At 42.9% G+C, this 57,671-nt stretch carries 52 protein-coding genes, 2 tRNA genes and 3 rRNA genes (1 of these 57 cut by a window edge); 28 read left to right on the top strand and 29 right to left on the bottom strand.

Translation table 11 applies throughout. The features are described from left to right. The 3 genes from F975_RS13005 to dxs all read right to left on the bottom strand — a co-directional run. On the bottom strand, positions 1-1,487 hold a 1,487-nt coding region (locus F975_RS13005), incomplete at its 3' end, for a DEAD/DEAH box helicase (RefSeq protein WP_004754066.1). 632 nt (positions 1,488-2,119) lie between these two features. Then, complete coding sequence (locus F975_RS13015; protein WP_004754070.1) at positions 2,120-2,950, bottom strand: inositol monophosphatase family protein; 831 nt, start codon at positions 2,948-2,950, stop codon at positions 2,120-2,122. Positions 2,951-3,071: 121 nt separating this feature from the next. After that, positions 3,072-4,985 carry a 1-deoxy-D-xylulose-5-phosphate synthase gene (gene dxs, locus F975_RS13020; protein ID WP_004754072.1) on the bottom strand — a complete coding sequence of 638 codons (1,914 nt, stop codon included), beginning with the start codon at positions 4,983-4,985 and terminating at the stop codon, positions 3,072-3,074. A gap of 303 nt (positions 4,986-5,288) precedes the next feature. Between dxs and ribA the strand changes: the two genes are divergently transcribed. Beyond that, complete coding sequence (ribA, locus tag F975_RS13025; RefSeq protein WP_004754074.1) at positions 5,289-5,891, top strand: GTP cyclohydrolase II; 603 nt, start codon at positions 5,289-5,291, stop codon at positions 5,889-5,891. Between the two features lie 160 nt (positions 5,892-6,051). Here the strand turns inward: ribA and hemN are convergent, their stop codons facing one another. Next, complete coding sequence (gene hemN / locus F975_RS13030; RefSeq protein ID WP_004754076.1) at positions 6,052-7,419, bottom strand: oxygen-independent coproporphyrinogen III oxidase; 1,368 nt, start codon at positions 7,417-7,419, stop codon at positions 6,052-6,054. 263 nt (positions 7,420-7,682) lie between these two features. Here hemN and hemF point away from each other — a divergent pair, with 263 nt between their 5' ends. Both hemF and aroE read left to right on the top strand, forming a co-directional pair. Further along, a complete protein-coding gene (gene hemF / locus F975_RS13035) occupies positions 7,683-8,621 on the top strand; it encodes an oxygen-dependent coproporphyrinogen oxidase (protein WP_004754079.1) in 939 nt (312 codons plus the stop codon). A 429-nt stretch (positions 8,622-9,050) separates the two neighbouring features. Next, complete coding sequence (gene aroE, locus F975_RS13040; protein WP_004754083.1) at positions 9,051-9,839, top strand: shikimate dehydrogenase; 789 nt, start codon at positions 9,051-9,053, stop codon at positions 9,837-9,839. A 53-nt stretch (positions 9,840-9,892) separates the two neighbouring features. On the opposite strand, the gene F975_RS13045 is transcribed toward aroE, so the two are convergent. After that, positions 9,893-12,205 (bottom strand): hypothetical protein, encoded by a 2,313-nt coding sequence (locus tag F975_RS13045; protein ID WP_004754085.1) that lies wholly within the window; start codon positions 12,203-12,205, stop codon positions 9,893-9,895. A 221-nt stretch (positions 12,206-12,426) separates the two neighbouring features. Between F975_RS13045 and F975_RS13050 the strand changes: the two genes are divergently transcribed. After that, positions 12,427-14,250 carry an acyl-CoA dehydrogenase C-terminal domain-containing protein gene (locus F975_RS13050; protein ID WP_004754087.1) on the top strand — a complete coding sequence of 608 codons (1,824 nt, stop codon included), beginning with the start codon at positions 12,427-12,429 and terminating at the stop codon, positions 14,248-14,250. 59 nt (positions 14,251-14,309) lie between these two features. On the opposite strand, the gene F975_RS13055 is transcribed toward F975_RS13050, so the two are convergent. After that, the gene (locus F975_RS13055; protein ID WP_004754089.1) at positions 14,310-15,236 is read right to left on the bottom strand and encodes a Dyp-type peroxidase; all 927 of its coding nucleotides are present in this window, start codon (positions 15,234-15,236) and stop codon (positions 14,310-14,312) included. 199 nt (positions 15,237-15,435) lie between these two features. Here F975_RS13055 and F975_RS13060 point away from each other — a divergent pair, with 199 nt between their 5' ends. Then, positions 15,436-16,050, top strand: a complete 615-nt coding sequence (locus F975_RS13060; protein ID WP_004754091.1) for a LysE family translocator — start codon at positions 15,436-15,438, stop codon at positions 16,048-16,050. A gap of 336 nt (positions 16,051-16,386) precedes the next feature. On the opposite strand, the gene hemW is transcribed toward F975_RS13060, so the two are convergent. Then, entirely contained in the window at positions 16,387-17,541 is a 1,155-nt protein-coding gene (gene hemW, locus F975_RS13065; RefSeq protein WP_004754094.1) for a radical SAM family heme chaperone HemW, read from the bottom strand. Between the two features lie 128 nt (positions 17,542-17,669). Between hemW and F975_RS13070 the strand changes: the two genes are divergently transcribed. Then, positions 17,670-18,128, top strand: coding sequence for a DMT family transporter (locus F975_RS13070; RefSeq protein ID WP_004754096.1), 459 nt, complete (start codon positions 17,670-17,672; stop codon positions 18,126-18,128). A 69-nt stretch (positions 18,129-18,197) separates the two neighbouring features. Continuing rightward, entirely contained in the window at positions 18,198-19,499 is a 1,302-nt protein-coding gene (locus F975_RS13075) for an MATE family efflux transporter (protein WP_051064838.1), read from the top strand. Between the two features lie 74 nt (positions 19,500-19,573). Here F975_RS13075 and coaBC read toward each other — a convergent pair whose 3' ends face one another. Continuing rightward, entirely contained in the window at positions 19,574-20,824 is a 1,251-nt protein-coding gene (coaBC, locus tag F975_RS13080; RefSeq protein ID WP_004754100.1) for a bifunctional phosphopantothenoylcysteine decarboxylase/phosphopantothenate--cysteine ligase CoaBC, read from the bottom strand. 63 nt (positions 20,825-20,887) lie between these two features. Here coaBC and radC point away from each other — a divergent pair, with 63 nt between their 5' ends. From radC to F975_RS13100, 4 genes are all read left to right on the top strand, one after another. Beyond that, a complete protein-coding gene (gene radC / locus F975_RS13085; protein WP_004754101.1) occupies positions 20,888-21,637 on the top strand; it encodes a RadC family protein in 750 nt (249 codons plus the stop codon). 10 nt (positions 21,638-21,647) lie between these two features. After that, positions 21,648-22,559 (top strand): bestrophin family protein, encoded by a 912-nt coding sequence (locus tag F975_RS13090; protein WP_004754103.1) that lies wholly within the window; start codon positions 21,648-21,650, stop codon positions 22,557-22,559. Positions 22,560-22,621: 62 nt separating this feature from the next. Continuing rightward, positions 22,622-23,245: a glutathione S-transferase family protein gene (locus tag F975_RS13095; protein ID WP_004754105.1), complete on the top strand. Its 624-nt coding sequence runs from the start codon at positions 22,622-22,624 to the stop codon at positions 23,243-23,245. A 130-nt stretch (positions 23,246-23,375) separates the two neighbouring features. Continuing rightward, positions 23,376-23,981 carry a LysE family translocator gene (locus tag F975_RS13100; RefSeq protein ID WP_004754108.1) on the top strand — a complete coding sequence of 202 codons (606 nt, stop codon included), beginning with the start codon at positions 23,376-23,378 and terminating at the stop codon, positions 23,979-23,981. Here the strand turns inward: F975_RS13100 and F975_RS13105 are convergent. Both F975_RS13105 and F975_RS13110 read right to left on the bottom strand, forming a co-directional pair. Continuing rightward, a complete protein-coding gene (locus F975_RS13105) occupies positions 23,938-24,858 on the bottom strand; it encodes a LysR family transcriptional regulator (protein ID WP_004754110.1) in 921 nt (306 codons plus the stop codon). The two genes, F975_RS13100 and F975_RS13105, sit on opposite strands and share 44 nt — an antisense overlap. Before the next feature lie 38 nt (positions 24,859-24,896). After that, the gene (locus F975_RS13110) at positions 24,897-25,748 is read right to left on the bottom strand and encodes a PHP domain-containing protein (RefSeq protein ID WP_004754112.1); all 852 of its coding nucleotides are present in this window, start codon (positions 25,746-25,748) and stop codon (positions 24,897-24,899) included. Between the two features lie 44 nt (positions 25,749-25,792). On the opposite strand from F975_RS13110, the gene F975_RS13115 reads away from it, so the two are divergent. From F975_RS13115 to mnmC, 4 genes are read left to right on the top strand one after another with little or no spacing between them, the layout of a single operon-like run. Further along, the gene (locus tag F975_RS13115) at positions 25,793-26,407 is read left to right on the top strand and encodes a septation protein IspZ (RefSeq protein WP_004754114.1); all 615 of its coding nucleotides are present in this window, start codon (positions 25,793-25,795) and stop codon (positions 26,405-26,407) included. A gap of 13 nt (positions 26,408-26,420) precedes the next feature. Continuing rightward, entirely contained in the window at positions 26,421-26,723 is a 303-nt protein-coding gene (locus F975_RS13120) for a YciI family protein (protein WP_004754116.1), read from the top strand. 4 nt (positions 26,724-26,727) lie between these two features. Beyond that, entirely contained in the window at positions 26,728-27,228 is a 501-nt protein-coding gene (locus tag F975_RS13125; protein ID WP_004754117.1) for an SH3 domain-containing protein, read from the top strand. A 17-nt stretch (positions 27,229-27,245) separates the two neighbouring features. Continuing rightward, a complete protein-coding gene (mnmC, locus tag F975_RS13130; RefSeq protein ID WP_004754118.1) occupies positions 27,246-29,126 on the top strand; it encodes a bifunctional tRNA (5-methylaminomethyl-2-thiouridine)(34)-methyltransferase MnmC2/FAD-dependent 5-carboxymethylaminomethyl-2-thiouridine(34) oxidoreductase MnmC1 in 1,881 nt (626 codons plus the stop codon). 62 nt (positions 29,127-29,188) lie between these two features. On the opposite strand, the gene F975_RS13135 is transcribed toward mnmC, so the two are convergent. Next, positions 29,189-29,500, bottom strand: coding sequence for a rhodanese-like domain-containing protein (locus F975_RS13135; protein WP_004754119.1), 312 nt, complete (start codon positions 29,498-29,500; stop codon positions 29,189-29,191). A 90-nt stretch (positions 29,501-29,590) separates the two neighbouring features. On the opposite strand from F975_RS13135, the gene F975_RS13140 reads away from it, so the two are divergent. Next, on the top strand, positions 29,591-30,079 hold the full coding sequence (locus F975_RS13140; RefSeq protein WP_004754120.1) for a YajQ family cyclic di-GMP-binding protein: 489 nt from the start codon (positions 29,591-29,593) through the stop codon (positions 30,077-30,079). A 59-nt stretch (positions 30,080-30,138) separates the two neighbouring features. On the opposite strand, the gene F975_RS13145 is transcribed toward F975_RS13140, so the two are convergent. Both F975_RS13145 and trxC read right to left on the bottom strand, forming a co-directional pair. Further along, positions 30,139-30,507 carry an acyl-CoA thioesterase gene (locus tag F975_RS13145; RefSeq protein ID WP_171063187.1) on the bottom strand — a complete coding sequence of 123 codons (369 nt, stop codon included), beginning with the start codon at positions 30,505-30,507 and terminating at the stop codon, positions 30,139-30,141. A 63-nt stretch (positions 30,508-30,570) separates the two neighbouring features. Then, on the bottom strand, positions 30,571-30,996 hold the full coding sequence (trxC, locus tag F975_RS13150; RefSeq protein ID WP_004754128.1) for a thioredoxin TrxC: 426 nt from the start codon (positions 30,994-30,996) through the stop codon (positions 30,571-30,573). 200 nt (positions 30,997-31,196) lie between these two features. Between trxC and F975_RS13155 the strand changes: the two genes are divergently transcribed. Together F975_RS13155 and F975_RS13160 are read left to right on the top strand one after the other, a co-directional pair. Then, entirely contained in the window at positions 31,197-31,532 is a 336-nt protein-coding gene (locus tag F975_RS13155; RefSeq protein ID WP_004754130.1) for a protein tyrosine phosphatase family protein, read from the top strand. Between the two features lie 271 nt (positions 31,533-31,803). Beyond that, positions 31,804-33,186: a dihydrolipoyl dehydrogenase gene (locus F975_RS13160; RefSeq protein ID WP_004754133.1), complete on the top strand. Its 1,383-nt coding sequence runs from the start codon at positions 31,804-31,806 to the stop codon at positions 33,184-33,186. Between the two features lie 295 nt (positions 33,187-33,481). On the opposite strand, the gene F975_RS13165 is transcribed toward F975_RS13160, so the two are convergent. The 9 genes from F975_RS13165 to F975_RS13205 form a co-directional block, all read right to left on the bottom strand. Then, positions 33,482-33,805, bottom strand: coding sequence for a cupin domain-containing protein (locus F975_RS13165; RefSeq protein WP_004754136.1), 324 nt, complete (start codon positions 33,803-33,805; stop codon positions 33,482-33,484). A 174-nt stretch (positions 33,806-33,979) separates the two neighbouring features. Then, positions 33,980-34,094: ribosomal RNA gene (gene rrf, locus F975_RS13170) — 5S ribosomal RNA — on the bottom strand. A 205-nt stretch (positions 34,095-34,299) separates the two neighbouring features. Next, a 23S ribosomal RNA gene (locus tag F975_RS13175) occupies positions 34,300-37,193 on the bottom strand. A 401-nt stretch (positions 37,194-37,594) separates the two neighbouring features. After that, positions 37,595-37,670: transfer RNA gene (locus F975_RS13180), tRNA-Ala, on the bottom strand. Between the two features lie 67 nt (positions 37,671-37,737). Next, positions 37,738-37,814 (bottom strand) — tRNA-Ile (locus F975_RS13185). Positions 37,815-37,874: 60 nt separating this feature from the next. Next, positions 37,875-39,412 (bottom strand): 16S ribosomal RNA (locus F975_RS13190). Together the 16S, 23S and 5S rRNA genes with 2 tRNA genes alongside form the textbook arrangement of a ribosomal RNA operon. Before the next feature lie 419 nt (positions 39,413-39,831). Continuing rightward, positions 39,832-40,896 (bottom strand): DUF6670 family protein, encoded by a 1,065-nt coding sequence (locus tag F975_RS13195; RefSeq protein ID WP_004754138.1) that lies wholly within the window; start codon positions 40,894-40,896, stop codon positions 39,832-39,834. 29 nt (positions 40,897-40,925) lie between these two features. Then, the gene (gene pssA, locus F975_RS13200) at positions 40,926-41,741 is read right to left on the bottom strand and encodes a CDP-diacylglycerol--serine O-phosphatidyltransferase (RefSeq protein WP_004754141.1); all 816 of its coding nucleotides are present in this window, start codon (positions 41,739-41,741) and stop codon (positions 40,926-40,928) included. Positions 41,742-41,782: 41 nt separating this feature from the next. Further along, positions 41,783-42,640, bottom strand: a complete 858-nt coding sequence (locus F975_RS13205; RefSeq protein WP_004754150.1) for a 23S rRNA (adenine(2030)-N(6))-methyltransferase RlmJ — start codon at positions 42,638-42,640, stop codon at positions 41,783-41,785. 115 nt (positions 42,641-42,755) lie between these two features. Here F975_RS13205 and F975_RS13210 point away from each other — a divergent pair, with 115 nt between their 5' ends. Both F975_RS13210 and F975_RS13215 read left to right on the top strand, forming a co-directional pair. Then, a complete protein-coding gene (locus F975_RS13210) occupies positions 42,756-43,361 on the top strand; it encodes a 2OG-Fe(II) oxygenase (RefSeq protein ID WP_228127442.1) in 606 nt (201 codons plus the stop codon). Between the two features lie 80 nt (positions 43,362-43,441). Next, entirely contained in the window at positions 43,442-43,969 is a 528-nt protein-coding gene (locus F975_RS13215) for a hypothetical protein (protein ID WP_004754155.1), read from the top strand. A 50-nt stretch (positions 43,970-44,019) separates the two neighbouring features. Here the strand turns inward: F975_RS13215 and F975_RS13220 are convergent, their stop codons facing one another. The 4 genes from F975_RS13220 to F975_RS13235 all read right to left on the bottom strand — a co-directional run bounded on the left by F975_RS13220 (position 44,020) and on the right by F975_RS13235 (position 48,349). Further along, positions 44,020-44,271: a DUF2789 family protein gene (locus F975_RS13220; protein WP_004754158.1), complete on the bottom strand. Its 252-nt coding sequence runs from the start codon at positions 44,269-44,271 to the stop codon at positions 44,020-44,022. 151 nt (positions 44,272-44,422) lie between these two features. Continuing rightward, positions 44,423-45,409, bottom strand: a complete 987-nt coding sequence (locus F975_RS13225; protein WP_004754160.1) for a malate dehydrogenase — start codon at positions 45,407-45,409, stop codon at positions 44,423-44,425. A 269-nt stretch (positions 45,410-45,678) separates the two neighbouring features. Next, positions 45,679-46,347 (bottom strand): ribonuclease T2 family protein, encoded by a 669-nt coding sequence (locus F975_RS13230; protein WP_004754161.1) that lies wholly within the window; start codon positions 46,345-46,347, stop codon positions 45,679-45,681. A 31-nt stretch (positions 46,348-46,378) separates the two neighbouring features. After that, a complete protein-coding gene (locus tag F975_RS13235) occupies positions 46,379-48,349 on the bottom strand; it encodes a lytic transglycosylase domain-containing protein (protein WP_004754163.1) in 1,971 nt (656 codons plus the stop codon). A 254-nt stretch (positions 48,350-48,603) separates the two neighbouring features. Between F975_RS13235 and miaB the strand changes: the two genes are divergently transcribed. Genes miaB through F975_RS13255 form a run of 4 tightly spaced genes read left to right on the top strand, consistent with a single transcriptional unit; the run spans position 48,604 to position 51,992 of the window. Then, positions 48,604-50,061 carry a tRNA (N6-isopentenyl adenosine(37)-C2)-methylthiotransferase MiaB gene (gene miaB, locus F975_RS13240; protein ID WP_004754166.1) on the top strand — a complete coding sequence of 486 codons (1,458 nt, stop codon included), beginning with the start codon at positions 48,604-48,606 and terminating at the stop codon, positions 50,059-50,061. A 39-nt stretch (positions 50,062-50,100) separates the two neighbouring features. Continuing rightward, positions 50,101-51,183, top strand: a complete 1,083-nt coding sequence (locus tag F975_RS13245; RefSeq protein ID WP_004754169.1) for a PhoH family protein — start codon at positions 50,101-50,103, stop codon at positions 51,181-51,183. A gap of 9 nt (positions 51,184-51,192) precedes the next feature. Continuing rightward, on the top strand, positions 51,193-51,672 hold the full coding sequence (gene ybeY / locus F975_RS13250; RefSeq protein WP_004754172.1) for an rRNA maturation RNase YbeY: 480 nt from the start codon (positions 51,193-51,195) through the stop codon (positions 51,670-51,672). A gap of 20 nt (positions 51,673-51,692) precedes the next feature. Continuing rightward, positions 51,693-51,992 (top strand): antibiotic biosynthesis monooxygenase family protein, encoded by a 300-nt coding sequence (locus F975_RS13255; RefSeq protein WP_004754175.1) that lies wholly within the window; start codon positions 51,693-51,695, stop codon positions 51,990-51,992. 25 nt (positions 51,993-52,017) lie between these two features. On the opposite strand, the gene F975_RS13260 is transcribed toward F975_RS13255, so the two are convergent. Beyond that, positions 52,018-52,899: an energy transducer TonB gene (locus F975_RS13260; RefSeq protein WP_034426360.1), complete on the bottom strand. Its 882-nt coding sequence runs from the start codon at positions 52,897-52,899 to the stop codon at positions 52,018-52,020. A 208-nt stretch (positions 52,900-53,107) separates the two neighbouring features. On the opposite strand from F975_RS13260, the gene F975_RS13265 reads away from it, so the two are divergent. The 3 genes from F975_RS13265 to F975_RS13275 all read left to right on the top strand — a co-directional run bounded on the left by F975_RS13265 (position 53,108) and on the right by F975_RS13275 (position 55,232). Beyond that, positions 53,108-53,764, top strand: a complete 657-nt coding sequence (locus F975_RS13265; RefSeq protein WP_004754179.1) for a hypothetical protein — start codon at positions 53,108-53,110, stop codon at positions 53,762-53,764. Between the two features lie 93 nt (positions 53,765-53,857). Further along, positions 53,858-54,562 (top strand): DUF3108 domain-containing protein, encoded by a 705-nt coding sequence (locus F975_RS13270; RefSeq protein ID WP_004754182.1) that lies wholly within the window; start codon positions 53,858-53,860, stop codon positions 54,560-54,562. 94 nt (positions 54,563-54,656) lie between these two features. Beyond that, positions 54,657-55,232 (top strand): xanthine phosphoribosyltransferase, encoded by a 576-nt coding sequence (locus tag F975_RS13275; protein ID WP_004754185.1) that lies wholly within the window; start codon positions 54,657-54,659, stop codon positions 55,230-55,232. A gap of 108 nt (positions 55,233-55,340) precedes the next feature. Here F975_RS13275 and wrbA read toward each other — a convergent pair whose 3' ends face one another. Further along, the gene (wrbA, locus tag F975_RS13280; RefSeq protein WP_004754186.1) at positions 55,341-55,940 is read right to left on the bottom strand and encodes an NAD(P)H:quinone oxidoreductase; all 600 of its coding nucleotides are present in this window, start codon (positions 55,938-55,940) and stop codon (positions 55,341-55,343) included. Between the two features lie 104 nt (positions 55,941-56,044). On the opposite strand from wrbA, the gene F975_RS13285 reads away from it, so the two are divergent. After that, positions 56,045-57,328, top strand: a complete 1,284-nt coding sequence (locus F975_RS13285) for a YihY family inner membrane protein (RefSeq protein WP_004754188.1) — start codon at positions 56,045-56,047, stop codon at positions 57,326-57,328. A gap of 29 nt (positions 57,329-57,357) precedes the next feature. On the opposite strand, the gene F975_RS13290 is transcribed toward F975_RS13285, so the two are convergent. Continuing rightward, positions 57,358-57,671: the end of a fumarylacetoacetate hydrolase family protein gene (locus F975_RS13290; RefSeq protein WP_004754190.1), read on the bottom strand. It continues 328 nt past the right edge of the window; 314 of the gene's 642 nt are visible here — the last part of the coding sequence; the start codon falls outside the window, past its right edge — the gene reads right to left on this strand; its stop codon occupies positions 57,358-57,360.

A 57,671-nucleotide genomic window follows, 5' to 3' on the forward strand; every position in this document is an offset into this window, starting at 1 on the left:
CCGAAATCACGTTTTGGACGGTCATCAAACGAACGTTGTGGACGGTCGCCAAAACCACCTTCACGACGTGGAGCTGGACGATCACCGAAATCACGACGTGGGCGATCTTCACCACCAAACGCTGGGCGTTCACCACGAGGTTTGTCATCAAAACTACGACGCGGGCGATCTTCACCACCTTCACGACGTTTAAAGTTGCTTTCGCCTTCAAAACGACGACCACCACCGAAACCGCCACGACCGCCATCACGACCGCCACGACCACGACCGCCGCCATCACGACCACGACCGCCACCATCACGACCACTACGTGCAGGAGGTGGAGATGGCTCAAGACCTTCGATTTCAGATACACTTAAACGTGCATCTAAGAAATCTTCTAAAGCGCGAATTTTACCACGTTCACGGTAAGTCGCTAAAGTAATTGCATTACCTGTACGTCCCGCACGACCTGTACGACCAATACGGTGTACATAGTCTTCATTTTTCATCGGAAGACCGAAGTTAATTACGTGTGAAATTGTTGGTACGTCAAGACCACGTGCTGCTACGTCAGTAGCAACAAGGATTTTTGCACGACCTTCACGAATACTACGTAAACGACGGTTACGAACTGTTTGTGGCATTGCACCATGAAGTGCAACAACTGATAAACCTGCTTCAGCAAGCTCTTCAGCCAGCATATCTGTGTCTTCTTGAGTTGAAGCAAACACAACTGCTTGATCTACTGACTCATCAGATAACCAGTGAGTTAATAATTTTTTCTTGTGTTCAAAGCCATCAGTCCAATGCAATGTTTGAGTGATGTCTGTATTTGTAGAGTGACCTGTTTCGATCGCAATACGCATCGGATCATTCATCATGCGTTCAGCAAGCGTAATAATACGCGATGCAAAAGTTGCAGAGAACATCAACGTTTGTTTACGGTTAGCTGCTAATTCACCAATTGCTTCTAGATCTTCAGAGAAACCTAGGTCAAGCATACGGTCAGCTTCATCGACAATTAACGAATCAACTTTATCAAGTTTGATTTGACGACGGTTAACAAGGTCAAGTAAACGACCTGGAGTCGCAACAACCACTTGCGCGCCTTTAAGCTGTTGAATTTGCTTACCAAAAGGCATACCACCCATGATTGCAGCAACACGAACGCCCTTCATATGGCGAACCAATGCAATCGCATCTTGACATACTTGTTGTGCTAACTCACGAGTCGGAGAAATCACTAGAATTGACGGTTGAGTAATTGCTTTCATACGTTCTTTAAACGGTACGAAAGTTTCTTGATTTGCAAGCGCATTCAAAGTTGGAAGCAAGAATGCAGCAGTTTTACCAGAACCCGTTTGGCTTGATACTAGAAGGTCTTTACCTTCAAGTGCAGCAGGAATAGCTTGTTCTTGTACAGGAGTTGGCGTAGTAAAACCTAAACCTTCAAGAGCCTGTGTTAATGACTCATCGAGGGAAAAATCAGCAAAAGTTTTGCTCATAGAGAGTATTCACCCTGAAGTGGGTGCTCCATTTAATAAATTACAATATGGACATCGGCAAAAAGCGGTACAGCAATTAGAGCTGAAAATATAAGAATTCAGCAGCGATCCGAATAACGACGATGTGGATATAACGCACACATGATTACTGCCGCAAACCTGAAGGAATCGCTTAAGCGATTGGGGCGCGAAGGATATGTCCTCTCTATGGACAAGACGCGCATACAATGATTAGAAGATAATGTTCAGGTAATGAACGAAAATTAAGTGCGTCTGAGAATTATAGCAGAAAATTTTAGAAAGTCACCCTTTTTGATTGGCTTTTATGTCATTAAATTAAAGTATTTGAATTTTATGATAATTTTTAAAATTAAATTTCAAAAACAAGGGATCTTCTGATGTATTGGATGTACATTATTGCCTGTTATAGTTCAATTCGTGGTTTCTATTACAAATGCCCTCTCTCACTCAAAGCAAGCATTACAGATAAAATGATTGCCATCTATCCAAGCTTATCTATTAAAATCATCAGTGGGAACATTTTTTATTTGTCAGATCATGATTTTTTGTTCCCATAAAAAAAGTGACTCTTACGAGTCACTTTTTAAATATTCGTAGATTGATATTCAATCTTATTTAGCTGCATCTGCCCAGGCAGGCACAACAGCTTGCATGAATGGTTTTAACATTTTCATTGAACATGCCAACACTTGACCATTATCCATAGAGTCTGTACCACCACGCGCGTCTACGACTGTACCGCCCGCTTCTTTCACAATTAACTCACCTGCTGCGATGTCCCATGGTTTCAAACCAAGTTCAAAGAAACCATCGAAACGACCTGTTGCGACATAAGCTAAATCAAGTGCTGCTGAACCTGTACGGCGGAATTGTGCACCTGCTTCAGTCACGGCAAGCAATGCATCAAAATGTTGTTTTGCATAAGAAATGACTTGGCCATTACGTTTAGCACGGTAAGCATGACCAACAGAAATAAAGGTACTTTCTAGGCTATCACGAACATTTACACGAATACGGCGTTGGTTCATCATCGCACCGCGACCACGGCTTGCAGAGAATAACTCATCGCGCACAGGATCATAGATCACACCGTGTTGAGTAATACCTTTATGTTGTACCGCAATAGAAATACAGAAATGTGGAACGCCATTGATGAAGTTTAATGTGCCATCTAAAGGATCGATTACCCAGCACCAGTCTGCATCGTGACCTTTGCCTTCTTGCATACCAAACTCTTCGCCTAGGAAGCTGTGGTTTTTATAGCTTTTACGAAGAGTATCAATAGTCAGTTGTTCTAGGTAACGGTCAACACGTGTTACAGGACCGTCGATGCCTTTTTCTTCAACTTGTAAATCGAGTTTATGACGATTTTGATGCGCTTTTAAAAGCTCTTGACCAACTGTTTGAGCCGCACGCGCAGCCATCACCACCATAGGTTCCATTGAACACCCACTAAAAATACAAGAAGATTTTGACAAAGAATAATGCATAAAAGCGCAGGCATTTTAACAAATCTCTGCGCTTTTTGCTAAAAAATATTTCGAAATGTGTAACCAGAAAAAATTATGCGATTTGTACGGCTTTTTTCCATGCTTGCACAATCGACTGCTCAATACCTTCTGCATCAAGTCCACAATCGTGCAACATCTGTGCATGCTCTGCCTGATGCAAGAAGCTGTCTGGCAAACCTAAGTTTAATACAGGTTTTACAATCTGGGCTTGTGCCAAATATTCATTAACGGCACTGCCAGCACCTGCCATGACAGCATGCTCTTCAACAGTAACGAACAAAGCTGTGGTTGCTGCAAGTTGCTGAATGATGTTTTCATCCAGTGGTTTGACAAAACGCATATTCACGACTGTAACAGCAACATCAAGCTGCTTCGCAAGGCTTTCTGCAACTTTCAGACAAGGCATGACACGACTACCAAATGCCAGAATACTGATTTTATCGTCATGCTGGCTGTTGAGTTCAAACACAATTTCCGCCTGACCAATTGGTAAAGCCGTCAATTTCTGCTCGATCTCTACACCTGCGCCTACGCCACGTGGGTAACGTACCGCCGCAGGTCCTTCGTAAGCATAGGCAGTATGCAGCATTTGGCGGCATTCATTTTCGTCTTTTGGCGCCATAATCACCAAATTCGGAATGGTCCGCATATACGCATAATCGTATGCACCTGCATGCGTTGGTCCATCTTCACCCACCAAACCAGCACGATCGATCCCAAAGGTCACATCCAGATTTTGCAAGGCAACATCATGGACAAGTTGGTCATAACCACGTTGCAAGAAGGTCGAATAAATCGCGACCACAGGTTTTAAACCTTCACATGCCATACCTGCTGCAAGCGTCACAGCATGTTGCTCAGCAATCGCAACATCAAAGAAACGTTCAGGATATTGCTTAGCAAACTTCACCATGCCCGAGCCTTCACACATTGCTGGAGTAATGGCAAGCAAACGCGAGTCTTGTGCAGCTTCATCACATAACCACTGCCCAAAAACGTCGGAATATTTCGGGGCTGACTTTTTCTTGGCTGGAGCGACCATAACCACTTGTTTTGGAATGGCATGATAACCAATCGGGTCGGCTTCAGCGGGTGCAAAACCTTTCCCCTTTTTGGTATAGACATGTACCAAACGAGGTCCTTTACGCTGTTTCAACGCATTCAGGACTTGAACCAACTGCTGAACATCATGACCATCAAATGGGCCAAAGTATTCAAATCCAATCGCTTTAAACAGGTTATCTGCTTCTTGAGTTGCAGACTGATGCAAGCGTGAGGTATATGCCCACTCAGGATGCGGTTCGATCACTGCATCGCCATCGGCATTAATATTGACCAGTTGCCCCTGCTCCCAAATGGCTGCCAAATGCTTGGCAAAACCACCTGTACTGCATGAGATCGACATATCATTGTCGTTTAAAATCACAATTAAGTCAGCTTGGTGTGCTACTGCATCATTCATGGCTTCAAATGCCATACCCGCGGTCATGGCACCATCACCGACAATACACACCACATCACGCGGTTTGTTTTGATAGCGACATGCCAGCGACATACCAAGTCCCGCAGAAATCGCAGTCGACGAATGTCCCACACCGAAAGTATCAAATTCAGATTCATCACGTGCAGGAAATGCTGCCAGACCGTTTTTACTACGAATGGTGGTCAGTTGTTCACGTCGCCCCGTCAACACTTTATGTGGATATGCCTGATGCCCCACATCCCAAATCAAACGGTCTTGCGGAGTATTGAAGCAATAATGTAGTGCAATGGTCAGTTCAATCACGCCCAGGTTTGCACCAAAATGCCCACCACTTTGTCCTGCCGCATACAAGATATATTGACGTAACTCATCCGCCACTTGTTCGAGCTGGCTTTGATCTAGCTGACGTAATTGCTGCGGATGATCAATCGCATTCAACAACGGCGTAACAGGACGTTGAGTTGGTATTTCTGTATACAACATATGTGGCAAAGCCTTCTAGAGCCTGGCAAATCCTAAGCTAGGTATATTGCGTTAAATCGATAATTCTACCTTATCGAACGTTGTTTTCAATGAGCCACATGTCTTTTGATGTAGTCTTACACATTGCTTTTGTCCTAGACAGGGCTGTGATTATCCTGAAAAATGATAGAGATATTCAACTATTATTATTTGCTTTCTACAAAAAAATAATTTGATTGGCGTAATTTTTGTATGCTCAAGCTATCAATATCTGATCATTGCGCTATACTTTGTTCGACTAATTGATGACGAAAGAGTTTGACTGTGCCGATTGCTTTTGTTGCTACTTCTAAACTTCCAACCGCATTTGGTGAATTTCATATTAGTGTATTTCAAGACCCTGAAACAGGCGAAGAACATGTCGCCTTATGGAAAGGTTTGGATATGCCAGCAACTGCACCGGTTTTAGTGCGCATTCACTCCGAATGCCTTACAGGCGATGCATTTTCATCCTTAAAATGCGATTGTGGCCCGCAGCTTAAAGCGACCCAGCACATGATTAATGAAGCAGGTCAAGGGGTCATTTTATACTTGCGTCAGGAAGGTCGCGGCATTGGACTCACCAATAAAATCCGCGCCTACGCCTTGCAGGATCAGGGGCATGACACAGTCGATGCGAACCTGATGCTGAACTTGCCTGCCGATGCCCGCCGCTATGACATGTGTAAAATCATGCTTGATCATCTACAGGTACACCAAGTTAAATTGATTACAAATAACCCGCTTAAATTGATTGCCTTGCGTGATCTGGGCATTGATGTGGTTGATCGTGTACCACTGACTGTGGGTTTAAATCCATTTAACCAGCAATACTTAAAAACCAAACATGACCGTATGTCACACATGTATAAAGAAGATGACTTTTAAGTCACCACATTACACACAAGCCACTTCAGGCAAATAAAAAGAGCATTTTTAAATGCTCTTTTTTTACACTAGCCCTTTTCAGACCTATTTAGATCATCTTTATGCTTCTCCCATAAAGAGAAACATAAAAAAGTGATGAAAGAAGTCTATTTGTGCAATTTTAAATCGTCATGGAGAAAATTCGCGTCTGCGGCTGTTTTCGTTTTAGATGCAAATCGAACGCCATACAGATATTGCGAATAAACGGCTTACCTTGCTCACTAATCTGAATGCCTTGTGGCTGAAGCGTCAACAAGCCATCCTGCTGCATTTCTTCAAGCTGGCTGAGGACTTCAGGTAACTCAGGAAATGCCATGCTTGGCTCTGCCCAAGAGGTTTTAAATGTGCACATCAAGTTCAGAATATGCTGACGAATGATTAAATCTTCCTGCGACAGGATATGCCCTTTAAATACCGGAATTTGATTTTGCTCTAAACGTGCATAATAGTCTTCGAGCGTTTTTTCATTTTGCGCAAAGCTGTACCAACTATCACTAATCGAAGACAACCCCAAACCAATCATGACTTTAGTTTTCGATGAGGTATAACCCATAAAGTTACGGTGCAAACTGCCCTGCTGAAACGACTGATACATGCTGTCGTGTTCCAGAGCAAAATGATCCATACCAATTTCATGATAACCATGCGCCAACAAACGCTTTTTACCTTCTTCGTATAGCGTGCGTTTCACATCATCTTTGGGTACATCCTGATCTTTAAAACCACGCTGACCATTCCCCTTAATCCAGGGCACATGTGCATAACTGTAAAATGCCAAACGGTCTGGGCTTAAACTGTTGGTTTTTTCAATGGTGTTTAACACATCTTCCAGACTTTGAAATGGCAAACCAAAAACCAGATCGTGAGAAATCGACTCATAACCAATTTCGCGCGCCCAACGTGTCACCTGCTCGACATGCTCAAACGGCTGAATACGGTGAATGGCTTTTTGCACATTTAAATTATAATCCTGCACCCCGTAGCTGACACGGCGAAAGCCCAGATCATACAAGGTTTGCAGATGTTCACGGGTGGTATTGTTAGGATGCCCTTCAAAACTAAATTCGTGCTGTGGAGCAATGTCGGCTTTGGCTAAAATCCCCTGAATCAGCTCAAGCAAATGTTCTGCTGAGAAAAAAGTCGGCGTCCCGCCACCCAAATGAATTTCTTTAATGATTGGGCGATCTTGTAATAACTGACAATACAAATCCCATTCTTTGAGTACTGCCTGAATATACGGCTGTTCCATCTCATGGCGTTTGGTGACCCGTTTATGGCAACCACAAAAGGTACATAAACTTTCACAAAATGGCAGATGAATATACAAACTAATGCCTTCGCTGGCATTGGATTCATCAAAGGCGCGTTTTAGAGTCTGCTGCCAAAGCTCTAGTGAAAATGCCTGATTATCCCAATACGGCACAGTTGGATAACTGGTATAGCGTGGTCCTGAAACATTATATTTTTGAATTAACGAGGTTGTACCCATATTTACTCAACTCTTGGTGATGTTGCTGACCACAACAGGCAAAATTTGGAAAGATTGATCCTAAATGCATGTTTATTCTGATTGGCTACCGACAAGATTTCAAGCAATAACGACATGACACAACTGCTATTTTACAATCAAAACACTCCAATTATTCCGACCAAAACACTTTGATTTTCCTGTATAAAATTAAAATTCCTTAATTTTTTGACATTTCTATGTTTTGATGTATGCCATATTTGCTCTTTTAAATGAGGATTGTGATGCAGCATCCGACTTCAGTCGATATTCAGCGTGTACGCGAATTTCTGCTCGACTTGCAGGCAAGAATCTGTGAGCGTCTTGAACAACAAGAACAAGCAGGCGGTGGTACTGCCCAATTTGAGATTGATGACTGGCAACGCCCTGAAGGTGGTGGTGGACGCTCCCGTGTGCTACAAAACGGCACAGTGATTGAAAAAGGCGGTGTGATGTTTTCACACATCAATATCAACAAACTGCCCGAATCAGCGACTGCTCGCCATCCTGAAATTGCAGGCGCCAAAGCGCAGGCTCTCGGTGTGTCTTTAGTCATCCATCCTAAAAACCCGCACATTCCAACATCACATGCCAATGTGCGCCTGTTTGTCGCAGAACCCGAAGGTCGTGATCCTGTGTGGTGGTTTGGTGGCGGTTATGACCTTACCCCATTTTACCCAGACGATGCTGACATTAAAGCCTGGCATCAGGCAGCACATGATCTGTGCCAGCCATTTGGGGAAGATGTGTATACCAAGCATAAACAATGGTGTGATGATTATTTTTATTTAAAACATCGTGATGAACAGCGAGGAGTCGGTGGTTTATTTTTTGATGATTTAAATTGCTGGGACTTTGAAACCTGCTTTAAGTATATGCAAGCTGTGGGTAATGGTTACCTGAATGCAATTTTACCCATTTTTGAAAAACACCGCGAGCAACCCTATAGCGAAGCACAACGTGAGTTTCAACTCTACCGACGTGGGCGTTATGTAGAATTTAATCTGGTGTATGATCGCGGTACACTTTTTGGGCTACAAACAGGGGGGCGGATTGAATCTATTTTAGTCAGTCTACCTAACCTAGCAGCATGGTCATACCGCCCTGAATGGGAAAAAAACTCACCTGAACGACGTTTAACTGAGTATTATCTGCAACCACATGACTGGCTCAATGAGTTATAAATGTAAGGCTTTTTAGGCAGTTAAATTTAACTGCCTTTTTCCACTATAAATAATAATTATTCTTACAAAAGACTCAGGATATTTTTGTCATATCAGTTTAAAATTTATCTGCTGTAATACAACCTCATCGAGGAATGAGAGTCACCATGTTTAATCTATTTCATAATCACAAAGCTAGTTTTTTTGTTCTCACACTAACCCTACTCATCTGTTCTATGACAGCTACATTCACATTTAACAACCACATTTCTGACAGCGTATCCATTCTTTTCAGCATTATGCTAAGTATGCTTCTCATCAGTCTAGTTTTGGCACTACTCTGGGAAAAAATTGAAGGCATCTGCAATCCATAAACAGGCTTTTTAGTTTTTTCAAGGTGAAAATTCACGTATATTGAGGGCAATTTTTTCACCGCATGGACATCAAAACATGAGCAAACAGTTTGCTGTTGTTGGTAATCCAATTGAACATTCGCGCTCTCCTGAACTACATCATGCCTTTGCCCAAAAATTAGGTATCGATCTCACTTACAATAAACGTCTTGCTCCTCTTGATGGCTTTGAACACAACATTCAAGATTTCTTTCAGGCAGGTGGTATCGGTTTAAATGTCACCGTACCCTTTAAAGAACAAGCCTTTGCCTTGTGTCAACAGCTCACTGAACGTGCCAAAATTGCCAAAGCAGTCAATACTTTATGGATGCAAGATGGACAACTGCACGGTGACAACACTGATGGTCAGGGTCTAGTCAATGCCATTTTGGCGCTAGGCTGGTCACTTAAAAATAGTAAAATTCTGATTTTAGGTGCAGGCGGTGCAACCCGTGGCGTGATTTATCCATTGGCCCAAGCGGGTGCAAAACAAATCGTGATTGCCAACCGTACTTTGGCTCGCGCAGAACAACTGATTACTGACTTACAACACGCTGTACCCGATACCGAATTATCTGCCACTGGTTTAGATCAGCTAAGCGGCGACTTCGACTTGGTGATTAATGCTACATCTGCGAGCCTGTCAGGCGATGCTTTACAACTGCCAGAGCAGTTAAAATTCAGCCATGCTTATGAAATGGCATACGGCAAACCATCCAGTTTTCTCGATCAAGCCGCACAGCGCCAAGTCCCATATAGCGATGGTTTTGGCATGCTGGTTGGTCAAGCGGTTGAAGCCTTTGAAATCTGGAATGGTGTAAAACCCGAACTGCGAGATTTCCTCTAAACCCGATAAAAAAAACAGGCAACCTTAAGGTTGCCTGCCATGTGATTGCGTTGTTATTTCTGTTTTGAGCTTTGTAGAATTTGCACATACACAGACTTAAATACATCTTGATCCATATATAAATATTCAGTACTACTCACCTGTTGAATACTGCTCAGGTTCGGTGACTTCTGACGTGACTGCACATAAAATTTACCCAAACGATTTGCCAGATGCTTCAAATCATTCGTGGCTTGCTCCTCATTGTGTGCGGTTAAATAGCTGACTTCATATAGCTTGGCGAAACGCGACTCAGGAGTGCTATACGATTTCTGAATAATTGCCCATTGCTTACTCACTCCTGCCTGACGCTGCGCTTTTTTCACAATCGGTGTCGCATCAACTTTATAGAATGTTCTTGAATTGAGCTGGTGTTTTTTAATCAGCAGTTTGATTCTTGCCAGCTCCTGACCTTTTGGCGTGTAGCTACCATTTTCCTGACCGTCATAATACGCCATGACCAGTGCAATCTCTTGAATGTCTTGCGCCGAATAATGCTGCATGATTTTCGGATATTTCAGCGACAATAACATGCCATACACAAGCTGATAGGTTTTTATATAGGAATGGTTTTGTGCATAAGCTTGGTTAGCAAGCTGCTGAATTTGCTCATCCCAACTGTGTTGCCCAAATAGCCGTTTAAATTGCTCAGCTTTTTCCTGTAATACCGTGCCTTGCGCCGCTTCGTCAAAGGATTTGGCTTTACGCATTCCCTCACGGTCAATATTTTTCGGATGACCATAATTGCTCCACTGGTTATTCGAGCGGATATGTAAAGTCTTATTGATCGAATCGGCTTTTAATTGTGCCTGATAATTGGTGGTGACAGCACGCCCCTGACGGTCAATGCCGATCTCAATCACTAACGGATTACGCTGTTCTACGTTTGCCAGTAACGCCTGAATTTGAGGTTGTTTGGCTTGCCACTGGATTTTAAAATCTGTAGCGCTAACAAATTTGTCCGTTGACTGACCTTTAAACAGTTCCACAACTTTAAATACATTTGTACCTGTTTTGGCCAACTGTTCTGCAAGTTGGTCATCTTGTGTCTGACTTGCAAACAGATCAAGACCTTCATCCAGACAGGTTTGATATTGTCCTACACTCACTGCCTTCGCTTGCTTTTGTAATGCAACACACTGTTCATGAGAAAGCTCAACTGAATCATTTTCAGCTGCTACATTTGCTTGATCATCGGCTGGTTCTGCCGATGTGGCTGTTGTCGCTCTATCCGCTGCATCAGTTGGCTCATTTTCAGCAGCTGCAGCAATCGGATGATCCACTTCAGCTACATCTTCTGCATCATCATGAGCTGTAACAGCTGCTGTAGGCTCTTGATCTTTAGTATATGCCGCACCAGAATTTTCAGTTTCAACTGCCGCATGATCTTTCCATAAAGCATAGGCCCAATCTGCCTGCTCTTGTGGCGTCATACGGTTTAAATCGACTGGTTTGACTTCTGCGCTGACAGGTTTTTCACTGAGCAAATACTGAGTCAAATAAGCGCTATTGACTGTGGTATAACTCAGGCTTTGCGCAACATATTCCTCAAGAGAGGTATGCAATTGTATTTTTTCGACAACACCCTGCTGACGTTCAGCGGCACTTACACTAACATGAGTCAACTGTTCTGGCGTTGCCAAAATATAAGGCAACGCATTGCTTTGTTTTAGGTAATCGACCAACAAGCGCATATCCAGCCGATTGAACTGACCTTTAAATTTAGACAGGTCAAAATACATCAACTGGTCACGCTGTTCTGGGGCAGCCAAAAATGGCATAAATGCAAAAACGTTGGTATAAAATTTGGCCTGTTTCAAGTCAACAATAAGCGGATAACTAAGCTGCATTTGTAAACTTGGGGTCTGATAACGAGCCGTCAGGTTCATGCCTGCCACCTGATCGCGATAATCAACACCACCCTGATAATTCACCTGAAAATCTTGTAAGAAATTGAAACCTGTTGTAAGCAGACGTGACCACTTTTGCTTGCCGTTTTGCAGTTGTTCCTGAAGCAAGGCAAACTCAAGCTGCTGCCGCTGCTCGGCAGATAAATTGATTTGCTGTGCACTCAAATAATGATTTAATTTGTCTTTTAACTCATGATTTAATTCAGGTTTTCTCTTTAATACAGATAAACTATCTTGTACGTCAAAATTGAGATTGCCTTTGAAATCAAAGCCCGAATTCTCATAAATTGCACTGACTGCATGTACAGTATGCTCCTGAATTTGTTCCGTTTTTTGAGGTGACTGAACAAAATACTGTGAACAACCTGTCAAACTTAAACCAAATAAACAACATGTTAAATATTGTAATTTCATCATCACTTGTTTTTCCGTCTTGTTATATCGACTTATCGCTATAGTGCGATTTTTAGGAGATACTTTAACAAAAATAATAATATACAAATAATAGCTTTATGTAATTCAATCCATCGAGTTTGCCTTATTGACAGCACTTGCAAGTCAGGCTATCAATGTAATTAGTACACGGTTATGAATAATGAAATCCATCAGAACGCAATAAAAATTAGGATATTTGCCTTATGACCACATATAAAGCGCCCCTACGTGACATACGTTTCCTTATGAACGAGGTGTTTCATTATCCTGAGCACTATAAAACCCTCTCCAATGCCGAAAATATTGACCAAGACACGGTCGATATGATTTTGGAAGGGGCGGCAGATTATTGTGAAAATGTCCTCTCACCGTTATATCAAACAGGTGATGATGAAGGCTGTCATTTTAAAGATGGTGTCGTCACCACACCAAAAGGGTATAAAGAAGCCTACGATCAGTTTGTCCAAGGTGGCTGGCAAGGACTATCTTACCCTGAAGAATTTGGTGGGCAAGATTTACCCATGTCACTCAATCTGATTAAATCCGAAATGATGGGTACAGCCAACTGGTCATTTACCATGTATCCGGGTTTAAGTATGGGCTGTATGAATACCATTATGCAGTTTGGTACGCCTGAGCAGAAAACCACTTATATGCCACATCTGGTTGCAGGAACATGGAGTGGTACCATGTGTTTGACCGAGCCGCAGTGTGGTACTGACCTTGGGCAAGTCAAAACCAAGGCTGAACCTAATGCCGATGGCAGTTATGATATTACAGGTACCAAAATTTTCATTTCAGCAGGCGAACATGACCTGACTGAAAATATTGTACATATTGTTCTAGCGCGTTTACCGAATGCGCCACAAGGAACTAAAGGTATTTCCCTGTTTATTGTGCCAAAGTTCTTGCCAAATGCCGATGGTGGTGTGGGCGAGCGTAATGCAGTAAATTGCGGCTCAATTGAACATAAAATGGGAATTAAAGCATCTGCAACTGCGGTGCTGAATTTTGACCAAGCTAAAGGCTTCTTGATTGGCGAACCCAATAAGGGCTTGCATGCCATGTTTACCTTCATGAACACAGCACGAATTGGTACAGCGGTACAAGGGATCGCCCATGCTGAACTGTCTTATCAGGGGGCGCTGCCATATGCCAAACAGCGTATGTCGATGCGTGCCTTGTCTGGTAAGAAAGACCCTGACAAACCAGCAGATGCGATTATTCACCATGCCGATGTCCGTCGCATGTTGTTGACCCAAAAAGCTATCGCTGAAGGTGGGCGTGCCATGATCTATTATGCTGCACAGCTTGCCGACAAAATGAACGATGCCCTGAAACGTGGTGATCAGGCAGAGTTCGAAGCCTATGATGACAAACTCGGTTTTTACACCCCGATTTTAAAAGGCTTCCTGACTGAACTGGGCTTTGAAGCAGCCAATCATGGCATGCAGGTCTTTGGTGGACATGGGTATATTAAAGACTGGGGTATGGAGCAAATTGTCCGTGATGCCCGTATTTCAACCTTGTATGAAGGCACAACTGGCGTTCAGGCACTCGACTTGATTGGTCGTAAAGTACTGCTCTCCTCTAAAGGTAAAATCATTCGTGACTATACTGCCGAGATTTTGAAATTCTCAGGACGGCATGCCCGTAATAAATACTTGCGCCGCTTTATCTGGGATTTAACCAAACTTTGCGCACAGTGGAATGCGATTACTGTACGAATCTTCTTGGCAGCCCGTAAAGACCGCGATGTAGTATCTGCTGCCTCTGTCGACTTCCTGATGTTCTCAGGTTATGTGATGATGGCCTATTTCTGGGCACAACAAGCCGCGATTGCTTCTGAAAAAATCGAAGCAGGTGACGGTGCAGAAACCATCGAGTTTTATAAAGCCAAAATCAAAGTGGCAGATTTCTACTTTGACCGTATTTTGCCACGTGCCCAAGGACATGCCGAATCTGCGGTGACCCCATCAAAAAGTCTGATTGGCTTACCTGTCGAACATTTTAGTTTTGATTACTAAACCATGATTTCGAAATAAAAAGAGCGCTTAATGCGCTCTTTTTATTTTATTAGATCACTTTAATCGTCTAAATCGAGTACTTGTTCCAGTAACCGCTCTGATGGCGCAAAATAATAAGCACCGTCCACCGCAGTCACAAAATGCAATAAACGGTCATGAATTCCATCGCCACTGGTTCCAAACATGCGCTGCAACATCCGATCAATACGAGTCAAATCTTTGGTATAGGCAATAAAAAATAGCCCCTGATCACCATGCCCATCTCCATACGGTAGACTGTGACGCAAGATCTCAAGTTCTTCACCTTCATCATCCTCAACCACAGTACGGGCAATATGGGCATTTTCAGGTTTAGCTTCATCGTCCAGTTCTATCGACTCAAGCTTGGTGCGTCCGATGACCTGTTCCTGAACATCGACTTTTAAACGGCGCCATTTATCCAGATCATGTACATAACGCTGGGCAAAGACAAAACTGCCGCCTGCAAACTCACCTGCTTCTGCCCCAAGTAATGCGGTTTCTTCACGGTCATCCTTAAATTGTGGATTTTCTGTACCATCAATAAAACCCGTTAAATCACGTCCATCGAGATAGCGAAAACAGGCGCGTTCATCAAGAACTTCGACTTTGCCCTGAATGCCATTAAAGAAGGTCTGACTCAAAGAAAAACAGATGTCGGTACGCTGACTGGCAATATGAATCAGCACATCAGCAGGCTGTACAGGCATGTTAAACGCACCAGCTTGTGGATCAAGCTGCTTGAATCCTGCCGGTGTGGTGCTATGCAGCTGACTCCACAAGTCAGGGCCAAAAGCCACTGCGGTTTTGATTTGTTCATTCGGATGCTGAGTAATCAGACGATCTCGTTCCGAGAAAAATTTCTCTAGTTGTTTTTTTAAATCATGAAGACTGAGCTGGTTCAAACGAACCACAAGAAAACGCGCATGATCTGAAGGTAATGGCAAAATCACGGATTGAGCAGTCATGAAAAGCTCCTAAATACTGTTGTAATTTATCGTTCGGATCATTCTGCCCGAAGCATTTCCTACTTAATAGATTATTTTTGATAATATTTTTTGCTGTAAACAGACACCTTTCATGAGTTGTCACAGAATTGCGATTTTGTTCAATCCAGTTAAAATCAAAGTAACAATCATTTTCCCAACCTAAAGGACACACAACCTTGTGACTACCCTGCTGATTTCTTATCTGATTGCGATTGCTTTACTGACGATTACCCCTGGGCTGGACACAACGCTGATTTTGCGTACGGCTACGGTGGAAGGTCGGCAAAAAGCTTTACAAGCCGCGATTGGAATTAATCTGGGGTGTTTGGTCTGGGGGCTGGTGGTTGCCTGTGGGCTAGGTGCATTGCTGAGTAGCTCGGTTGTTGCCTTTACCTTACTGAAATGGACAGGCGCGATTTATCTGGCTTGGCTCGGGGTACAAATGCTGCGCAACCCGCGTCAGCACTTGGGTAATTTGGAGCAAAATACAACTACGCAGCAAAACTGGTTACTCAAAGGCTGTCTGAGTAATTTGCTAAACCCTAAAGTCGGAATTTTCTATATTTCATTTTTACCGCAGTTTGTACCCAACCAGCATGCTGCAACAGCGTGGATCATGTTGTTGGTGCTGATTCATATTGTACTGACGCTGATCTGGTCAACTTTCCTGATTCTCGGTTCACAACCGTTTGCCAAATATCTGAAACAGCCAAAAATCGTGCAGAGCATTGACCGTATTACGGGGGCTGTTTTTGTCTTGTTTGCGCTGAAACTGGCATTCAGTAAGCGTTAAAACATAAATACGATAAAGGGGCTGTTTGCCTCTTTCTTAATTCTATGTATGCCAGTCCCTTTAAAGAATAACCAATTTATTGCTATTAAATTCATCTCATCATTTACTTGTGCGAGATGTCATCCACAACCTGCTGGGTATCTGTAATATATTGTTTTTGCAATAGAGTCAGATAGATGAAAGTTTTGAACAAGTTTTGTGGATGACAAAGTTTTTGGTTAATTTTTTTAAAAAGTAACATAACAGCAGTGATCTCATATCAATTTATCAGCATCAGATCATGACAATTGATTATTTTTATCAAATATTTAACACCATACTGATGAATTGCAGAATTTATAAAAACTCTTCCAGCACGCTATTTAAAAATAAATGCCCTTTGTCGGTACATGCCAGTCGTTCAGCATCTGTGACCAATAACTGCTGTTGCTGTAACTTTTCAACGCTTGCTGCAACACTGGAAAATGGCAGCCCTGTACGCTGCTGGTAAAACTCACTCGGAACACCTTCGTTTAAACGCAATGCATTCATCATAAACTCAAAAGGCAACTCTTCTGCTTCAATGCGTTGCCACTGCAATGCAGGTGCAGGCACTTTGGCGAGATAATCCTTAGGTAAACGGCTTTTTTGGAAACGGTAAATGCCATCGGGCTGAGTCACTTTACCGTGAGCACCTGCCCCAATCGCCAGATAGTCCCCAAACTGCCAGTAATTCAGATTATGTCGTGAAGGTAATTCCTTACGCCATGCGGACACTTCATAATTAATAAAGCCTTGGGCTTTTAAATAATCTTCGCCTTGCTGTTGAATCTCAAGTAACACATCTTCATCAGGTAAACATGGCTGGGTACGGAAAAACACGGTATTCGGTTCAATCGTCAACTGATACCAAGACACATGCGTTGCACCACATTCCACCGCCAAGCGTAAATCCAGTAAGGCTTGCTCAAGGGTTTGTTGCGGCAAACCGTGCATCAGATCCACATTGACCCGTTCAAAACCTGCTGCTCTCGCCTGCTGAATGGCTTTTTCTGCATTGTCCCCGCTATGAATACGCCCTAAACACTGCAAATGCGTATTGTCAAAACTTTGTACCCCAATCGACAGACGGTTGATGCCTGCCTGTAAATAATCGGCAAAAGGTTGATGCTCCAGTGTGCCTGGATTGGCTTCCAAGGTAATTTCACAGTCAGCAGCAAAATTCAGACGTTGTTTTAACTCAGTAAATAACCACTGATAACCTGCCGCTGAAATCAGTGACGGCGTTCCGCCACCAATAAACACGCTCTGAATCTCACGTCCCTGTGCGCATTCAATCTGCGTGTCAAAATCTGCAACCAATGCCTGTAAATATTCCTGTTCCAAATCCAGTGACAATTTACCATCGGGTACAGCATGTGAATTGAAATCACAGTACGGACATTTACGCACACACCACGGCATATGAATGTAAAGCGACAACGGAATATTTTGCGGATTAAACAAGCTCAAGAACTCAGCCTAAAATGAGAAAAAACCATCGCGGATTTTAGCATGTCTGACGCATAAAAGCCGCTCGGCAATGCTACACTGAAATGAAAATTACACTGAAATGAAAATAACAACAGCAAGGAGCAACCATGAAACTTACAGTCCATCTGTTATGGTTGTGTCCGCTTGCCTTTGGCATTGGCATTGCCATGACCATTCAAACTGCCATCAACAGTGCCTTACGTGAACACTTAGAGTCAGCGCTACATGCCGCATTGATTTCGTTTAGTGTTGGCACACTGACGTTATTGTTACTGGTGCTATTTTTTACCAAAAATTATCCGCAGTGGCAGACCTTGAGTCTGTTACCGTGGTATTTGTGGTTTGGTGGCTGTTTGGGGGTTTATGCCATCAGCATGAGCATTTATACTGCCCCTAAACTGGGCTTTTTGACCTTTTCTGGTTTGGTACTGTTTGGTCAAATTAGTATGTCAATCTTACTGGATCACTTTGCATGGTTTGGTAATGAACGTGTCCCGATCTCTTGGCAACGTGTTTGCGGAGCCGTCGCAATTTTTGTCGGTGTATTACTTACTCTACAACGCTAATTTATTTGAGTATTTTCAGTGCTAAAAACTCCTTCGACAGGTGTGGAACTCAGACGCCTGTTTAGTCTTATGATCCCGATTCTGATTACCCAGTTTGCCCAAGCGGGTTTAGGGCTGATTGATACCATTATGGCGGGGCATTTATCTGCCAGCGATTTAGCTGCGATTGCAGTCGGTGTCGGGATCTGGATTCCTGTCATGCTGATGTTTACAGGGATTTTACTGGCAACCACGCCTTTGGTTGCTGAAGCACTGGGCGCTCGGCAAGAACATCAGATTCCACATATTGTCCGCCAATCATTATGGGTTGCAGGGCTACTTGGCATTTTAGCCATGTTACTGCTCCAGTTTATGCCGCTGTTATTACCGTTATTTAAAGTTCCTTTAGATTTGATGCCTAAAGCCAGCCTGTTTTTACATGCTGTTGGTTTTGGTATGCCTGCGATCACTTTATACACGACACTACGTTGTTATTCTGAAGCACTGGGCTATCCGCGCCCTGTAACCGTGATTAGTTTGTTGTCTCTGGTGATTCTCGTTCCGCTTGACTATATTTTTATGTATGGCATCGGCCCGATTCCACATTTAGGCAGTGCGGGCTGTGGTTTCGCTACCACGATTTTACAATGGCTGATGCTGGCAACTTTGGCGGTTTATATTTGGAAAGCAAAAAAATATCAAACTCATAAAATTTTCGGCGTTTGGGAAACTCTCGACAAAGCCATCCCAAAACGTATTTTGGCCTTAGGTGTACCCATTGGCTTGGCGGTATTCTTTGAAGTCAGCATTTTCTCAACGGGTGCAATTATTTTAAGCCCCCTCGGCGATACCATTATTGCCGCGCATCAGGTTGCAATTTCGGTGACGTCACAACTGTTTATGATCCCGATGTCACTGGCAATTGCCCTGACCATTCGCGTCGGCACGTATTATGGCGAGAAAAACTGGGAAGGCATGCGTAAAGTGCAAAAACTGGGGCTAATGACAGCGACAGCTACAGCATGTCTAACCATGAGTTTTATTGCCCTGTTTCACAACCAGATTACGGCGCTATATACCAGTGACCCTGCCGTGGCACAGGTGGCGGTGTATTTGCTGTTTTTCTGTATCGCCTATCAAATGATGGATGCATGGCAAGTCAGTGCCGCAGGCTGTCTACGGGGGATGCAGGACACCCAAGCCCCGATGTGGATTACTTTACTGGCCTATTGGGTGGTGGCATTACCGCTGAGTATTTACTGGATTCGCTATCAGCACATGGGGCCACAGGGCATCTGGATTAGTCTGATTGTAGGTTTGGCGGTGGCATGTGTGCTGTTGCTTGGGCGGTTATATCGTATGAATCAGCGTTTAAGAGCGCGAACCGAATGAATTTATTTTCATAGAAATAAAAAAACCGCATCCATGACAGATGCGTTTTTTTTATGGCTTGAGAAAGTCGGAACTTAATGCACTAAAGCATCCGCAATCGCTTCAACCAACTGCTGTGCGATTTCCTGCTTACTGGCTTTGGCAAGGTCACGTTTTGGTAACGCATGCTGTTGTGCAAAAAATACCGTCATGGCATTTTCATCGGAAGCAAAACCAATGTCGCTACGTGACACGTCATTGCAGGCAATCATATCCAGTTTTTTCGCCACCAGTTTGCCTGCGGCATATTCTTCAACATTGCGGGTTTCTGCGGCAAAACCGACCATAAACGGGCGTTTCTGCTGCTGAGCAATAGTTGCGACAATATCGGGATTTTTAATCAATGAAACATCCAGTTCATCGCCCGATTTTTTAATTTTATGCTCGGCAACCTGCGCCACACGGTAATCTGCCACCGCAGCCGTGGCAATAAAAATATCACAGCCATATTCAAGCTGCTGCAAGCTTTGATCCAGCATTTCCAAAGCCGAATGTACATTCACCCGTTGCACACCATTTGGCGTATCGAGGTTCACAGGGCCTGCAATTAAAGTGACTTTTGCCCCTGCAGCATAGCAGGCACTGGCTAAAGCAAAACCCATCTTACCTGTACTGTGGTTAGAAATATAACGTACAGGATCAATCGCTTCACGGGTTGGCCCTGCGGTAATCATCACACGTTTGCCTGCCAGTAAACCAAATTTTTCAGCAATTGCACGCTGGGTCTGATGAAAATACAGTTTGACCTGTTCTGCCAGAAACTCAGGTTCTGGCATACGTCCCAAACCAACATCACCACAGGCTTGTGACCCTGCCGCAGGCATAATCACATGCACACCATCTTCAACCAGCATCTGCAAATTACGCTGGGTGGCTTTGGCTGCCCACATTTGCTGGTTCATGGCAGGAGCAACCCAGACAGGCGCTTTGATTGCCAGATATAAGGTGCTGAGCAGATCATCGGCTAGACCATGTGCAAACTTGGCCAGCGTGTCACAACTAGCAGGTGCAACCAGTAACAGGTCAGCCCAACGTGCCAGTTCAATGTGCCCCATTCCCGCTTCAGCTTCTGGATTGAGCAATTCGGTATGTACCGTATTGCCTGAAAGTGCCTGAAAAGTGAGTGGGGTAATAAACGCTTGCGCGCCATGAGTCATCACCACACGGACATTAAAACCGTAGTCTTTTAGACGGCGAACCAGAATGGCGCTTTTGTATGCAGCGATACCGCCGGTTACAGCCAACAGAATGTTTTTGCTTGAAATTACGCTTACATCAAAGCTCACGAGGGGCTACCTTTGTGTTGCAGTGGCGCTCACAATAGCATTAAATATAACGAATCCCAAGTCATGGGAAAAACAACAACGATTTATTTAGAATTAAAAAATATGAGTTTATCTAGCATTAAATCATGGCCTGAACAGGAACGCCCACGCGAACGATTATTAAACCAAGGCGCGAGCAGTTTATCCGATGCCGAATTACTGGCCATTTTTCTGCGCTCAGGTTCACAGCAATATTCTGCCGTAGAGCTTGCCCGTGTTCTGATTCAGCATTTTGAAGGGCTTGCGCCTGTTTTTGATGCTTCACTGAACGATTTATCCAATTTTCACGGCATTGGTCCAACAAAATACGCACAGCTTATGGCAGTCAAGGAACTGGGACGGCGTTATTTGAGCCAGAGCTATCGGTCACTGCGCCAAGCACTGGATTCATCGACCTTGGTCATGGACTATTTACGCTATGAACTGCAAGGTGAAAAACAGGAAGTGTTTGCGGTGCTGTGTCTGGATGCCGAATTACATAAACTCGACTTTAAGAAATTATTCTTTGGTTCACTACAACACTGCAGCATTTCCATCAATCAACTGCTGCGCTATGCCATCTCTCAACACGCTGTACATATCGTGATTGCCCACACCCATCCCTTTGGTGTGGCGCAGCCTTCAGCTGCCGATTATGAATTGACAAAGCAGATTGCTACCGCCTGCCAACTGCTTGAAATCCAATTACTTGACCATTGCATTATTTCACCAACAGGTTCATTCTCTTTCGCGGAGCAACAGCTTTTGCCTTCTCCTTCAGAGCTGAACAAGTGATAGAAACCTTATGATTATCCGTGATAAAAGTAATATTTTTAACCTGTTATTTTCTTGGAGAGGGACGATTTTACCCAAAGTCCTACCGTCTTTAGCGGTAGTGATGCTGGCTTCAACAGTGACTGCAACACTGACCTATTATGGCATGCTGCATGTGCCACAAGTCCCTGCGATTGGCTTTACCATTTTTGGGGTCATTCTGTCGATCTTTTTGGGCTTTCGTAACAATGCCTGCTATGACCGTTGGTGGGAAGGTCGCAAGCTCTGGGGTGCACTGATTGCCAATGCCCGCCATATGGATCGCGATACACGCGTCTTGTCACATGCACGCCGCGAACGGGTGATTCACCATGTGATTGTATTTGCCAACATGCTACGTGACCGTTTGCGCCATCAAACTGCCAACCCGACCCAACTACTTGAAACAGGGCGTTTAAATGAACATGCTGTGGAACGGCTCAATCAGCATCTGAACGCACCACAATATACATTGGGGCTGATTCAGTGGGAGCTGATGCAAGCACTCAAAGACGGCGAAATTAGCGATATTTTGTATCAACAAGTCAACAGTCATGTGGTAGATATGGGCAATGTTCAGGCAGGCTGTGACCGAATTGCCAGCACCCCCTTACCTTTTTCTTATTCAGTGTTGCTGAACCGTACCGTGTACTGTTTCTGCTTTCTGCTGCCTTTTAGTCTAGAGTCAATTTTAGGCTTGTGGACACCACTATTTGTCGGGATTCTGGCGTATTTGTTTTTGGGGCTCGATATGCTCAGCGCTGAACTTGAGGAGCCGTTTGGCACTCAAGACAACGATTTACCACTAGATTCGATTGTACGCCTCATCGAGCGTGAATTACTGAGCTCACTGGGTAAGCCAATCCCTGCCCCGATTCAGGTAGACAATCACAATTTGCTATAAAAAATCATTAAATGCTCACATGAGCATTTTTTCACTCCAATAACCACTCAAGGAATGATGCTGTGATTAAAATTTTAGGTCGGGCAGACTCGATCAATGTCCGCAAAGTGCTTTGGCTCTGCGATGAATTAAATATTGCCTATGAACGTGAAGATTGGGGACGTGGTTTTCAGTCACCTCAAGCACCAGAGTTTGTCAAACTCAACCCTAATGCCACCATTCCTGTGATCATTGATGGTGATTTTGTACTTTGGCAGTCCAATTCAATTATTCGCTATTTAGCCAATGCTTATGTGGGGCAAAATCTTTATCCAACCAATGCCAAACAACGTGCCATCATCGATCAATGGATTGACTGGCAAGGCATTGAGCTGAATAACAGCTGGACGTATGCCCTGATGAATTTGTTTCGTCATTCGCCTGAACATCAAGATCCAAAGCTGGTGGAAAAAAGCATTCAGGCATGGAGCAAAATGATGAAGATAGTTGAGCAACAACTGGAAAAAACAGGGGCCTATATCACAGGCGAACATTTTTCTTTAGCCGATATTGTAATTGGGTTATCGGTACAGCGTTGGTACTTAACTCCTTTTGACAAACCAGATTACCCACAGGTGAAGCGTTATTATGAATTACTCAGTCAGCGTGAAGCCTATCTGCGCTGGGGCAATAATGGGCAAAATTAATTGAAACATCTGTAACCTGTACTTTTCATCTCAATCTTTAAAAAATCTAAATCTGTTTTTGATGAATTGCCCCTAATCATTTTTGAGTGGCTTTGTATGCTTGATCTTTCTCCTTAAAATTAAGATCGCCATGCAAGCCACCATCCTGTTCAGTATGCTGATTTTCTCGTTCAGCATGTCCATTTCACCTGGCCCTATAAATATCACCATTCTTTCATCCAGTCTGATTTACGGGGTGAAAAAAACGTTGCCTTTCATTTCAGGAGCAACCATCGGATTTACATTGCTGCTGATTTTGATGGGGTTTGGCTTTTCCAAACTCCTCATACTTTATCCGTTTACGTTTAAGGGCTTAGCAGTGGTGGGAGCGCTATTTATTGGTTATACAGGCTACAAAATTTTAAGCTCATCCGCACAGATTCAAATCACTCACCCACATTCAGCACCTAAGTTTTATCATGGTTTTCTGTTGCAATGGCTTAACCCTAAAGCGTGGATTGCATGTGCCTCAGGGGTCACACTTTTTTCTGTCCCAGATCGCTCTGCGCCATTAATCATTTTTATTAGTCTGTATTTTTTAGTGTGTTACGGTTGTTTACTACTATGGGGAATGTTCGGGCAAAAACTGGCTCATATTGTCACGCACCCCACACGCATAGGCATGTTAAATGTCATCATGGGCGGAGCTTTGATTATTGTGGCTCTCTCGATGCTGCTTCAGCTACTGAAGGATTAAATGCTCGATAAACATATTGAATCAAGGTATAAGCAATACCGCTGATAGGAACATTTGCATGCCAAACCGCATACACACTGAGTGGTGGCAATCTCCACTCGGGTAAGACTTCGACAACTTGTCCTGTTTGTCGATCTGCTTGTGTTAATTCATCAGGTGGTGCAGCAAGCCCTGCATGTAGTTTAACCAATGCATATGACGCCTCCACGTTATTGACATAAACTTGTGGCTGATAGCAAATTTCAACTTCTTCACCCGTCATACCATGCTGAAGCCTTCTCGAATTAGGGCGCATACTCAAACCAATCCATCGCATCTGTTGCAAGTCATCTGGCTGTTGAACAGGTGGATATTGGTCGATAAATTTTTGCGTCGCCACAATACGGCGTGGCAATCCAAACAGATATTTGGCTTTAAATGCACTACTCGGTAATTCACCTATCCGAAATGCGACATCAATATTTTCTTCAATAATATCGCTACGCTGATCATCACAGGTAATCTGTAAGTTTAAATCGGAATACTGTTCAGCAAATGCCATGACATATCGCATAAATTGTCCGTGAATAAACACGGCAGGAATCGAGATGTGTAACTTCTGCTTGGTCATAAGTGAGCGCTGCTTAAACTCGCTCATTCCTGTTTCATACAGCTCCAAGATTGACTTTGCTGTTTCTAACAGTCGTTCACCATCATGGGTTAAGGTCATATTTCGCGTATTGCGGTAGAATAATGCACACGCTAAATTTTTTTCGAGTTTATGCAAATGCTGACTGAGTGTAGCACTCGATAAACCCAGAACTTTTGCTGCTTTTGAAATCGAGCCAAATTCTGCAATCTTGGCAAAAATAATTAAATAACGAATATCTTCAATCATTGTTTTTGTCTAATTCGTTGAAAACCATAGGTCCAGATTTAACGAAAACTCTCCCAAATCCCCACCTGTTCAGGTCTTGGACGTGGTGCTTGTCCAAGCTTGAGCCATGGCATATGTTCACCATGAAAATCACTACCGATAGAGACCTTTAAATTGTTTTGCGCAATCATGCGATCAACCATTTGCCGAGTCGACAGTGAGTCTATTTCAGGTGCAAGTTCAACGGCATCTCCTGCACTCTGGGCAAATAAATCAATCAAATATCGAGTATTGGTCGCAGACAAATCATAACGGGTCGGATGAGCCAGTATCGCAAAACCCTGTGCTTCATGAATCGACTGTACGGTATCTTGAATACTCAAACCATCAAACTTGACATACGCAGGTTTACCTTCTTTTAAGAAGCGGTCAAAAGCTTGCTGCAAACGGCTGACCACACCATTTTTGAGTAAGGCTTTGGCAATATGGCTGCGGGTAATCCGATCAGGCTGTTGCTCAACTTCCAGTAAAATTTCAGGATATAAATCAATTTTGACCAATTGCTGCAATTTTTCGCAAATACGCTGGGCACGTTCAGCCCGAATTTTCTGCTGCAGTTCTAAAACATATTCTAAAGGTTCAGGATTTTGCATATTCAGCGCGATAATATGCACACTATAGCTTTTCTTGGTGGCAGGACGTGACCACTGGCTGGAAATTTCCACACCCGAAATTAACGAGATGCCATATTGCTCAGCCGCTTGTCTTGCCCGTTCAATTCCCTGCATCGAATCATGATCAGTTAAGGCAAGCACATCAATATTACGTTCGGCAGCCAGTGCCAAAAGCGCTTCTGGTGACAAAGTCCCATCAGAAATGTTGCTATGTGTATGTAAATCTATCACCTGCATATTTTATACTATGCCATTCTTGAAACTGGATTAGATACTCTAACATGAAAGCACTTTTAGACTTTGTGCCGCTCATTATTTTCTTTTACTTATATAAGACTGTTGATCCGACCGACAAACATCATCCTTTACTCACTTTGATTGGTTCACCAGGCGGGATCGACAATAATAATATTCTGGCAGCAACCACAGGTCTGATTATTTCCATGTTAGTGGTTTACGGTGCATTATTTGTTTTCCAAAAATTCCGTTTAGATAAACAACAATGGATCGTGCTGTTTATGACGGTGATTTTTGGGGGCGTCACCTTACTCTTGAGCGATGATTTTTATATTCGTCTCAAAGCCGCACTTTTAAATCTGGTCTTTGCAGGTGCATTTGCACTCTCTCCATTTTTTACCAAAGATCGTAATACCCTGATTCAGCGCATGTTCGGCCCGATCCTTGAACTGACCTCATCGGCATGGAAAAAACTCAATTATGCATGGGCAGCAATGTTTGTGGTGATGTCAGGTTTACATGTGTTCTTCGCATTTTTATTTGCACATGGCAAATATTGGGGAGAATTTACTGCATTTGGTGACATGATCGTGATGTTTTCTTTTATCATTATCCAGTTTGTCGTATTACGAAAACATTTCAAATCTCCAGAAGAGTAAATCAGAGAAGATTATGGCTTTATTTGTAGTATCCTGTACCGACCATGAAGGTACTCTTGAACAACGTATTGCATCCCGTCCTGCACATCTGGCTCGCCTTGAACAGCTCAATGCTGAAGGTCGTCTGATTCTTGCGGGCCCTATGCCCAAACAGCCAGGTAATCCACAAGCGGGATTTTATGGCAGCACCCTGATCGTTGATTTTGATTCTCGTGAAGATCTCGACGACTGGCTGAAAGAAGAACCTTATCTCAAAGCAGGGGTTTATAGTCAGGTTGACGTTAAACCTTTCATTCAAGTTTTCCCAAAAGGATAAAATCATGCGTGTTGTTGTACCAAGCTTACTCAGCTTGCTTCTGCTTAGTTCTTCAGCATGGGCTGTTGAAACAGCAACTCAGCCGCAAGCTGCTGCACCCACGGGTACAACAGCAACAGCCCCACCGACAACACAAAAACCTGCTACACTCGCACAGCCCGCAGCTAAACCTGCGGCTGCCAAACTCAATCAGCCTGCCCCAATTATGGAGCTGACACCTGCACAAATTGCCCAGAAAAAAGCCGAAGAAGATGCTCGCATTAAAGCATTAGTCAAAAACCAATCGACGCGTATGCAGCAATTGGAAAAAGCTAATCTGGATGCATTAGCACAAAACCAAGCCCTCCAGCTTAAAAATGACAATTTAAATGTACAGGTTCAGGTGTTACAAAGTGAACGTAGTGCTCAAATCTTTATGTATGGTGCAGCGACCATGGGCGTTGGGGTATTAATCGGCTTTCTGCTCGCAAGTTATATTCATACCAAACGTCGTCGCCAGTGGTAAATCTGAGGTAATTTTGCATGTTTAGTGCAATTGAAACGGCTGAGCTGGATTGGCAGCAGGTCGATGGCATTGATGTACCCATTTCCAAACAATTTGGCGATGTCTATTTTTCCAAAGACAATGGCTTACTCGAAACTCGCCACGTTTTTCTCAATGGCAATGATTTAACTGAACGTCTGTCACAGCTTGATGACTATGCATATTTTTGTGTCGGTGAAACAGGTTTTGGTACAGGTTTAAATATTCTGGCCTTGTGGCAACTGTGGCAGCAAGTACGCCCCAATAATCACAGCCATTTGCATGCCATCAGTGTCGAAAAATTTCCACTATCCAAAACTGACTTGATTCGAGCGCTCAATGCATGGGAAGAGCTACGTCCTTTGGCTGAGCAGCTACTTGCCCAATATCCCCTACCGATTTCAGGCTGTCATCACCTTAATTTTCCAGAAGAACGCTTTAGCCTCGATTTATGGCTCGGCGATGCCGAAGACGTGTTTCCGATTATGCCGAAAACCTGTCAGGTCAATGCTTGGTTTTTAGATGGCTTTGCACCTTCATGCAATCCTGAACTGTGGCAGCAAAATGTACTGGATCAAATTATCCGGCTGTCAGATGTCGGTACAACTTTTGCCTCGTTTAGTGTTGCAGGTATCCTCAAACGTGGCTTAAAACAGCATGGCATACAGATCTCTCGTCCACGCGGTTTTATGCACAAACGGGAAATGCTCAAAGGCATTTGGGCCGCCGAAGAACAGACTTCGCAACAGCCACAACCCAAACCGACTCAAAAGACCATTGCAGTCTTAGGCGCGGGGATTGCAGGCTTATCTACGGCATGGGCTTTTGCACAGCGCGGTCACAAGGTACATCTGTTTGATGGTAATGGTCCACTCTCAGGCGGCTCAGGTAATCCTTTAGCCTTGCTCAATCCAAAGCTTTGTCCGATTCAACAAAGCCATGAACATCTGATGTTGGTGAGCTGGCAATATGCCCTACGGCATTATCCGCAATTTCAAGCCTTTCGCCCGTTACAGGTCAGCCAGTTTGATCTCAAAGCCAATGGTGAGCTGGCAAAACTGCCTGACCAATATCCTGAAGGTTTACTGACAGCACAAACGCATCCTGAATTGAACAGCGTGTTCTCAGGGATTACTTTAACTCAGGCAGGTGCCGTGTCCCCGCATCAACTGCGCGATGAGATTTTGGCACATAAGAATATTCATTTTCATCCACAGCACATCACAGCATTGAGTCATAACACACCAGTTCAGTTGCTGGATCAACAGCTCTCTGTATTGCTTGAAGCAGATCACGTGATTGTGTGCTGTGCGCTAGATAATGCCCAGTTCTTTGAAAACTACCCTGGACTAAAACCAATTCGTGGGCAAGTCAGCTGGGTTAACAATGCAGCGCAACCTTTAGCGACAGATCAAGCGTATAGCTATGGTGGTTATTGTATGCAGCTCAATGCGCAAGAACTGATTCTAGGCGCATCGTTTCATCCACAGCGGGATGATGTTGATGTTCTTGAAGCTGACCATCAGCATAATCTGGAATTATTGCAGCAGCTCAGCCCAGAATATGCCGCAATGCTACCAGCGATCAACTCTTGGCAAGGACGTGCCTCGTTACGTGCACAAAGTCAGGATTATTTTCCATTGCTAGGTAAACCAAATGCTGAACGTGAAGTGTATAGCTTTGCAGGATTAGGTTCAAAAGGCTTTTTATATGCACCGTTGTGTGCTGAGATTTTAGCAGCTGAGATTCTTGGAGAGGCTTGTCCTGTACCAATGACTTTACGTCAAAAATTACAGCTACAACGCTTTCAGAAAAAATTGAAGGTCAAAAAGCCCTATTTTGTGAAAGAAGTGAAAACCGACGAGAAAAAAGAATTGTAAAATTTATTATGATTATTTTTCTTTAAACCGCACCTTTAGCTAAGGTGCGGTTTTTATTTGCTTTAATTTTGTTCGATTGGTAGACCCGCCTCTTTTGCTGCACGTGTTCCACCCATCAGGATCACATATTCACGACCGCTATCAAAACCCTCCAGTTTTTCAGCTGCACGTGGGGCTTTACTGCCGCCGCCACAAAGAATATAAATTGGCTGACCCGCACCCACTTGAGTTAAGCAGCTGATATTCAAGTCATTAATAGGCTGATTGATTGCCCCTTTGATATGACCTTCTGCATAGGCAGCAGCATCACGAACATCCCAAATGACCGCGTCTTCTGGGAACTCAAATGTTGTAATTTCTTGTTTACGGATCATTGCGCACTCCTTTGATATAAACAACACTTGGCAAATGAAGAAAACCCTCTTAGCATCTCAAATATTTCATCCATTTGTAAAGGTCTCAACATGCCATCATTTGATATTGTATCTGAACTTGAGCTATTTGAAGTCAATCATGCTGTACAAAATACACAAAAAGAGATTGCAACACGTTTTGATTTTCGTGGTCAGGATGTTTCCATTGAACTCAATGAAAAATCAAAAGAAATTAAAATTTCGACTGAAAGTGATTTCCAATGTGAACAGGTCTATAGCATGCTCGAAAACCACTTTTACAAACGTAAAATTGATGTTCAGGCACTTGACCCACAAAAAGCCGCAGCCTCTGGCAAAAACGTTGTACAGGTGATCAAGCTCAAAGATGGGCTAGATTCAGATACTGCGAAAAAAATTAATAAATCTATTAAAGAGAGCGGTATTAAAGCGCAGTCTTCAATTCAGGGCGATAAAATTCGTGTGACTGATAAAAAGCGCGATACATTACAACAAGTAATGAACTACCTTCGCGAACAACAGTTTGGTCTACCTTTGCAGTTCAACAACTTTAAAGATTAAACCTTGTTGTATAAAAAATCCCCGTAGTTCATTTTACGGGGATTTTTAACATCTCATATTTAAGCTTTTGTCTGACTTAAAAATTTCTGTTTGGCTTCTTCTGGAATCTGGCGCTTATGCCCTTCTTCATCGACTGCAACAAAGGTAAATAACCCTTGGGTAATGCGTTTCGGTTCACGTGAGCTATCATGGCTGTCCCAAACTTCGATTTGCATCTGAATTGAGGTATTACCAACCTTGAGAATCTTGGTATAACAGCTTACGACATCACCGACCTTCACAGGCACGAGAAAAGTCATTTCATGAATAGAAATCGTAGCACAACGTCCTTTACTAAAACGCTCGGCATGAATTGCTCCCGCCAAATCCATCTGCGAAACAATCCAGCCGCCAAAAACATCACCACTCCAGTTAGTATCTGCTGGCATAGCAATGGTTTGTAATGACAATATCCCTTCTGGTTTTATGTTTGAATTTGGCACTTCTGCTCCCTATTTCATTAGTTGTTGATCTAGCCATTGCTTTAATTCGCTAGAACGTAATGCACCGCTTATTCTACCAATTTCGTTGGTTTTATTCATCAAAACTAATGTTGGAATACTACGAATATGAAATGCCTGACTTAAGCGTGGATTCTGCTCGGTATTAATCTTGGCAAAAATCACATTGGGATACTGCTTAGCAACTTCAGTAAAATGTGGTGCCATCATCTTACATGGACCACACCAATCGGCCCATAAATCAATAAAAATCGGCAAATCACTGTTTTGTAAAATTGTACTGAAATTTTGTTCATTGAGTTCAATCGGTGCCAATGGCAATAAAACCTGATGGCACTGACCACAATGTGGCTGTGCTGCTAGTTTTTCTTTAGGCACACGATTTTTGGCTAAACAGCTTGGGCATACCACGATCATGAGCCAATCTCCTCAATTATCTTTATTGCTATAACAATGAGGGTAAAACCTCAAAATTAAAACACTTAGCCCAAGAAAAAATCACCTAACCTTAACCTGATTTAACGTTTCATCATCAAATTACAGCGAGAGTTTGCGCTATCACAATAAGGTTAATGCTATGATAAACCAATCAAAATCAAACCCAGTTGGAGTTAAGCATGACTGAAAATGTCGGTTTTGCAGGCCAGATCGCCCCTGAACACGTTGCACAAATTGTAGAAAAAGGCTTTAAATCTATCGTCAACAACCGCCCAGATTTAGAAGGTGGTGCTGAACAGCCAACCAGTGCACAAATCGAAGAAGCTGCACGCCAAGCAGGTTTAGACTATGTCTATCAACCTGTTGTTGCAGGGCAAATCACAGAGCTAGATGTACGTACTTTTGCAAATCATTACAATGAGTTACCAAAACCGATTTTAATGTTCTGTCGTACAGGTAACCGTTCAAACAACTTATACCAACTTGCGAAACAAATGGATTTGCTTGACGATTAAATCCAGACTCCCTGTATTGCAACCTTGCAATACAGGAGAATTTTAAATGCAGATTTGGAGAATCACGATCATGAAATGGATTGTAATCAGCTTAAGTTGTCTGATATTACTCACCGCCTGCAATAGCATGGATACCACCAAGCCAAGAGCCAGTATTATGGTCGGTACAAGCATTTAAAACGCAGTATTGTTAAAAAATGCAATCTGCTACCTGAAAGAAGTGAATATCTTTTATAGTTTTATAAAGGAATCCATACGTTAGAATAACAACATGTACGACTTGATTATTATTGGTGCTGGTACAGCAGGTATTAGTGCCTATAAAGAAGCAATTAAATACACGCAAAACCTGTTAATTATTAATGCAGGTGCTTGGGACACAACGTGTGCCCGTGTTGGATGTATGCCCAGTAAAGTCTTAATTTCCTGCGCCAATCAACTCCATGCAGCACAACATCTAGATCGGGTTGCCATTCAGGCAACTATCACGGCCAAAACTGATCAAGTTATGTCACATGTACGTCAATTACGTGATCGTTTTACAGATGCTACACTCAAAGATGTCGACAGTTGGAATGCTGCACATAAAATCAATGGACAAGCACATTTTGTAGATGCTCAAACAATTGAGGTGAATGGACAACGTTACCAGGCGAAAAGTTTTATTCTCGCAGTTGGCTCCACACCGAATGTCAATACAGCATGGCAAACGGCTCTAGGCGAACGTCATCTCACCTCAGACCAAATCTTTGAACTCGATACCCTTCCTCAATCTATTGCTGTGGTGGGAAGTGGCATTATTGCTATTGAGCTAGCACAAGCCTTGCAGCGCTTAGGTGTGAAAACCACCATTTTTGCACGGAGTAAACGCATTGGGCAATTAACCAGCCCAACACTACAACAACTGGCTCAACAAGAACTCAGCAAAGAGCTGAATATTCTATTTGAAACCTTACCAGACACCGTACAATTGAATGCTGACCAGCAGGTTGAGATTCAATATACACAGCAACAACAACCTCAAACACTTCATGTAGATTATTTGTTAAATGCTACAGGTCGAGGCTCACTGCTACCAAGCCTGCAACTTGCAAATATTGAAGCAAGTTTTCAGGATATCAAACAACTCCCGATTGATGAAAAAACCCGACAACTTAGCAATTACCTGATTTTTATTGTTGGTGATGCAGCGACAACGACTCCCGTACAGCATGAAGCAGCGCATGAAGGTAAAATGGCTGTACATAACTGCTTAAATTACCCAAATATTCAAAATATTAAGACTTTAACGCCTCTAAACATTGTTTTCTGTTCTCCTGAGATGGCAAGTGTAGGACAAAGCTATAAAGAGCTTCAAGCAAAAAATATTCCTTTTATTCTTGGTACAGCCTCTTATACAAAACAAGCACGCGCTTTGGTTCTAGGCAAAAATCAAGGAGCTGTTGAGGTATATATTGACCCAAAAAATAACCAGTTACTTGGTGCAGAATTACTGGTCGAAGCTGCCGAACATTTAGCACATTTACTCAACTGGGTTATTTCCGAACAGCTCACAATTGATGAGATTTTAGAAAAACCGTTTTATCATCCAACATTGGAAGAGGGTCTAAGAACTGCATTGAAGCATGCTCGGCGGCAATTAAATGTTCTGTAAGGAGTTTTTTGACGTTTCGACTATTTTTTAATAATTAGAAAAGTAATTGATTAATTGATTTAAAATTTAGACTCCCTTTATATTAAGCTGCTTTTAAAAATATCTAAACGATTCATAAATTACTCTTAGGAGCTAAGGGTGAAAAAGTTAAGCTTTATTGAATATACCTATTTTTTGATTTTAATTTTCGAATTAAAATTAAAAACCTATTTTTTAATGTATTTTTATATAAATTCAATGAAAATCTAATATTCGAGTTAAGAGTAGCCACTAAAATAGCTTTTGATGGCATTGTTTACGACTTATAGAAGACAGCAAGCCAAATGGTAATTTGATTTGGATTCGTCCAGATCACCTTATGTTTTACATGGGCAGGAATATTTATGTAATCGCCAGTGGACAACTCACATTTTGAACCATTCTCAAATTCCAAGGTGGCTTTTCCTTCAACAATCATGACCCATTCATTCTCATCCTGATCGTACCAACCTATATCTGGTGAACAATGCCCTTTTGAAATTATACGCTCAATTCTTACTGTTGACGAACGAACAATGTCCTCAAACACTTCTGAACTTAGATCTTTTGGAAGTGAATCAAATATATTAAATGAATTCATAGTAAAGACGATTCGATTATGAGCTAATAGCACATTAACAGTTATTTGTAGTTATAGCCTTATACTAAATACTTTTTTCCCACGCATAAAAAAGCACCCCCAAATACTAAATACTTTTTTCCCACGCATAAAAAAGCACCCCCAACGGTTAAGTTGAGGGTGCCTGGAATAATGAGCTGGCGATGACTTACTCTCACATGGGTAACCCCACACTACCATCAGCGCTAAGAGGTTTCACTTCTGAGTTCGGGAAGGGATCAGGTGGTTCACTCTTGCTATGGTCGCCAGCACAACTGTTATGGACATTTTCGGGTTTTATGCTCAGATCACGTTGATCTTGTTGCTACCGTACTGTGTACCAAATGAGTTATTAACAAATTGGTTTGTTGAGTCTTACTTTAAGCAGTTCATTTTAGCGTTTTGCTTAACTTAATCAAGCTGTTTTGCTGTTTTATGAATCGATTGAGCTTTATATACAACTGCTTGGGTGTTGTATAGTCAAGCCTCACGAGCAATTAGTATTGGTCAGCTTCACATATCACTATGCTTCCACACCCAACCTATCAACGTCCTAGTCTCGAACGGCTCTTTAGAGGAATAAATTCCTAGGGAAATCTTATCTTGAGGTAGGCTTCCCGCTTAGATGCTTTCAGCGGTTATCCCTTCCGAACATAGCTACCCGGCGATGCGACTGGCGTCACAACCGGTACACCAGAGGTTCGTCCACTCTGGTCCTCTCGTACTAGGAGCAGATCCTCTCAAATTTCCAGCGCCCACGGTAGATAGGGACCGAACTGTCTCACGACGTTCTAAACCCAGCTCGCGTACCTCTTTAAATGGCGAACAGCCATACCCTTGGGACCTGCTTCAGCCCCAGGATGAGATGAGCCGACATCGAGGTGCCAAACACCGCCGTCGATATGAACTCTTGGGCGGTATCAGCCTGTTATCCCCAGAGTACCTTTTATCCGTTGAGCGATGGCCCTTCCATACAGAACCACCGGATCACTAAGACCTACTTTCGTACCTGCTCGACTTGTGGGTCTCGCAGTTAAGCGCGCTTTTGCCTTTATACTCTACGCGTGATTTCCGACCACGCTGAGCGCACCTTCGTACTCCTCCGTTACTCTTTAGGAGGAGACCGCCCCAGTCAAACTACCCACCAGACATGGTCCTCGCTCCAGATTATGGAGCAGAGTTAGAACCTCAATATTACCAGGGTGGTATTTCAAGGATGGCTCCATTGGAACTGGCGTCCCAACTTCAAAGCCTCCCACCTATCCTACACAAGTAAGATCAAAGTTCAATGTCAAGCTGCAGTAAAGGTTCACGGGGTCTTTCCGTCTAGCCGCGGGTACACCGCATCTTCACGGCGAATTCGATTTCACTGAGCCTCTGCTGGAGACAGCGCCGCCATCATTATGCCATTCGTGCAGGTCGGAACTTACCCGACAAGGAATTTCGCTACCTTAGGACCGTTATAGTTACGGCCGCCGTTTACTGGGGCTTCGATCAAGAGCTTCGCTTACGCTAACCCCATCAATTAACCTTCCAGCACCGGGCAGGCATCACACCCTATACGTCCACTTTCGTGTTTGCAGAGTGCTATGTTTTTAATAAACAGTTGCAGCGGCCTGGTTTCTGTGGCTGCCAACAGCTCATCCCGCAAGGAGAATCACCGTCAGCAGCGTACCTTCTCCCGAAGTTACGGTACCATTTTGCCTAGTTCCTTCAGCAGAGTTCTCTCAAGCGCTTTGGTCTACTCGACCTGACCACCTGTGTCGGTTTAGGGTACGATTCCTGTGTAACTGAAGCTTAGAGACTTTTCTTGGAAGCATGGTATCAGCCACTTCACTGTACAAGTACAGCTTGCTATCAACTCTCAGCATAGAGCACCCCGGATTTGCCTAAGATGCATGCCTACTGTCTTCCACCTGGACAACCAACGCCAGGCTGACCTAACCTTCTCCGTCCTCTCATCGCATTACACAGAAGTATTGGAATATTAACCAATTTCCCATCGACTACGCCTTTCGGCCTCGCCTTAGGGGTCGACTCACCCAGCCCCGATTAACGTTGGACTGGAACCCTTGGTCTTTCAGCGAACGGGTTTTTCACCCGTTTTGTCGTTACTCACGTCAGCATTCGCACTTCTGATACCTCCAGCAGACTTCTCAATCCACCTTCATCGGCTTACAGAACGCTCCCCTACCACTTACGCATAAGCGTAAATCCGCAGCTTCGGCACATAGTTTTAGCCCCGTTACATCTTCCGCGCAGGCCGACTCGACTAGTGAGCTATTACGCTTTCTTTAAAGGGTGGCTGCTTCTAAGCCAACCTCCTAGCTGTCTATGCCTTCCCACATCGTTTCCCACTTAACTATGATTTTGGGGCCTTAGCTGGCGGTCTGGATTGTTTTCCTCTTGACTACGGACGTTAGCACCCGCAGTCTGTCTCCCGGATAGTACTCATAGGTATTCGGAGTTTGCATCGGTTTGGTAAGTCGGGATGACCCCCTAGCCGAAACAGTGCTCTACCCCCTATGGTATTCGTCCGAGGCGCTACCTAAATAGCTTTCGGGGAGAACCAGCTATCACCGAGTTTGATTAGCCTTTCACCCCTATCCACAAGTCATCCCCCGGCTTTTCAACGACGGTGGGTTCGGTCCTCCAGTTAGTGTTACCCAACCTTCAACCTGCTCATGGATAGATCACCCGGTTTCGGGTCTATACCCAGCGACTAAAACGCCCTATTAAGACTCGATTTCTCTACGGCTCCCCTATTCGGTTAACCTCGCCACTGAATATAAGTCGCTGACCCATTATACAAAAGGTACGCAGTCACACCACGAAGGTGCTCCCACTGCTTGTATGCATGCGGTTTCAGGATCTATTTCACTCCCCTCACAGGGGTTCTTTTCGCCTTTCCCTCACGGTACTAGTTCACTATCGGTCAGTCAGGAGTATTTAGCCTTGGAGGATGGTCCCCCCATATTCAGACAAGGTTTCACGTGCCTCGCCTTACTCGTCATCATTATATGTGCCCTTTCGTGTACGGGACTATCACCCTCTACGGTTGCACTTCCCAGAGCATTCCGCTAAAACACATATAACTTAATGGGCTGATCCCCGTTCGCTCGCCGCTACTGAGGGAATCTCAATTGATTTCTTTTCCTAAGGGTACTGAGATGTTTCACTTCCCCTCGTTCGCCTTGCAACACTATGTATTCATGTTGCAATACCTACCTTATGGTAAGTGGGTTTCCCCATTCAGACATCTCCGGATCACAGGATATTTGCCGCCTCCCCGAAGCTTTTCGCAGGCTATCACGTCTTTCATCGCCTCTGACTGCCAAGGCATCCACCACATGCACTTAATTACTTGACTATACAACCCCAAACAGTCGTTATTACCTACAAGTAGTAATAAGACATGATCAATGATTTCTCATCAATCTCTTACAGTTTGAAGTACTGTGAACTTAATCACTGTACAGCTTCAATCTAATTCATATACCAAAACGCTTGATTCAGTTAATTTGCTAGTTCTCATTTCAATTCTTAATTAAACCGTAACACTTACGCATTACTGTCAATCTTGAATTAAATGAGTTGAACAATTTATTTCAGACTCAATTTTACCAATCTGTTAATGAGTTAATGTGTCCTCGTCGGATCACACTAATACCGTGATACTTAAATCACAGAAGTTAATAAAATTAAAACCCTTAGGTTTTTCTCTTACTAAATTCTGTAATCTTTAGCTCGAATTCTAATCTTCAGAATTCGTGGTGGAGACTAACGGAGTCGAACCGTTGACCTCCTGCGTGCAAAGCAGGCGCTCTACCAACTAAGCTAAGTCCCCAGCTTATCATTTCGATTTGTATATCTAAGTTTCTGTAACCTTGATCTCTCAATCTCAGTTGTAGACTTGGTGGGTCTGACAAGACTTGAACTTGTGACCCCACGCTTATCAAGCGTGTGCTCTAACCAACTGAGCTACAGACCCATTCGATATACCAGAAGAACAACTTGTTGTGGATTCTTACCAATCAATCCGTCTTTTCGTTAAGGAGGTGATCCAGCCGCAGGTTCCCCTACGGCTACCTTGTTACGACTTCACCCCAGTCATCGGCCACACCGTGGTAACCGCCCTCATTGCTGTTAGGCTAGCTACTTCTGGTGCAACAAACTCCCATGGTGTGACGGGCGGTGTGTACAAGGCCCGGGAACGTATTCACCGCGGCATTCTGATCCGCGATTACTAGCGATTCCGACTTCATGGAGTCGAGTTGCAGACTCCAATCCGGACTACGATCGGCTTTTTGAGATTAGCATCCTATCGCTAGGTAGCAACCCTTTGTACCGACCATTGTAGCACGTGTGTAGCCCTGGCCGTAAGGGCCATGATGACTTGACGTCGTCCCCGCCTTCCTCCAGTTTGTCACTGGCAGTATCCTTAAAGTTCCCGACATTACTCGCTGGCAAATAAGGAAAAGGGTTGCGCTCGTTGCGGGACTTAACCCAACATCTCACGACACGAGCTGACGACAGCCATGCAGCACCTGTATCTAAGTTCCCGAAGGCACCAATCCATCTCTGGAAAGTTCTTAGTATGTCAAGGCCAGGTAAGGTTCTTCGCGTTGCATCGAATTAAACCACATGCTCCACCGCTTGTGCGGGCCCCCGTCAATTCATTTGAGTTTTAGTCTTGCGACCGTACTCCCCAGGCGGTCTACTTATCGCGTTAGCTGCGCCACTAAGGTCTCAAAGACCCCAACGGCTAGTAGACATCGTTTACGGCATGGACTACCAGGGTATCTAATCCTGTTTGCTCCCCATGCTTTCGTACCTCAGCGTCAGTATTAGGCCAGATGGCTGCCTTCGCCATCGGTATTCCTCCAGATCTCTACGCATTTCACCGCTACACCTGGAATTCTACCATCCTCTCCCATACTCTAGCTAACCAGTATCGAATGCAATTCCCAAGTTAAGCTCGGGGATTTCACATTTGACTTAATTAGCCGCCTACGCACGCTTTACGCCCAGTAAATCCGATTAACGCTTGCACCCTCTGTATTACCGCGGCTGCTGGCACAGAGTTAGCCGGTGCTTATTCTGCGAGTAACGTCCACTTACTTTGGGTATTAACCAAAGAAGCCTCCTCCTCGCTTAAAGTGCTTTACAACCAAAAGGCCTTCTTCACACACGCGGCATGGCTGGATCAGGGTTCCCCCCATTGTCCAATATTCCCCACTGCTGCCTCCCGTAGGAGTCTGGGCCGTGTCTCAGTCCCAGTGTGGCGGATCATCCTCTCAGACCCGCTACAGATCGTCGCCTTGGTAGGCCTTTACCCCACCAACTAGCTAATCCGACTTAGGCTCATCTATTAGCGCAAGGTCTAATGATCCCCTGCTTTCTCCCGTAGGACGTATGCGGTATTAGCGTTCCTTTCGAAACGTTGTCCCCCACTAATAGGCAGATTCCTAAGCATTACTCACCCGTCCGCCGCTAAATCCAGGAGCAAGCTCCCTTCATCCGCTCGACTTGCATGTGTTAAGCCTGCCGCCAGCGTTCAATCTGAGCCATGATCAAACTCTTCAGTTTAAAATCATTGCACTTTACTAAAAGTGCTAAATCTGGCTCATTAATCTTACTGACTAAAAATTCGCTCAAATAAACTTCGAGAAATTTCTACCAATTCAATCAATGAAATATATATTCGACTGATCAACCAGTAAAAATCCACACAAGTTGTTCTTCCAATTCTCTTAATGATCTTCTCGATGATTCGTCATCATCAAGCTAGGTCGGCTATGTTACTCTATTTTATGATAAAGTCAACAGGTAATTTCGATATTTTTAAAACTCATTCAATCAACCTAAAATCTAACTTATCAAGCTAAATCCTTGTTAATCAACAAGTTTTTATCTGCATCACCGCCGATGGATACGCATTATAGACCATAACCATTCTAACGCAACCCCCTTTCTCAATATTTATCTCCACCTGTTTCTTTTTTAACCTATTTCGGGGTTTTTAATGGCTGAAAGGCTAAATTTTGAGCTAAATAAAATAAAAATTCTTTTTCAGATCGGTCTATTTCTTGCCATTTCAATGCACGGCAATCGACATATTCACAATACCCCGCGTCAGATTGGTAATTTTTCTGATTAAATTTGAGCCGATAGCTAAAGCTACCAACATATCCTGCACCAAATCCAAACTTATAATCGCCTCGTGCCGTTGCAAAAAGCTGTAATTGAATTTGAGAATGCTGTAAATGCCATGAAAATTCGCGTGGCAAATACATACTCAGACCATTTGGAGTTATAACCTTAGGATAGACTCTGGCAATTTCAAATTCTACATCTCGGTTATATACCTGAGTTTTTTGCTGCTGCAAGTCAAAAACTATAAGTTTGCTATGAATAATTTGATTAAATCGGTTACGGACCTGATAAAAAATAAATTGCCACTGTTCAACTTGTATAATTTGTCGTGTATAAAAATGCCAGTTCCAGAATGGTAGCTGAACTGTGCGGGCATAACTCCATAACCCTGTAGTTTGAATTTGATAGTATTGATGTTTATCACTCAATGTTCCGTGCATCTCAATCGGGCAAAGCCATTGTTCTGCAATACCCAAATTGAATAGATGATTTTTATACTTAGGTGCATGCAGCTGAATATTGAGTTCAAACTGTAATTCACTCTGTTGCTGAATCAGCTTTAAGCCATTTGAATTTTTAATAATTTTTATATTTTGTGCGAAGTCCAGAAACTCTGGTGTTTGCCCACAATCATCCTGAATTGAATAGCTATGCAAACAACTCAAATGATTTAGGCTACAAGAATTAAACACCAAAGCTGTATCTAGCTCTGTTGTAGCAATTTCAGATGGATTATAGAGAACGGGAATATTGGGAACGCCAAGCAAAGTTAAGAAATTTAGATAATAGAGTGGCGGAGGTAAATTCAGAAAAACCAAACCATAATGTAGTGTTTTATATTGGACGTTTGGCAACCATTGTAATTTTGCAAGGCTTGGAGGCTGTTTGGCAGACTTGGAAAAACTGTTCCACTTCATTACAACCTCCTTGAGCTCGGTGTTTATTTTTATGTTACTTTTTTCCTAGCTAAAAAAGTAGTCACAATCCCTGAAAGCGCGTAAATACTTGCAACCACCAGTATGCCTACAGGAATGTTATAGGTCATTGCAGCCAAAATCAGTACTACAGGCAACATTACTACAAAAGGAACGCGTCTGCGATCCATCTGTTTAAACGAGTAATACTTCATATTGGAAATCATCAGCAAGCCAACCACAACCATAAAAATCGCATATCCGATTTGAGTGGATAATTCTTTGACATGGAAGACATATGAATAATCGCGACTCACCCAGACCAAACAGATCACTAAAATTGCAGCTAAAGGACTGGCAACACCAATAAAGTAGCGTTTGTCGACCACGCCGATTTGCACGTTGAAACGTGCTAGACGAAAGGCAGCACACGCAGTATAGACAAAACAACAAGCCAAACCTATACGCCCCAAACCGTGCAAACTCCAGCTATACATCAGGATTGCAGGAGCAAGACCAAAAGCGATCAAATCGGAAAGTGAATCAAATTGTTCACCAAAAGCACTTTGTGCACCAATTGCACGCGCCACACGACCATCAAGCCCATCGAACAATGCTGCAAGAAATATGGCATAAATCGCATGTATAAATTGGCCGTCCATACTCGAAATAATCGAATAAAATCCAGACAACAATGCTGCTGTTGTAATCAGGTTAGGCCATAAATAAATCCCGCGCCGCTTGATGCGCTGCCCTTCATGCGTATGTTCTTCTTCGATGACTTCAAATGTTAGCCCATCATAAGCATCATCTGAGCAATCTCCGTTGTGTTTGGGCACATTGGTCATGTTGTTGCTTCCCCAATATTGTTTGATTAAAACCGTATGTATTATTCACCCACTAACCATTTGACTGCAACTGAACCACTGTTCTCTTGCATGCGCAAATGTGGGAGTAACCAATGTAATGCTTGATCTGCTTGTTCAGCAAACTGCCAAGGTGGATTAATAATCAACATACCACAGCCATTTAAGCCTACTGGGGTATCATCTGGCCAAACACAGATTTCACAAACGAGCTGACGGCGAATCCCCGTTTTACTCATTTTTTTCTCAAAACGTTCAATCATCGGGCGATCTTTAATTGGGTACCATACCGCAAATACGCCTGTTGGCCATTTTTTATAGGCATTCACCAACAGCTCAACCAATTGAGGAAAATCCTTACGTTCTAATTCGTAAGGTGGGTCAATCATCACCAAACCACGTTTTTCTTTCGGTGGAATCACACCGAGCAATCCTTCATAAGCATCACGCTCATGCAAGCCTGCACGTTTGTCACGAATATTGTGGCGTAATTGATCAAACACATCACGCTGCATTTCAAAAATGGTGGCTTTGTCAATGTCACGCATACCTTGCAAAGCAAACCATGGTGAACCTGGGTAAGCACCACGCCCGTCTTCGGCACGCATACTTTCAACCAAATTCAAATACTGCTGCACAGCTTCGGGTGCTTGACGTTTCTGAATTGAGGGCAATTGCACCAGACGATGAATGCCTGAAAGGTATTCCCCTGACTTTTGGGCAGGCGCTTCTGACAAGTCATATTTTCCCGCACCGCCATGCGTGTCAATATAACGATAAGGTTTATCTTTTGCATTCAGGCGCGTCAGAAGTTGTAACAAAAGTACATGCTTCATGACATCCGCGAAGTTGCCAGCATGAAAATGGTGACGATAATTCATGTTTGTATCAATTCCTAAAATCAACAGCTATCTTAACATGAAAAAAACATCGATGCGGATTGGGCACTTGTTCTAAAATGGCTCAGCTTTTTTATATGATTAGATTTTTTGGAGAATTATGGCTGAAACTTTATCAAACCTTTGGGATATTAATAAAATTATCAATGATTTGGATGACACTGGATTCAGTGTGATTGATCAGGCGTATTCTAAAGAATATTTACAGTCAGTCCATCAGGAATGTATGCACCATTTAAATGAATTTCGGGATGCTGCCATTCAAAATGGTGTAGTCAGCCAGATTCGTAGTGATCATATTTTATGGATCAATGACAATTTGCCAATTGCTGAACAACACGTTACAACACTGATGCATCTGGCTCAAGAACTCAATCAGGCATTTTTCTTCGGGATTCGCGAAGTGGAAGCGCACTTTGCCTGTTATAACGCAGGTGAATTTTATGCCCTACACCGAGACAACCCTCAGAAAAAGAATGATCGTATGATTTCGGCGGTATTGTATTTGCATCCAGAATGGCATGAAGACTGGGGTGGGCAATTACGCCTGCAAGATAAACAGCAAAACTGGCATATTTTAGAACCTAAGCCAAATCGTATTGCGCTTTTTCAAAGTGATTTATTGCATGAAGTCTTGGCGGCGAAACAGCAGCGCTTGTCAATTACAGCATGGATGCGTAGCAATCACTCGATTTGGTCATAGTCACCACAGTTAATATTTTCTCACTTTAAAAGTGTCGAGATACCCGCATATACTGCAAATAAGCGATTGAGGATTGAAGTATGTCGAATAATAGCCAAGAGATTATTGCGCGGATCGGGGAAACCGACCAACTTTATTTAGAAGCCAATAGCCCCGAACTGGCTTTGGAACGCGGTAATTTACGCTTGCAGCTGGTAACGTTCAGCCACAATCGTCAAGAACAGCTTTATTTTTTACACGAAGCTTTGGCTATTTTGGAACAGGCTCGAATCGAGTTTGAAGAAATCTCGATCCAATTGTATGTGGATTTATCTTTACAGCTTGCCAAAGCATATATGATCTATTTTGAGCTCAGTCAGGATAATAAATTCGCACTGATTACCCAGCAAATTTTAAAACCATTATCTCATTTACCCTACGGTGATTTATATTTCTTCTTAGCATATGCCTCAATGGTAAAAAAAGAACAGGCGCTTACCAAGCACTGGCTGCGTAAATATGTTGTCAGTTCCGAATATGATCATGAGCTTCTACACACACATCCAGCCTTTAAACCACTGCGTAAGGAAATCTGGTTTATCGAATTGATTAAAACGCAGTTCCATTAAATAAAAAAACCTCTATGACACAACACATAGAGGTTTTTTAGTTGTCGATATCAAGCCAAAGGATATTGAGCATCTGTATGTAATAGTTCATTGAGTTCATCGACAACAATTGCCCATTCATCATCTTGGTCACAACGATGTTGTAAAAACTCGCGTTGCGATGCACTCCAGAATGGAGCATCTGCTAGATCAACATTTTGTGCCAGTTGATGTGTTGTGACAAACTCCTCTATCGCTTCTGCTTCTGCAGCCAAGCCGAGTTGTTGAAACAGTAATTTTAGTGTTGGTTGTTGTTCAAACATTTTTTTATTCTCCAGAGCGACATACTTTTATTCTAAGGAATTACTGCACTTTTGTTGAGCAATACTCAGTTGAATTCGTGTAAAGCCATAAAAAAAGCACCCCGAAAATGGAGTGCTTTTTTCAAATTTAATCTTGAAGATTAAATTTTAATTATTTAAGCATATCAGCAATTGCTGCGCGCTCTTCTTCAAGCTCGTTCAACGTAAAGTTGATACGTTCACGGCTGAATTCATCAATTTCCAAACCTTGAACGATTTTGTATTCACCGTTTTCAGTTGTTACAGGGAAACCGAACATTACACCTTCAGGGATACCATAAGAACCGTCAGAAGGAATACCCATAGTTACCCATTGACCGTTTGTACCAAGCGCCCAGTCATGCATATGGTCGATTGCAGCATTTGCAGCAGAAGCGGCAGAAGACAAACCACGTGCTTCGATGATCGCAGCACCACGTTTACCAACTGTAGGAAGGAATACGTCTTTATTCCATGCTGCATCGTTGATTTTGTCTTTTAAGCTTTCGCCGTTCACATTTGCAAAACGGTAGTCAGCGTACATTGTTGGAGAGTGGTTACCCCAAACTGTCATGTTTTCGATGTCAGCTACAGCAACGCCAGCTTTTTGAGCAAGTTGAGTCAACGCACGGTTGTGGTCAAGACGCAACATAGCTGTAAAGTTTTTCGCTGGAAGATCTGGAGCAGATTTCATTGCGATGTAAGCGTTAGTGTTCGCAGGGTTACCTACAACAAGCACTTTAACATCACGGCTCGCAACTTCGTTAAGTGCTTTGCCTTGACCAATGAAGATTTCGCCGTTTACTTTAAGTAAGTCAGCACGTTCCATACCTGGACCACGTGGACGTGAACCAACCAATAATGCATAGTCAGCATCTTTAAATGCAACTTTTGGATCATCAGTACCGATCATGCCTGCCAATAATGGGAACGCACAGTCATCAAGTTCCATCATCACGCCTTTAAGCGCTTGTTGAGCTTTCTCAACTGGAATTTCAAGCAATTGTAAAATAACTGGTTGGTCTTTCCCTAACATTTCGCCGCTTGCGATACGGAATAACAAGCTATAACCAATTTGACCTGCAGCGCCAGTAACGGCAACACGAACGGGTTGCTTCATCTAATTATCTCCAATTGAGGATCGTTGATATGATTAAACAGTTTTTCCATTTAATCGTTAATCATAAACGGCAATAATTGTACTCCAATCTTGCGAGTCCTGCATAAAAAATAGAATGATTTGCAACAAAAGTCTGATAGATAATTTAAACAAAATTAGGCTTATTAATAGCTAAATTTGCTCAAAACAAAAACCTGAAGGTATCTGACAAGTATTTTTATCTTTTTAAAGCCATCAAATGAGCTTCAGATGACTCATCATCACCATCACTAATACGTTCCCTGAATCGTGAAATTTTTCGGGCAGTTAGACAGTTCATGACTTGTACATGACTTATAAGAACCATTGCTATTGTAACAAACACTCACATGGGTCAATAAAGTTGTTCCATGATTATTTTGACAGGAAAATTCAATCCCATCGGCAGGCAATCCTGAATTAAGTTTCAGAAACTGTGCCAACAAGGTTTGACGCTGAATCGTATGTGATGAAGCATCAGTTAGAACAGCAGGAATTTTTAAGCGCTGGGCGTAGTTAATAATTGTTCTAAAATACTGTGTCGCAGACATAGACATACAGTCACCAACACTATGCCAAAGCTGAATACGGGATACTTCATCAGGAATAATACGCGCAACAACCTTGGCTTGTAACGGCGGTAAAATTGCCGAGCTAGTGGTTTCACACCCCGTATAACGACCTTCAGGAACCAAACCTGCAACTGTCAGAGCATAACCCTCTAAACATTTGCGCTGTTTTTTACGATTAGGGTCAAGCGCACAAACGGCAGGTGTCATTTGAACATGTAAAATGTAGCCTCGGCTTGGGTTTAGGGTTGGCTGTGCATGGGCTGAAGAGAAAATAACCAAAAAACCAATAGCTATCAATAAACTCACGATTAGAGAAGCTGAATGCTCTAGACATCCTTGTTTAGCCATGTAGAAAACCAAAATCTTACATCTCTCAGATTTATTGCTCTATACGTGCTGGAATAGCACGCATCCATTTACCAATATTTTGTATTCCCTGACCAAGCACTGCACCGTAATGCGTTGCATTGGTCATCACATTTTTTACATAATCACGTGTTTCTGACAACGGAATACTTTCCACATATTGATCTGCAGCGATTGTCCCCGTATTGGCTTGCCAACGGCGTGCCCGATTTGGGCCAGCATTATAACCTGCTGTTGCCAAGACAGCATTACCGTTGAGCTGCCCTTGAATCATTGATAAATAATATGTGCCATAACGAATATTGGTATTCATGTCCGTTAATACTGCAGGATTATACGTTTCCCCCATTTGTTTTGCGACTTGTTTCGCAGTTGTAGGCATAATTTGCATTAGACCTCCCGCTCCAACATTGGAACGTGCATGAGTCACAAAACGACTTTCCTGACGCATTAAACCATAAGCCCAGGCAGGGTCTAAATTAACATTTTGACTATAACTCAGCACGGTATTCTGATGCGGTGTCAAATAGCTCAAATTGTCATTATGTTTCTTCACTGTGCGGTTCGCAGCATAAATTGCCCGATCATACCACCCCAAATCAGCAGCACGCTGAGCAGCAGCTAGCAATAATCCATCATCTTCACGCAAGTATGCCTGACGTACTGCCCAGTTCCATTCGCGGTTAGTATAACTGTCGGGTGCATTAATTTTTTTCAGGGTAAATGCACGGCGAAAATGAATATCTTGATCTAAACGTTGAAAATCGCGGCTTGAAGGTTGAGCTTGTTCACGTTTGTTATAATTTTTACCTAAACGCTCTTGCGCTAACAAGTTATGATAATCATCACCACTTTGTGCCAACCGCTGATAAATCCCCATCGCAATGCGTTTTGAATTGGCATCGCCGCGCTGCTCATAAGCCCGACCTAACCAGTACTGCCAGCGATCTTCCTGCTGCTGGGTGATGGTCATACTGCCAATAGCACGCATCACGCTGTCCCAAGCGCCAAAACGTACAGCTTGGCGCGCATAGACTTCAGCTTCTTCTGGGCTAAATGGCAAACCACCATAACTGGCATCAAAATAGTTCAAGACAATGCGGTTAAAATTATTTTTGAGTACGGTGGTTCCACCAATATAAGCTACTGTTCGATACAAATATTTCTGTACAGCTTCAGGCACATTTTCCGCAGCACGATTGGTGGCACTTAAACCCGAATCAAGATCGGTCTCAGTCAAGCGGGCAAGCGCAAAAATCAGATAGGCATAGTCCGCATCATTGTTTTTAGGTGCTGACCATAAATAATTTAATGGATTACTTTGAATTTGGTTGAATTGTGCCAAGGATAGATTCAACCCCATAGCACTCGCTGTCACTTGCGCCTTGCCTATTTGTCCAGCACGTAACTCACCCCACAAGCGCTGCTGTTTATCTTGTGTGCTCATCAAGGGACTAGTCAACATCATTTGCCCAAGACCCTGACAAGATTCAGGTAAATTCCCTGTATTTAACCAAAGATCTTTAAACTCAGCAAAAACCAGTGGATCATCTGACTTCGCACGTACCTGTGCTACTGCACAGCTTTCTGCCTGATCAGGATTAGTCACATAAGGAACAACAGGTCGAGCATTATTATAATCAGCTTGTTTAACTTTTTCTTCGACATAATCTGCGGCAAGTTTTTCAGCCATCGCCGACTGTGGGTAACGTTTGGCAAAGTCGATAATATTACCTGAAGGTTGATAACCTAAGCTCATGTTAAGCTTCCAATATTCAGGATAATATCCCAAGCTATCTTGTTGCATACTGGCAGAATACTGGTCTAATAATGCGGTATTTCCTGAGCTGGCAGCTCGTAATGCATCATTAAACTGCTCTTCGGCAGCAGATGCGACACAACTTGTCCCCAAAACACATCCCAAGGCAAGTAAACGGCCATAAAATTGATATGTTGTTGCACATAAAACCTGCAATCTGTTCATATAGCCGAATACACCTTCGCTTGCCCTGCAATTTTTGCCCTCAGTTTAATGTTAATACATGCATTGTTGTTGTTATGTTATGTAATAATTTTGCACAAATAATCAGCAATTTTCTACTGATTGGGAAAAACTAAAAGAGCTATAGCTTCAAAACAAAAAATGCTAAAATATCGCTCCTTTTATTCTCTGCCAAAGTGTTTCAGCATCATGCTTCTCAGCATCTGATCACTTAGCCCTATTTTTCAGGAGCCTACATGACGGTTCAGACCTTCATTCCAGCACGTGCCGAAGCTGCCTCAGAAAACACTGTCACCCAGCCTTTGCACACCTCTGATGCTTCAAGCACAGTCAAAAAACTGTACATTGAAACTCAAGGGTGTCAAATGAATGAATATGACAGTCACCGTATGGCAGACCTGCTCGGCGACTCACATGGTTACGAGCTCACTAATGACCCGAAAGATGCCGACATCTTACTGATGAACACTTGTTCGATTCGTGAAAAAGCACAGGAAAAAGTATTCAGTGAACTTGGGCGCTGGCGCAAACTCAAAGAAAAAAATCCTGACCTGATTATTGGTGTGGGTGGTTGTGTCGCATCACAAGAAGGTGACAACATCCAAAAACGTGCGCCGTATGTCGATATGGTTTTTGGGCCACAAACTTTGCACCGTTTACCTCAAATGCTGGATCAGCACCAAGAGCAGATTGAAAAACCAAAGCAAGATAAAATTAAACTGGTCGATATTTCCTTCCCTGATATTGAAAAATTCGACTTCTTGCCTGAACCGCGTGTTGAAGGTTACAAAGCCTTTGTTTCAATTATGGAAGGCTGCTCAAAATACTGTTCATTCTGTGTTGTACCGTATACCCGTGGTGAAGAAGTTTCACGCCCACTGGACGATGTCTTGGCAGAAATTGCAGGACTTGCAGAAAAAGGCGTACGTGAAATCAGCCTGCTTGGACAAAACGTCAATGGTTATCGGGGTGAAACCTTCGATGGCAATATCTGTACTTTTGCCGACCTGTTGCGTTTGGTCTCGGAAATTCCGGGCATTGGCCGTTTACGCTACACAACATCTCATCCACTTGAATTTTCGGATGACCTGATCCAATGTTACCGTGACCTGCCACAAATGGTGTCGCATTTACACTTACCGGTACAAAGCGGCTCAAATGCAGTGTTACAGGCAATGAAACGTAACCACACGATTGATGTTTATATCAATAAAATTGAAAAGTTACGTGCAATCCGCCCAGACATGCATTTATCGAGTGACTTTATTATCGGTTTCCCAGGTGAAACTGATGAACACTTTGCTGAAACTTTGCAGTTCATTAAAGATTTAGATTTCGATCATTCTTATAGTTTCATCTACTCTAAACGCCCAGGCACACCTGCTTCAGAGCTTGAAGACACGACACCTGAAGACGTGAAAAAAGAGCGTCTGGCACAGGTACAAAAAGTCATTAAGCAATCCAGTATCGACAAGACAGATGCCATGCTGGGTACTGTTCAACGCGTCCTGATCGAAAATGTTTCAGAGAAAGATCCAAACCTGTTAGTCGGCACGGCAGACAATACCCGCTTAGTCACGTTTATTGGCGATGCAGCATGGTTGGGTCGTTTTGCAGAAATCGAGATTACTGAAATCAAAACTTTAAATTTAGTCTATGGAGAGCTCTTGAATCTTGAGCCTGACGTGGCGTAATGTAGGGCTATAGACTAAACAACACTTAAAGGAATTGTCTTGACTGCAGCGATCCGACGTACAGTATCTTTTCCGGGTATTTCAATGGAGCGTTTAAAAAGCATGTTGGGTGCTTATAACGCTCACTTGAAACAAATCGAACAACGTTTAGATGTCCAAATTACTCATCGAGGTGATGTTTTCTATATCGATGGGGATATTGAAGCGGTGGAGAGAGCAGAAACTCTCCTACAGCGACTGCATGAAGAAGCAGAACTGTCCTCTTCCGTGAGTGCAGATCAGTTACACATGATGATTCAAGGTAGCCAGACCGAGCGTGATCTCATGGATGATGAGGGTCAGGAACATACTGGGTTGGATAGTATCTGGTTGCAAACACGAAAAGGGCGGATTAACCCACGTGGTGCAAATCAGAAACGCTATGTACAACGTATTTTGCAAAGTGACATTTCCTTTGGTATTGGCCCTGCGGGGACAGGTAAAACCTATTTAGCCGTTGCCGCAGCCGTCGATATGCTGGAACGTAATGAAATCCAGCGTATTTTACTGGTTCGACCTGCGGTTGAAGCAGGTGAAAAACTGGGTTTCTTACCTGGTGACCTAAGCCAGAAAATTGACCCGTATTTACGCCCACTCTACGATGCATTGTATGAAATGCTAGGCTTTGAAAAGGTAGCGAAACTGATTGAACGCCAAGTGATTGAAGTTGCACCTTTGGCCTACATGCGTGGTCGTACCTTGAATCATTCCTTCGTGATTTTGGATGAAGCCCAAAACACCACACCTGAACAAATGAAAATGTTCCTCACCCGTTTAGGTTTTGGTTCACGTGCCGTCATTACAGGTGATATTACTCAAGTTGACTTGCCACGTGGCCAGCAGTCAGGTTTAGCTCATGCTTTACGTGTACTTGAACCTGTGACCGAAATTCATATTACCCGCTTCCACTCACGTGATGTGGTGCGTCATCAGCTGGTACAAAAAATTGTCGAGGCGTATGAAGGCTGGGACAGTGAGCAACACCGAATTGGTGCTGAAGAACGTGCTGCACGTAAAGCACGTCACGAAGCTCTAGTTCAGGAAAATGATGTAGCAGCAGATGCTCAGCATCAGGACGCTTAAGGACAAATTTTGAAACTTAATCTTTCGTTACAACAAGACGTTTTAGCACCTGAATTGGTGCTAAAACGCAGTTATATAAAAAAAGTCATTGAGACTACTTTACGTCATGTCGGCATGCAGCAAGATTGTGAGATCGGCATTGCCTGTGTGGATAACGCAGAAAGCCACGCGCTGAATTTGCAGTATCGCCAAAAAGATAAACCGACCAATGTTTTATCTTTTCCCAGTGATATTCCTGAAGAAGTACTCCCGATGCTGGACGCTTTCCCATTAGGTGATTTGGTGATCTGTATTCCTGTTGTGCTTCATGAAGCAGATCAGCAAAAGAAAAAACCTCTGGTTCATTTTACCCATATGCTTGTACATGGCACGCTACATTTGTTGGGCTATGACCATGAAACTGGCGAACAGGACGCTGAAGAAATGGAGAATCTCGAAGTTGAGATCCTCAGTAAACTCAGTTTAGATAATCCCTATCAAGATCTATAAATTCGTTGGAGTGCAATCTGATGTTTGTGGTGATTTTCAAAGCTGAGATTGCACAGCTTGATCATGAATACAGCCAGCTTGCACAACATCTAAGACAAAAAGCCTTGTCTGAATATGGCTGTCTCAAGTTTGGGTCTTATACGGAAAATGGACAAGAGCTAGCGCTCTCTTACTGGTCTGACCTTAAAAGTATTCAGCGTTGGCAACAAGATCGTGAACATATAGTGGCTCAACAAACTGGACAGAAACGCTGGTATAAGCACTATAGCGTTGAAGTCTGTGAAATACAGCGCCAGTACCAACATCGCAACTTAAAATAAAAAATCGAGATTTACTCCCGATTTTTTATTTTACTTCAAACTCTGCCTCAGCAGGATCAAAGCGCCACGTCCGAACAATACGTAGCTCAGAAATATCTTTCATACTGGCATCAAAACGCCCGAAAGGCGCACCACGGCGTACAGAACTCTTTGCTGCCTCATCTAAAACAGCATGCCCAGAGCTTTGCAATAAGTGAATTGCACGCACCCCACCCTCACTGTTGAGAATCACCATGAGGCAAACCTCACCCGACCAGTGCTGTTGTTTTGCCTGTTCTGGGTAATAACGGTTGCCATACAATTCAACTTTTTCACGAAATTTATTTAAGTATGCAGCAGACGCATCACGCTTTGCCTGAATACCGTCGACTGTCTTAATTTTTTGCTGGCGGCTAAAATCCTGCTGACGTTGCAAATATTGTGCTTCCAGGCTGGCAACCATCGCGGCCTTAGCTTGATACTGGCTTTGTAATTCATCCATGGCTTTTTTACGGTGCTGATCCTCACTTTGCTTTTGCCAGCTCAAGACCGTCATCAGTACTTTTTCTTCAAATTTTAACTCGCGCTGCTGCTTCACCATTTCTAGTTGTTGTAATTGCTGATCTCCTGCCGATTGAGACTCATCTGCTGGAGCAAGATTGGTTGACGTACGGTGTTTTTGTCGAAAAATGCCTGAACCTTGTTGATCGGCCTGTGCAATAAAGTCTGCTTTTTCAACAGCCTCTTTGCTTGGTCGAATCGTCACGGCAATTTCCTGATGCAAAGACTGATCGGCTTGCGGCATGGCAAAACGTATGCACAGCAAAACCAAATGCAGTAGCAACGCTGAAATGGCTGCCACCATAAATACTGAATCTTGCCACCAAGACAGTGTTATTTTTTGCTGAATCGAGTGTTGCTTTGTCATAACATTAAAACGACCAAACTTGCCAAAAATACACGTAACATATAAATATGCGATTTTTTTAGAGAAAAATGCAGTTTTATACTCTTTTTTGCACAAAAACATCAAATGTTCATTTTGCAATGAACGAGTATAAAAAATAGATGTGAATTTTTCATCTAATTCAATAAGATTGCAACCAGTATAAAAAACTATTTTTTGGACCGGATCTATGCAGACGCTAATTTCCAATTTTTCTAAACGTATCCGCGAGGTATACCGTAAGGCTGGGGGATTTATTGAAGAAGAGCGCGAATTTGCATTATCACAAGTGTTTTTAAATGCAACCTTCAAACGTTTTGTGACCGATAACGTCAAGATTTTACAGGACTTGCATGCAGACGTGCATGATGATTGGCTACGCCTGTATGCCACACTAAATGTTAAAGGCTTAGATACTACTCTGTCAGTTGATTTAAAGCTTTTACAAATGGAACTGAACAAAGATACGCAGTTACTCGTATTTGAGCAAATCAGCCAGACTCAAGTCATTGAAGCCAAATTTAAAAATATTTTACAAAAAATAGGCTTTAAATTTGCCCTGTTTTTTTATCAGAAGGTCTTGGATAAAGATCCGCTAGGTACGATTTTGCAGCGCTTCAATGTTGTCGAAGTGAAAGATGATTTACTCTATCTTGATCTAAATCGCTGGTTGGGTAAAAACCCGTCAATTATTGAAACCTTAGCCAAAGTCCATGTCAATCATGCAGTACTGCGTGAAGCAGAACTGGTGGTTTTAGGTAATGTTAATTTGGAAGCACTTTTTAGAAAAGTTAGCAGCAGTACTGACGACACAGAAACAACACCTGTAAGCAAAACAACCACATAATGTGATCATAAACATACAAAAAATATGCGATTGATCCAGTTTTTCAGATTAACTTATATCACCATAAAATATTAAAAGCTCCAGGATATATTTATGCTCAAGCAACAACTTACCTCTTTATCTGCCGTTGTACTTGCTGGAGCAGCATTGATCTGCTCAAGCCAAGCCATGGCACTCAGTCCATTTAAGGCCACCTATCAATTTTCCTATAATGGTCACAATATGGGTTCTGCAACACGGATCCTTCAACAAAATGGCAATAACTGGACGTATGTCTTTGCAGCAAAAGCAGGTATTTTAGCATCAGCAACCGAAACCAGTAACTTCTCGTTACTGGATGATCATGTGATTTCCAATAGTTTTACCCGTAATGCTAATTATATTGGGCTGTCAGACTCCTTTAAAATTCATTTTAATCCTGCAGGAAAAACCATTGCGACCAATCGTAAAGGTAAAGCAAATTCTTTTGCATGGAAATCAGGTGCTTTAGATGAACTCAATGCCGAAGTACAAATTCGTGAAGACTTAAAAAAAACGGGGCTGAAAAACAACTATTATATTACCGATGCTAAAGGCGTTGCCCAACGCAAATTTATTAAACTGGGCACGGAAAATCTTGTAACACCTTACGGCACATTTAGCACCATTAAAGTCAAACTGGATCATGGAAAAGATGAGCGTAATACCATTTTCTGGTTAGCACCAAAACTGGACTATTTACCAGTCAAAGTCGCACATAATGATGGTCGTAGCTCGTATGGAATTCTGCTCACAGGTTATCAAGGGGCGACCCAATAACCGCATTTTTGCAATTTTGACTTGCAATTTTTCGGATGCTTTTTAAAATACGCCTTTGCTTAAAAAAGCATCCGTTCCTTAGAGGTTCCTCCCTGTGCAAGCACTAGAACAGAAAATCTTAAGTGAAGGTATCGTTCTATCTGATCAAGTTCTCAAAGTAGACGCTTTCTTAAATCACCAAATTGACCCTGTGTTGATGCAACAGATCGGGCATGAATTTGCTGCTCGTTTTAAAGATCAAGGGATTACCAAAATCATTACCATTGAAGCTTCAGGTATCGCACCTGCGGTCATGGCAGGTTTAGAGCTTGGTGTTCCTGTGATTTTCGCACGTAAACATCAGTCTTTAACGCTGAAAAATGATTTGTACAAAGCTCAGGTACATTCATTTACCAAACAGACTACCAGTACCATCGCCATTTCAAACAAGTACTTACATGCAACTGATAAAGTTCTTGTGATTGATGATTTCTTGGCAAATGGTCAAGCTGCGCTCGGTTTGATTGATTTGATCCATCAGGCCCAAGCGGAAGTCGTTGGTATTGGTATTGTGATTGAAAAATCCTTCCAAACTGGACGTCAGTTATTGCTGGAAAAAGGCTACCGTGTTGAATCACTCGCACGTGTCGAGTCATTAAATGATAGTCAGGTAACTTTCGTCAGAGATTAAATAAAAAAAGAGCGATTTATTCGCTCTTTTTTTTGACCATATGGTGGATTTAAATTGGAATGCTTGCCCAAAATTGAATCCACTGTTGATTGCTCGGCGCTGAGCGATTTATTGCCCACCCAGCAGCTTGATTGCTACTTCACCCAAACGCTTACCCTGCTCAAAACATAAAGCTTTTTCTTCCGCAGTTAAGCCTTGATCATGACGTGCGCCACTGACATGAGTTGCACCATACGGGGTCCCACCCGACTTGGTATTAGACAATGCAGGATGTGCATTGGTTAATCCCAAAATCATCATGCCATGATGAAACAATGGCGGTAACATGCTCAACAAAGTACTTTCCTGCCCACCATGCATGGAACCCGATGATGTAAACACACAGGCAGGTTTGTTATGCAATGCACCACTCAGCCATAAAGTCGTGGTTTGATCCCAAAAATATTTCATTTCACTGGCCATATTACCAAAACGCGTTGGTGAACCGAGCGCCAAACCAGCACATCCTGCAAGATCATCTAAACTACAGTAAATATCGCCATCTTCAGGAATACTCGGTGCGGCAACTTCAACTGACGTTGCAAGCTGCGGAACAGTACGAATTTTGGCAGACATCCCGACAGCTTCAATTCCATCGGCAATTAAATGTGCCATTTCTTTGGTTGAACCATATTTGCTGTAATAAAGTACTAAAATATAAGCTTGCATTAGGTCTGAAAGATAATAAAAAAGAAAACTATAAGGTATTTTGGCAATTTTTTGGTAGCCTTAGAGGAATAATAAATGCGCATTAAAACAATTAGGTCTAGGTTATGCAAAAACTCATGACACGCTTACCATTTTATGAACAAAAATGGTTTCAATTTATCTTATTTACGATTATGCGTTTTGAAAATGATCGCTGCCGTGACAAAGCGGCATCGCTCACCTATACAACTTTGTTTGCTGTTGTTCCCATGCTCACGGTTTTTCTCGTGATCATTTCATCAATTAAAGCACTCGAACCTGCTCGGCAGCAGGTACAACATTTAATTTATAGTAATTTTCTTCCCCGAAGCAGCATTGCCTTTGACCAAGCCTTTAACTCTTTTGCTGAAAAATCTAGCAATCTGACCACCATTGGTATTCTGTTTTTATTTATGACCTCACTGATGATGCTGACCAGTATCGAAGAAGCTTTTAACCGCATTTGGCGAGTCAAGCAGCAACGTGGTGGCATCATTGGTTTTATGCGTTACTGGACAATTATTTCACTTGGGCCAATTCTGCTTGGCAGTGCTTTTGTGATTTCCTCAACCGTTGCATCACTCAACATTCTCAGTAATAACTTTGTGGGTTATGAAATCGATGGCACTCTTTTTTTAGGATTTATATCTTACATACTGATTATACTTGGTTTTTTTATTCTTTACTGGACCATTCCCAATCGCTCCGTACCTATAACAGCAGCAGCAATGGCAGGATTATTCAGCGGCACTGTATTTCAGTTACTGAAAAGTTTTTTCGGCTTCATGATGGCAAATTTTACCAGTTATGAACTCATTTACGGCGCGTTTGCTGCTGTGCCAATTTTCCTGTTATGGATTTATTTATCATGGAATATTGTCTTACTCGGTGTTGAAGTCAGTTTTGCGCTCACCTCATTTAGCACGGGTAATCGCCAGAAACGTCATCCTGTCATTATGCTGCTCGACATTTTAGAAATGTTTTACAAGAAGCAAAAACTAGGAGAAACCGTCAACGATAAAGAAGCTTTAAAAATTTTGGGCCGAGGTGAAATTGGACGCTGGCCTGCTTATGTTGAACTGCTGCAACGTCAACATCTGATTAAACGTATCGATGGTGATGAATACGCACTGATTCGCAATCTGTCTCAGGTCGATTTCTGGAGTTTTTACAATGCCTTGCCATTTACCCTTCCACTGCGTCAGGATGTCTGCAATATCCACGATGATGATGAATGGGTAAAACAACTCGCTCCACTCCTCAATAATGCAGATGATTATTTAAGCAGCCATTTATCAGTACCACTGTCGAGTTTGTTTGAAGCGAATGACACTACAACACAAATTACCTTGCATAAAAAAACCGAGTGATCACACTCGGTTTTTTCAATATACATCAGTTAGGCATTAACGAAAGTTTTCCAAACAAAATCCTGAGTCTTACCCTTGAGTGTCATCGTAAGCTGATCACCTGCTGTAAGCGCTGCAACGCCCGCAGGTGTACCTGTCATCACCACATCACCTGCTTCAATGGTAAACGCCTGACTCATGTCACACAGCATTTCCCCAATCGGGAACAATAAAAATGCCGTATCGCCTGACTGGCGAACAGTATCATTCACTTCTAGTGTGTAATGTACATTTTTCCAATCTTCGATTTCACTGACATCGACCCAATCGGCAAGCACACAAGCACCATCAAATGACTTGGCAC

The sequence above is a fragment of the Acinetobacter brisouisimilis genome (assembly GCF_000368265.1).
Lineage (GTDB): Bacteria > Pseudomonadota > Gammaproteobacteria > Pseudomonadales > Moraxellaceae > Acinetobacter.

Excerpts from the sequence above, each read along its gene's own strand:
- F975_RS13055 (WP_004754089.1), bottom strand. The coding sequence starts at position 15,236 with ATGACTGCTCAATCCGTGATTTTGCCATTACCTTCAGATCATGCGCGT.
- F975_RS13045 (WP_004754085.1), bottom strand. The coding sequence starts at position 12,205 with ATGATGAAATTACAATATTTAACATGTTGTTTATTTGGTTTAAGTTTG.
- radC (WP_004754101.1), top strand. The coding sequence starts at position 20,888 with ATGGGAAAAACAACAACGATTTATTTAGAATTAAAAAATATGAGTTTA.
- mnmC (WP_004754118.1), top strand. The coding sequence starts at position 27,246 with ATGTTTAGTGCAATTGAAACGGCTGAGCTGGATTGGCAGCAGGTCGAT.
- pssA (WP_004754141.1), bottom strand. The coding sequence starts at position 41,741 with ATGACCAATGTGCCCAAACACAACGGAGATTGCTCAGATGATGCTTAT.
- hemN (WP_004754076.1), bottom strand. The coding sequence starts at position 7,419 with ATGGGTACAACCTCGTTAATTCAAAAATATAATGTTTCAGGACCACGC.
- wrbA (WP_004754186.1), bottom strand. The coding sequence starts at position 55,940 with ATGCAAGCTTATATTTTAGTACTTTATTACAGCAAATATGGTTCAACC.
- F975_RS13255 (WP_004754175.1), top strand. The coding sequence starts at position 51,693 with ATGTTTGTGGTGATTTTCAAAGCTGAGATTGCACAGCTTGATCATGAA.
- miaB (WP_004754166.1), top strand. The coding sequence starts at position 48,604 with ATGACGGTTCAGACCTTCATTCCAGCACGTGCCGAAGCTGCCTCAGAA.
- F975_RS13155 (WP_004754130.1), top strand. The coding sequence starts at position 31,197 with ATGACTGAAAATGTCGGTTTTGCAGGCCAGATCGCCCCTGAACACGTT.
- F975_RS13120 (WP_004754116.1), top strand. The coding sequence starts at position 26,421 with ATGGCTTTATTTGTAGTATCCTGTACCGACCATGAAGGTACTCTTGAA.
- F975_RS13110 (WP_004754112.1), bottom strand. The coding sequence starts at position 25,748 with ATGCAGGTGATAGATTTACATACACATAGCAACATTTCTGATGGGACT.
- aroE (WP_004754083.1), top strand. The coding sequence starts at position 9,051 with ATGAGCAAACAGTTTGCTGTTGTTGGTAATCCAATTGAACATTCGCGC.
- hemF (WP_004754079.1), top strand. The coding sequence starts at position 7,683 with ATGCAGCATCCGACTTCAGTCGATATTCAGCGTGTACGCGAATTTCTG.
- F975_RS13205 (WP_004754150.1), bottom strand. The coding sequence starts at position 42,640 with ATGAATTATCGTCACCATTTTCATGCTGGCAACTTCGCGGATGTCATG.
- F975_RS13220 (WP_004754158.1), bottom strand. The coding sequence starts at position 44,271 with ATGTTTGAACAACAACCAACACTAAAATTACTGTTTCAACAACTCGGC.
- F975_RS13270 (WP_004754182.1), top strand. The coding sequence starts at position 53,858 with ATGCTCAAGCAACAACTTACCTCTTTATCTGCCGTTGTACTTGCTGGA.
- F975_RS13160 (WP_004754133.1), top strand. The coding sequence starts at position 31,804 with ATGTACGACTTGATTATTATTGGTGCTGGTACAGCAGGTATTAGTGCC.
- F975_RS13075 (WP_051064838.1), top strand. The coding sequence starts at position 18,198 with ATGATCCCGATTCTGATTACCCAGTTTGCCCAAGCGGGTTTAGGGCTG.
- F975_RS13260 (WP_034426360.1), bottom strand. The coding sequence starts at position 52,899 with ATGACAAAGCAACACTCGATTCAGCAAAAAATAACACTGTCTTGGTGG.
- F975_RS13135 (WP_004754119.1), bottom strand. The coding sequence starts at position 29,500 with ATGATCCGTAAACAAGAAATTACAACATTTGAGTTCCCAGAAGACGCG.
- F975_RS13165 (WP_004754136.1), bottom strand. The coding sequence starts at position 33,805 with ATGAATTCATTTAATATATTTGATTCACTTCCAAAAGATCTAAGTTCA.
- F975_RS13215 (WP_004754155.1), top strand. The coding sequence starts at position 43,442 with ATGTCGAATAATAGCCAAGAGATTATTGCGCGGATCGGGGAAACCGAC.
- F975_RS13230 (WP_004754161.1), bottom strand. The coding sequence starts at position 46,347 with ATGGCTAAACAAGGATGTCTAGAGCATTCAGCTTCTCTAATCGTGAGT.
- F975_RS13235 (WP_004754163.1), bottom strand. The coding sequence starts at position 48,349 with ATGAACAGATTGCAGGTTTTATGTGCAACAACATATCAATTTTATGGC.
- trxC (WP_004754128.1), bottom strand. The coding sequence starts at position 30,996 with ATGATCGTGGTATGCCCAAGCTGTTTAGCCAAAAATCGTGTGCCTAAA.
- F975_RS13050 (WP_004754087.1), top strand. The coding sequence starts at position 12,427 with ATGACCACATATAAAGCGCCCCTACGTGACATACGTTTCCTTATGAAC.
- F975_RS13090 (WP_004754103.1), top strand. The coding sequence starts at position 21,648 with ATGATTATCCGTGATAAAAGTAATATTTTTAACCTGTTATTTTCTTGG.
- F975_RS13285 (WP_004754188.1), top strand. The coding sequence starts at position 56,045 with ATGCAAAAACTCATGACACGCTTACCATTTTATGAACAAAAATGGTTT.
- F975_RS13070 (WP_004754096.1), top strand. The coding sequence starts at position 17,670 with ATGAAACTTACAGTCCATCTGTTATGGTTGTGTCCGCTTGCCTTTGGC.
- F975_RS13145 (WP_171063187.1), bottom strand. The coding sequence starts at position 30,507 with ATGCCAGCAGATACTAACTGGAGTGGTGATGTTTTTGGCGGCTGGATT.
- F975_RS13125 (WP_004754117.1), top strand. The coding sequence starts at position 26,728 with ATGCGTGTTGTTGTACCAAGCTTACTCAGCTTGCTTCTGCTTAGTTCT.
- F975_RS13225 (WP_004754160.1), bottom strand. The coding sequence starts at position 45,409 with ATGAAGCAACCCGTTCGTGTTGCCGTTACTGGCGCTGCAGGTCAAATT.
- F975_RS13140 (WP_004754120.1), top strand. The coding sequence starts at position 29,591 with ATGCCATCATTTGATATTGTATCTGAACTTGAGCTATTTGAAGTCAAT.
- F975_RS13195 (WP_004754138.1), bottom strand. The coding sequence starts at position 40,896 with ATGAAGTGGAACAGTTTTTCCAAGTCTGCCAAACAGCCTCCAAGCCTT.
- dxs (WP_004754072.1), bottom strand. The coding sequence starts at position 4,985 with ATGTTGTATACAGAAATACCAACTCAACGTCCTGTTACGCCGTTGTTG.
- F975_RS13015 (WP_004754070.1), bottom strand. The coding sequence starts at position 2,950 with ATGGAACCTATGGTGGTGATGGCTGCGCGTGCGGCTCAAACAGTTGGT.
- F975_RS13265 (WP_004754179.1), top strand. The coding sequence starts at position 53,108 with ATGCAGACGCTAATTTCCAATTTTTCTAAACGTATCCGCGAGGTATAC.
- F975_RS13105 (WP_004754110.1), bottom strand. The coding sequence starts at position 24,858 with ATGATTGAAGATATTCGTTATTTAATTATTTTTGCCAAGATTGCAGAA.
- F975_RS13115 (WP_004754114.1), top strand. The coding sequence starts at position 25,793 with ATGAAAGCACTTTTAGACTTTGTGCCGCTCATTATTTTCTTTTACTTA.
- F975_RS13100 (WP_004754108.1), top strand. The coding sequence starts at position 23,376 with ATGCAAGCCACCATCCTGTTCAGTATGCTGATTTTCTCGTTCAGCATG.